This window comes from Haloarcula amylovorans (assembly GCF_004681185.1).
Lineage (GTDB): Archaea > Halobacteriota > Halobacteria > Halobacteriales > Haloarculaceae > Haloarcula > Haloarcula amylovorans.
In genome coordinates, this window is sequence record NZ_SRIF01000012.1 from 1 (window position 1) to 55,929 (window position 55,929).

Below are 55,929 nucleotides of genomic sequence, written 5' to 3' on the forward strand. Positions count from 1 at the left end.
CGACGCCGTCGAGGAGTTGCAGGCGGAGTACGGCGAGGTGGCGATGGTCGGCGATGGCATCAACGACGCGCCCGCGCTCGCCACCGCGGAGGTCGGTATTGCGATGGGAGCCGCCGGCACCGACACCGCGCTCGAGACCGCCGACATCGCGCTGATGGGCGACGACGTCGGGAAGCTGCCGTACCTCTACGAACTGTCGCACACGGCCAACGGCGTCATCCGGCAGAACATCTGGACGAGCCTCGGCGTGAAGGCGCTGCTTGCCGTCGGCGTGCCGATTGGGCTCGTCAGCGTCGCCGTCGCTGTCGTCGTCGGCGACATGGGGATGAGTCTCGGCGTCACCGGGAACGCGATGCGGCTGTCACGGATCGAGCCCGACCGGTTCTCCGACACCTGACGGCCTCCTTCACTCTCCAAGTCTGCTGTACTCCCGGAGCTGTTCCCGGAGGCCGTCTTCCTCGACTGGAGGATCGAACTCTCCCTCGTTCTCTCGTGCCCACTCCGTCAGCTCCCCGACGTCTTCGTCGAAGTGCCGGCGTAACGCTTTGATCGTGCGGTACCGCTCCGTGAGACCTGTGTGGTCGAGGTAGAGGCGGAGCTTTGCGCCCGCCTCGGTCAGGCGGTATGCGTGGGAGGTGCCGCGCCCCTCGATTTCTCGGCGCTCGTACAGTCCGAGTTCCTCGCCCTCCCGCAGGCGGGTCGAGACCGTCGACCGGCTGACCGTCGATTCCTCCACTAACCGTGTGAACTGGCTCCCGTTTGGTTCGATTTCACAGAGCAGTTCGACCGCGCCCTTGGCCTCGAGGTAGGCCGACAGGGGTGCGTCCGAGCCGTCTTCACCACTCATGGCACCAATAGTACAGTACATACTATACTAATACTTGGGGATTGTGCCGCCGCTGAACGGTGCAGAGCGGATAGAATACCGACACGCGTTTACGCGTCCCTCCACTTCACAGGCATCAGTCACCGACGGGGTCTGCTTCCCGGAAACACGGAAACGACACGCCCTCAGTTTAGTACAAATCATACCATTGATCGGCAAAATGATGCTCGCGAACGCGGCGGACGCGGCGACAGCCGACCCGAGGAGACACCGAGTCGTCACCGTCTCGAACCCTCCATAGATGCCGCTGGACGACTCCCTCCGAGACGCCGTGAACGACGTGCGGCTGCAGGCGGAGGAACTCTTCCCCGAACACGGCAATCTCACGTACGTCATCGGAAAGATCGTCCTCCCGACCCACCTCCTCGCGGACGGACACGACCACCAGACCAACACCCCCTTCGACTTCGAGGGGATGCTCAAACTGGCCATCTACAGGCGCGTGACCGGGATGAGTCAGGAGGCCATCTCCGACCAGCTCGAAAGCTGGCCCTACCTCCAGCAGCGGTTCGGCTTGGACGGTGCCCCGTCGCAGGAGACCATCTCCTACACGAAGCGACACCGGTTCGAGGATCTGGACACGCGCCATTTCCTGCGGGCGGTCGCCGACGAGTTTGCCGAGTTGACCGAGGAACACGACTCCACGTACAGCCCCGACCAGCCGCCAGACAGCGATCCGTCACCGGAGGAGGTCGCGGCGAGCGGCGAGCCGATTCACCACTACGTGGATCGGCACGCCAAGCACGTCATCACCGGGGCGCAAAACGAGGTCTGGCCGGTGCTTGACACCGGCCGCGCCGACAACACCAAGCACGCCGACAGGCGGGTGTGGGAACACCAGACCGCGATGAGCCTCTCGAAACGCGCGGGGACGCACAGCGTGTTCCGGACGTTCAACAAGTTCCGCCGGGACGCACTCCACCACGACACCCACCTGTACGCAGTCCAGATGCTCGGCCTCCCCGACGATCACGACTACGACCTCTCCGAGTACCCCGGAGCCCGCCTCCCCACGCCCGACTGGCGAGACGTCGCCTCCTCTGTCACGAACCAGTTCAACGCCGCCGTCGACAGGCAGATGGCCAACATCGCGCCGACCGCGCTGTTCACAGAGCCGGTGGTGGCCGCCCTCGACACGACCCACGACCCGTTCAACGTCTCCCCGTGGAAGGACGAAGAGGACATCGAGCCGGAGGACGACCGGATCGCGGTCGGCAGAGACACGGGAAGGACGAAGGTGCCAAAGGACGACTACCCCGAGATGGTGAACGGCGGCGAGGACAGCCACACCTACCAGTACGAGTACGCGACGCTCACGGTCGTCGGTCGGAACGCACCCATCGTGCTGGCGGTCGAACCCGTCCGTCACGACTCGACGTGGGAAGGGGAGGAGGGGGAGACCGTCAGCTGGGCCGAAGTGGTCGACCGCTTGCTCACACAGGCGCGGAAGCACGTCGACATCCAGCTCGTGATGGCCGACCGGGCGTTCGACGGACACGCCGTCGGCCACGTCATCGACCAGTACCACGGCGTGAACTACCTGATTCCCAAAAAGAAGAACGCGACCGTCGGGGGCGAGAACGTCGCCGACAAGTTGGGCGACGTGAAGGAAGACATGACGCTGCGGAGTCGCGTCGAACGGGACGCGTCCCTGTACCTGACCTCGGACACCCCGTACGTGGACGTGGCGGACGACCCGACCGTGGGCGAGGACGGCTACAGCCACGACGCGAGCTTTCTGTACGTGCCGGCGGAGGACGAGGACTGGGCCGTGGACGAGGACAACGAGTACGCCGTGTTCGTGACGAACGCGGACGACGTGTCGCCGATGGAGGCCATCGGGCTCTCTGACGAGTACTCCAAGCGGTGGGACATCGAAATCGAGTACAAGATGGTCAAGCCGCTGCTGCCGTCGATCCGGTCGACGGACTACCGGATGCGGTTCTTCACGTTCGCGTACAGCCTGCTGCTGTACAATCTGTGGCGGATGGTGGATCACTCGCTGAAGACGTTGGTGTCGGAGGTGTACGACGAGTACGGCCGAGGGCCGCACGAGGAGCGGTTGGATCCGTTGCTGACGCTGGCCGACCTCCACATGACCGTGGTGGCGTTGATGCTGTTGCCGGACGGGGTCGACCCGCCGTTCTGACGGGGGCAACTTTCTAGTAATTATTCTGACCGATTAGCGACTCGTAGCTCTGCCACACTCCGTTTTCGCCGGTATTTATCGGAAAGAGTATGTTTTCGTCGGTGGTGGCCGGAGCAAGTCCCGACTGACCTCCCAAATACCGATTCACCCCCGATAATCGGTTGATTCGGTTGGTAGCTACCCCTACTTTCCGAAACTATGGACAACCAGGCTCCCGAGACCGAGAACGACGTCTCGGTTCCGAGAAAATTCGTACGGATGGATTGAGTTGACATGGCATACTTCACCTCACGGCTGATTTTGTCAGATGTAGTAAAAAAGATTGATGGTGTTCGTGATTTCTAAGAGTCGGGGCTCATTTCAGGAACGCGGATATCCGAGGTGAGTTGGATGATTCTCAAGAAGGAATTCGGTCACCCTCTACGGACTGATTGTGTGCTGGGGCGTGTAAGCGGGAACACTGATGAAGCCGAGCCCACCGAATTCTGGATCTCGGAAAATTCGCTTGAGGGACTCCATTTGCTGATTTAATCCTCTGTACTTACCGATCCTCCCAGTAGCTAACAGATTCTGAGAATTTAACTCGAGCGGATGTCAATTAATCAACTCCCATTGGTTAGTCATTCCTCCATAGACACGGTTTAAAACTCGTCGTCTCGAGAAAATACGGGCAAACAAAACAGGGTGGCGGAGGAGACGCAGTAGAACTGTACTCGGAGACCGGTCAACGTCTTCAATATCGATCCCGGCAGCGGCACGAATTGCTGCTCCCAGAACCTTGGGATTACGAGTTTCAAGAAAGTATCTCACAACTGTGGCGAAAATGTACTCCGTTTTCATCCTCTGATATAAACTGTCAGGAAAATTGTGTAATTGGCCGCTGTTAGCCAACTCTGCGGCCAAGAATCCCGATTCAACGGCCTGTGAGATCCCCTTTCCGGTGAGTCGGTTTGCGATACCTGCAGCATCACCCACCCGTACGACGGAATGCTCCGGTAGATAGGTTCTGTCGGGATCAAGGCTTGGTCCCTCGGGAATGATTGCGACGTTCGTCCGTTCCTGCGACGGGACTGGCCACCCATTCCGCTTACAGGCTTCCCTCAATGCCTTCATATAATCACTAGGCCGGTCACTGACCGTCCAGCCGATACCAACGTTGGCTCGTTGCGATGTCTTCGGGAATGCCCACGAGTACCCTGTATAGTTCTCCAGAATTATCCGGCTGTTCGGGTACAACTCGGTGAAGTCCCCTTCGACATCACTGTTAAGCGCTACCATATATCCTGAATACTCGTTGGTTGTTCCGAGCGCTTTACTAGAGAGTGATGGCTGACCGGTTGCATCAACGACGAGATCATACTCATCGGTGAACTCGTGGAAATCTGTCCGTGTGATAGACTGGTTTTCGTGGATGTCAACACCCTTCTCTGAGAGTTGTTCTGCCCAGGACTGCTCAACGACATTTCGGTCCGTTATATATGTATCCGCAGCAGGAAAGGTGCCGGCTCCAGTGCGGTGGCGATCGGCGTCGATTCCGTCATACACCTCCACTTCCATCGCTGGCAGCGGATTGAGAAAGCCGTTCTCTACAGTCGGCTCGAGTGGGATCTTCGATACCGCTGTCATCGCTTCTCCGCAATTAACGCGTTTGCTATCGTAGGACTGCCGCTCATATAGTTCGACGACGAATCCAGCGTCGTCGAATCCAGCAGCTGCTGCAAGCCCGGCCATCCCTCCACCTATTACCGCAATTTTGGACGTTCGTGTCATCGGTTTTTGCCAATCTTTGAGGCCATCGTTAAGCTCCCAACAGCATCCGAAGTGACCCACGAACGCCCATCGGGAGTCCGATCGCTCCGATGAAGAACGTCATAAGCCACCACCACGTGTGATTCATCTCCTCTTTCGCATCGGCGAGATACCACACGATGCCGACAGTCACGACGAGTTTCAGCACGAACGTCGATCCGGAGAATCCAGTCGCCTGGTACACGAGATTCGTCACGACCAGCTTTGGGGAGTAGCCGAGGAACGTCACACCGATGAGATTCTGCGCAGCGTCCCACAACTGGCCGAAAACGGCCAGCAGAATTAGCGGGTGTCGAAGGTGTGTGATATTGACGAAACTCGCGCCCCAGTAGTAGAGTGCGGTTACGCCGAGCGCTATCCCCGTCGTCGCGACAGGAACCCATAGGCGGAGTGGGGTCGATGTCGAGAGGCCGTGCCAAACAGCCCACCAGACGGCCCCGACAGCCCACACCGACCCGACGAGCCCGACTGTTAGCGGGATAGATCCGATATTTTGGTCACGCAAGAGTGCACCGACACCGAGCGCGAGGATGGTGACAGCGGTGACGACGATGTAAATCGATGGCGTGATGAACCACACCGCGTAGTCCCCGAGCAGCCCGAGATCCTCGAGGGCGCGCATCGCCCCACCTGCGATGATGATCGGAGCGAACCCGTAGGCCAGTCGTGCGTCGAACGTGACGTCGAGTTGGTCGAGATACGCACGTAGTCCGGGGAGGCTGTATACGACTGCCGCGAGGTAGATTACCGTGTTCACCGCGTTGTAGCCCTGGACAGCACGAACCCCCTCGTGCGTGACTGGCTGACCGGCCGCATCGGCGACGACTGGTCCCCAGAGATACTGCCAGATGAACCGGTCGTAGACCAACGTCGGAAACACGAGGATGCCCCCACCGAGAAGGACGAGCGGGGCCAGCAGGTACAGCGCCCACCACTCGCGTGAGCCGGTCTCCGGAAGGACAGTCTCGACGCGGCGGGTGACAGTACTCACGACCCGTTCACCTCCAATCGCCACGTCGTGCTTTTCGAGCGCCCCCACTGTTCGAGTGAAACGATTGTGAGTTCGTCCTGGAGCTGGCTGAGATACTGCGCGACTGCCTTGGGAGATCCGTCGAGGTCGCTGGCAATCTCGCGAGCCCGGAGGTATGTCGGTTCGCTACTGGCTGTCTCGACGAGGTACCTTCGAACCGTGTGCCGGGAAATATTCGACATTGATCTAGAGGTGACGGTTAGCGAAGAAATCCGAAGAGCTTGTAGTCGTGATCGGGGGTGTACCGCCGGAACAGGAGACTGTTCGTCAGCACCGACACCGACGAGAACGCCATTGCTGCTGCAGCGAGCACGGGCTGGAGGAGGCCGAGCGACGCTAACGGAATCATCGCCGTGTTGTAACCGAGCGCCCACACGAGGTTCTGTTTGATCTTCTGGAGTGTCGCGTCTGAGATTCGGATCGCCTTTACCACGTCGAGCGGGTCGTCTCGCATCAGCGTGACGTCTGCAGCTTCGATGGCGACGTCGGTGCCGGAGCCGATTGCTGTCCCGACGTGTGCGACCGCGAGTGCCGGAGCGTCGTTGACGCCGTCACCGACCATCATCGCCTGCCGGCCCTCGTCTTGAATACTGTCGACCGCGTTGGACTTGTCCTCAGGAAGGACTCCTGCGCGGACGTTCTTCGGGTCGATACCCACCTGTTTAGCGACCGCACGGGCAGTTCGCTCGTTGTCGCCCGTAATCATCATCACGTCAACTCCCCGCTCTTGGAGTGCTGTGACAGCCTGCTTGGAGCTTTCCTTCACTGTGTCGGCGTCGGCGACCACACCCACGAGCTCCCCCTCGTAGGCGACCAGCATCGCCGTCTTCCCCTCGTTCTCGAGGCGTTCCATCGTCTCCTCAGCGGGAGAGGGGTCGATCCCGTTGTCCCGCAGCAGCTTGCGGTTGCCGACCAGCACCTCGCTGTCACCAATGACTGCTTTGATCCCGTGGCCCGGAACGTTCTCGAAGTCGTCAGGCTCAGTCACGTCCAGGCCGCGTTCTTCGGCCCCTTCGACGATTGCACGGGCGAGCGGGTGTTCGCTGCCGCTTTCAGCTATCGCCGCCAGTCGAAGCACATCATCCTCTGAGAGGCGCTCACGGGTGCTGAGCTGTCCACCATCTGGGGTCGGCTCGCCACCGTCAGTCACCACATTTCCATCGCTATCAAAGACGACCACGTCGGTGAGTTCCATTTCACCCTCCGTGAGGGTGCCCGTCTTGTCGAAGACGACCGTGTCGACGTCTTTTGCGCGTTCGAGGATGTCACCGCCCTTGAACAGGACGCCGTTCTGGGCACCAATCGTCGTCCCGACCATCGTCGCTGCGGGCGTCGCCAGCCCCAGCGCACAGGGACAGGCGATGAGGATCGAGGACGCGAAGACAATTATCGCGAACTCGAAGACTGAAACGGTCCCACCGACCGGGGCCGGGCCGCCAGCAACCTGACCCCACAGCGGGAGCCAGTCGACGAAGCCAGCGAGAGCCTCGGGGAACAGGAACCAGACGACACCCCAGAGAAGGGCGTTCGCGATGACCGCAGGCACGAAGTACGCGGAGATGCGGTCGGCGAGATTCTGGATGTCGGGCTGGCGCGACTGGGCCTCCTTGACTGTCTGGACGATCTGTTGGAGGGCCGTGTCTTCTCCAACCTTCGTCGCCTCCACGACAAGGACGCCGTTCTCGTTAATCGTCGAGCCGACGACCTCATCGCCCTCCTCTTTCTCGACAGGCACAGATTCGCCAGTGACCATTGACTCGTCGACGGCAGACTGACCGTCGACAACGACACCGTCTGTGGGAATCTTCTCACCTGGACGAATTTTCATCCGGTCACCAGTTGTGACCTCTTCAAGCGGAACTTCTTCTTCACTGCCGTCCTCGCGGACAATGGTCGCCGTTTCGGCTTCCATTTCGAGGAGCTTTCGGAGGGCCTCACCCGCTTGGCCCTTCGACCGAGCTTCGAGATAGTTACCCAACGTGATGAACACGAGGATGAGGGCTGCCGTGTCGAAATAAAGTCCACCTGCAATGAGTTCAGCAAGGACTGCCACAGAGTATAGATAGGCCGTTGTTGAACCGATCGCAATCAGCACGTCCATATTGGCGCGGCCGTTCTTCACGATCGCCTTGTACGAGTTCTTATAGAACGGCCAGCCGAGGATCGCCTGTACCGGCGTGGCGAGGAGGAACTCAACCCAGCCAAGTTCCACACCGAAGACGGCTTCAGGGACGATCGCGCCACCGAGCAGATAATTGTCGATGAGGAAGAAGAGCAACGGTGCCGATAACACTGCCCCAAAGAGGGTCAACCTGAGTTGCTTCCGAGTTTCGGCTTGACGGGCGGCATCTCGTGCGTCCTGGCCCGACTCTTCGTCGGCACCATCTTCGCGGACGGGCGAGTAGCCAGCCTCCTCGATAGCATCGTACAGCGCACCAATAGATACTTCCGCAGGATTGTAGGTGACCTGTGCTTCGTCGGTTGCGTAATTGACCTCCGCATTAACGACGCCCGGAATATTTTCAAGAGCGGTTTGGTTGGTCTCGGCGCAGTTGGCACAGGTCATATCGGAGATGGCAATCGTTACCGTCTCAGAGACTGCGCCGTACCCGGCCTCGTCGATCGCGTCGTAGATTTCTTTGAGCGATACCTCTTCAGGGTCGTAGGTGACGGAACCCTCGTCGGTGGCGAAGTTCGCATCCGCCTCCGATACCCCGTCGAGCGATTCGAGAGTGTCCTGGATCGTCGCCGAACAGTTGGCGCAGGACATTCCCGTGATATCAAGATGGATTGTTTGGCTTGTCATGCTTGTTCTACTATACGGGGTCTAGGTTTAGGCGATTTACTGCTTCGAGAGGCGGGGTTTCGACTGCAGGAAAATTTGGATTCCAAAGACGGCGTTACGCTCCCTCTTCGAGTCGCTGATACCGATCGTCGAACCGTGTGAGACAGGACGGACAACAGAAGTGATAGATCTCTCCGTCGATTCTCGTCGTTTCACCTTGATTATCAACGGTATTGTTACATTCAGCACAGGTGAGTGCAAATTCGACGCCATCAACGGACGGCGTCCATTCAAGCTCGTCAATTAGTGTGACGGTGTAATCTGCTACATCGATCTCGTTAAAGAGTCCATCTACCCACTGACGTACGTTCTGGGCTTCAACACGGGCATAGAACCAAAGATCTCCTTCGGAGGTCGTGAAGACGTGTTCAACGCCATCTGACTCTCGAGCCCGCTCGCGGGCGGCCTCCAACGACGCTGAGCCGATTTCGGCCTGAATAAATACCGGTACACCAGCTCGGAGATGAGCCCGGTTGACGTCAATCGTGAAGTTGTTAATGATGCCAGCTTCCTGTAATCGCTTTACCCGGTCAGAAACGGCTGGCCCCGACAAGTCGACCTCCTCGCCAATATCGCTGAACGGGCGGCGGGCGTCATCAGCGAGTAACGAGAGGATTTCTAAGTCGGTTTCATCCAAATTGCGCATACGACCGCTTCGTCTCGCAGGATACATTATTGTTGCCCACAACACACCTTCGAAATCGGTGATCTAGGGCTGCGACAACATTGGATTCTAAGCAGAAAACCACATAGAATACTCGCCCCTATCTACGAATGGATATGACTCAGACAATCACCGTCGAAGGAATGACCTGTGAACATTGCGAGCAGACCGTCGAAGAGGCACTCGAAGAAGTTGAGGGGGTTACGTCCGCTACTGCGGATCGTGACTCAGAATCCGCGACGGTCGAGGGGTCCGCTGAACGGGATGAGCTTGTGACTGTGGTCGAAGACGCTGGATACGATGCCTCTGCGTAACAAATCCCGATTCTCGTCGAATCGGATTCGGAGAGGGATTGATACGACTGCCAATCCCAGGTGTAGATACTATGACTGATACACTTCCGTTCGATGCCGTCCGCGAGCTCGACGTCGACGGGACGACGTACAAGATGGCCGATCTTCGAGCACTCGAAGAGCAGGGGCTCTGTGACCTCGACACGCTCCCTGTGAGCATCCGTATTCTGCTTGAGTCGGTGCTCCGGAACGCCGACGGCGAAACTGTTACTGCAGCGGATGTCAAGAATGCTGCTGGCTGGAAGCCAGACGTACCGGACGCAGAGGTTCCGTTCTCTCCATCACGAGTCGTCCTGCAAGATCTCACCGGTGTACCCGCAGTCGTCGACCTGGCGGCCCTTCGATCCGAGGTCGACCGCAAAGACCGAGATCCCACCCTGGTCGAACCGGAGATTCCTATTGATCTCGTGATCGACCACAGCGTCCAGGTCGACTACTTCGACTCCGAGGACGCCTACGAGAAGAACGTCGAACTGGAGTACGAGCGAAACGCCGAACGGTATCGCGCGATCAAGTGGGCGCAGAACGCCTTCGAGAACTTCAACGTCGTCCCGCCGGGGACCGGTATCGTCCACCAGGTGAATCTCGAACATCTGGGTCGGGTCGTCCACGCCCGCGAGCAAGACGGCGAGAACTGGCTCCTGCCGGACACGCTCGTCGGCACGGACAGCCACACCCCGATGATCGGTGGCATCGGTGTGGTCGGTTGGGGCGTCGGCGGCATCGAAGCGGAAGCGGCGATGCTCGGTCAACCGGTCACGATGAAACTCCCCGAGGTCGTCGGCGTCCGTCTCGAAGGCGAATTACCCGAGGGCGCGACGGCTACGGATCTCGTGCTCCACATCACCGAACGACTCCGCGAGGTCGGCGTCGTCGACCGGTTCGTGGAGTTCTTCGGTCCCGGTGTGGAGAATCTCACAGTCCCCGACCGGGCCACGATCGCCAATATGGCGCCCGAACAGGGCTCGACGATCAGTATGTTCCCGGTCGACGAGCAGACGCTCGAGTATCTCGAACTCACCGGGCGTGATCCCGACCACGTCGACCTCGTTCGCGAGTACCTCGAAGCCCAAGGGCTGTTCGGGGAACAGGAACCAGAATATACTGAGGTCGTCGAGTTCGACCTCTCGACAGTCGAACCGAGTCTGGCCGGACACAAGCGGCCACAGGACCGGATTCCGATGGGGGACGTGAAACAGAGCTTCCGGGGACTTCTCCACGGGGAGTTCGAGGACGACCTCGATGATGTCGACGAGGACGCCTTGCAGCGGTGGCTCGGTGAGGGTGGTGCAGCTGATGCGGAGACCGACGGTGGCGTTCAGGTCGAACCCGAATCGGAACTGCACCCGTTAACCAAACGTGTCGAGGTCGACCTCGACGGTGAGACGGTCGAAATCGGACACGGAGACGTCCTCGTCAGCGCCATCACGAGCTGTACGAACACGTCGAACCCGTCGGTGATGATCGCTGCTGGACTGCTCGCCCAGAACGCCGTCGAGAAAGGCCTAGACGTCCCGCCGTACGTCAAGACGAGTCTCGCACCGGGTAGCCGTGTCGTCACGCAGTATCTCGAAGAATCGGGGCTGCTTCCGTATCTCGAAGAGCTCGGGTACGCCGTCGTCGGCTACGGCTGTACCACCTGTATCGGTAACGCTGGGCCGCTTCCCGATCCCATCGAGCAGGCAATCGACGACCACGACCTCTGGACGACGAGCGTTCTCTCCGGGAACCGGAACTTCGAGGCGCGTATCCACCCGAAGATCCGCGCGAACTACCTCGCGAGCCCGCCGCTCGTCGTCGCCTACGGGCTCGCAGGGCGGATGGACATCGATCTCGAACACGAGCCGCTGGGCACTGACGATGAGGGTAACCCAGTCTATCTGGCGGACATCTGGCCGGACGCAGCGGACGTGCAGGCCGCAATCCACGAGAACGTCTCTCCGGAGATGTTCGAGGAGAAGTACGCCTCCGTGTTCGAGGGCGATGAGCGATGGGCTGCTCTCGACGCGCCCACGGGTGACGTCTACGAGTGGGATGAGGACTCGACATACATCCGTGAACCGCCGTTCTTCAAGGACTTCCCGGTAGAGAAACCCGGCGTCGCCGATATCGAGGACGCACGCTGTCTACTGACGCTCGGCGATACCGTTACGACCGACCACATCAGTCCAGCCGGCCCGTTCGGTCCCGACCTCCCCGCAGGTCAGTGGCTGCTCGATCACGGTGTCGAGCCACACGAGTTCAACACCTACGGCGCACGTCGGGGCAATCACGAGGTGATGATGCGGGGGACGTTCGCCAACGTCCGAATCGAGAACGAGATGCTCGACGACGTCGAGGGTGGCTACACGATCCACCACCCGACCGACGAACAAACCACGGTGTTCGAAGCCAGTCGCCGCTATCGGGACGAGGGGATACCGCTCGTCGTGATGGCTGGCGAGGAGTTCGGAACTGGGTCTAGCCGGGACTGGGCGGCGAAAGGAACGGACCTGCTCGGTGTCCGCGCAACCATCGCCGAGAGTTACGAGCGCATCTACCGCGACAACCTCGTCGGCATGGGTGTGCTTCCCCTGCAGTTCGATGATGGCGACTCGTGGGAATCTCTCGGTCTGGATGGGTCGGAGGTCTTCACGATCCACGGCCTCGATGACGGGCTCGACGTGATGGACGAACTGACCGTTATCGCCGAGCGTGCGGACGGGTCGACTGTCGAGTTCCCGGTCACAGCACAGGTCGGCACGCCGGCCGCCGTAACCTATATCGAACACGGCGGAATCCTCCACTACGTCCTCAGACGCCTCCTCAGACAGTAACACCAACGCGGTCAGAAACGATCGTCGTCGGACACCAGGCGGGCGCGACGGTGATCAAACTCCTCGTCGTCGATTTCGCCACGAGCGTACCGTTCTTGGAGAACAGCGAGTGCGCTGTCATCAGTATGGCCGTCCGTAGGGGACCGCGTTGTCAGCCAGTAAACGGCGTAGACTGGGAGGGCGATCAGAAGTGCCATCCACAGGAGCCCGAACAGTATCATCCCCCAGCCCCAGCCACCCCAGCCGGCCATGTGGCCGCTGTTCCACATGCCGTCGTGCCAGCTCCACATCATTGATTCTGGGACGGTCGCGTGCGTTAGCGCCATTCCGGCGACGACGGCCAGAGTCAGTGCCCCAACGACGATGAATCCCAGAGAACGAATCCCGCGTGCTTGAATTGGATTTTGCATTGTTGTACTCCCAACGGTCTCGGCGTGGTTAGCCGAGGATGTATTCGAGGGCGGGGTAGCGCTCGACGAGCGTCTCGCCGCCGACGTCGTAGTTCTCGATGTACTGGTCGAGGCCCAGGATGCGGCCCGCGGCGAACGCGGCGACCGCGAGGAACACGAGCATGTACGCGAAGTCCCCGTTGATGAACCCGTGACCCATGTCCCAGTTGCCGAAGTAGAACATGAGCATCATCAGCGCGCCGAAGAACGCCGCGAGGCGGACGAACGCGCCGACGAGGAGGCCGAGGCCGATGAACAGCTCGCCGTACGGCACGGCGACGTTCGCGAACTCGACAAACCACGGCGTCGAACCCATCCACGCGAACAGGCCCGCCAGCGGGTTGCCGTTCGTCGCCGCAACGTTCGAGAGGTAGCCGCCGGCCGCGAACTCGCCGGTGATCTTCGTGAAGCCGGAGTACGCGAACGCGTAGCCCATCATGAGACGGAGCGCCAGCACGAACCACGCGCTGAGGCTGTGGACTTTCCCGCCGACGGTCAGGCCGCCGACTCTGCTCTCAAGCTGGTTCATGCCGGAGTCGAGTGTGGACATAATTATTGCACCTTCAACTATCAGTAGGCGGGTAGAGACGATATAATAGCGAGCCGGCGTTCTGAGTCAGAAAACCGGCGGGCTATATTACCCTCCTGTAGCGAGTACGGACGTGTGACTGAGGAGGCCGACCCGTCGGACATCTTCGCCACACTCGACGACGAGTACGCCCGCAACATCCTCGTGGCGACGAAGACCGACCGACTCTCCGCGAAGGAGCTCAGCGAGGAATGCGATATGTCACGCCCGACCGTCTCGCGGCGTGTCACCCGCCTCGTCGAGCAGGGCCTCCTCGAGGAGTACACGCACGTCGACCCCGGCGGACGGCACTACAGCGAGTACGAGGCGCGACTCGAGCGTGTCGAAGTACTCCTCCAAGCAGAGGGCTTCGACGTGCAGATCGATGTTCGGCCGGACCCCGCCGACCGGATTACGTCCATCTTCGAGGAAATGCGGGGAGACTGACTCATGGAACACACGTTATTCGTCATCGGCAAGCTGTTCACGACCGCCCTGGCGCTGGTGATCGCCTACCAGGCCTATCGCGGATACCAACGGCATCACACGCAGTTACTCCTGTACGTCGCCGCCGGCTTCGCATTGGTCGGGCTTGGCGGCCTCCTTGAAGGCGTCCTCTTCGAACTCCTCCAGGTGTCGATCTTCGAAGCAGGATTCGTCGCAGCACTCGTCACCGCAGCCGGGATGCTGTCTATCCTCTACGCCCTGTATGCCCCGAATCCATAAGGATTCAGGACGCCCATTCGACAAGCGGCCTCTGCGCGTCGTGCCCGGTTCGAAGCCGCTACTGTTCGGACTCCCCTCGTTCTCGATAGTGTAGCGTCGCAGTGGGAGTTATATCCATATCGGTCGTACCATATCGTATGATTCGAACACTCGTCGGTGTCCTCGGCGCTATCTCAGCGCTGTTCCCGGACGAAATCGTCGAGCTCTTCGAGAAACTCGCGATTTCGAATCCAGACGAGGGAACAGTGAGAGGGTGGATACGTCCAGCAGTCCGGTCGGAGGGTGTTCTGATAGCTGCGCTTTCACTCTTTAACGGGCGAGCATACGCGTTGCTGATGAATCTTACCGGCGTGTTCGGCGCGATAGTCCTCTTATTTCCCGACCTGTATCAGAGATTTGCCACCGCGTTCCTGTACGAGCGTCCAGAGTCGATAGAATGGAACGAGCGATTCCGCTTGGGCATTCGGGCTATCGGCGCACTCTATGTCTTTTTAGCGGCGAAGACGTACAGGGAGCGTCACAACGATACTTGAGCCTTCTCGCTATTGACACCTGGCGCATCCGATGTCTAGTTCGTTACGGCCGCAGGTATCGCTTTGAATCTAAAGTTTGAGCCCCACGATATCAGTATGATCGAAGGGGAAATCCGCTAAAGAGAGGAGGCCGTGTGTATCCCTGTATGACGACGACGATCATCGTGGAAGGCATGACGTGCGGTCACTGTGAGCAGACGGTCGAAGAGGCCCTCGAAGAGGTATCCGGCGTGACTGACGTGACCGTCGACAGGGAGAGCGAACAGGCGAGCGTCGATGGCGAGGTAGAGGTCACGACCCTCGTGGAGGCCGTCGAAGACGCCGGATACACCGCTCACGCCTGAAAGTAGTTCTCCCCCTCGCCAGGAACCCCAGTTTACTCCCCCATCAAGGAGATGATTGACGCCGTCCAGCCCTAAATTGCGGATTTACTTGCGACGTTAACGGACAAGATAGTCCGGATATTCGAAGCCAAGTACTGAGATATTTCACAGGCAAACTGCAAATCCGTAATGCTTTAGGGTTGTTTTCGGTGGTCTCGTCGCTCCCAAAAACGAGCGAGAGGACCATGGGAAATCGAGCCTTCGATATACTGTCTTCCCAGCTCTGTAATCCGGTATTTTCCGCGCTCAACCTTTATGACAAACCCGCGGTTTTCAAGTTCACTAAGCCGGCGGTTTACTTCCTCACGACTGTAATCAATATTGTACGCTATAATTGTAGGAGTTAGAATCAGCTCCTTTGAGTGGAAGAGGCCGAGAATAGCATCGTCAATCGGCATCATCCATTCATCCTGCTGTCGAACCTGAATCGGTTCTTGGAGAAAAACATCTGCCCACGCGTCTCGGCGCAGGTCGTTTTCAAGTGGATTATAGAGACCAAAAATGACCAAGAGGGCTGCAACTCCGTGTACCCAATGAACCAGTGACGGGAATAATAGCTCAGTGATTGGCCCACCAATCAGGAATAGTATCAGTCCAGCGACAGTGAGTAAGAGGAACCGATGGTAATCTACGACAGTGGGCTTGAAGAACAGAAAATAGAAGACCCCGAAACCTGTTATAAGGCCAACTGCGAGGTTATAATAGGTGAACAGAGAGTTTTCGAGCACCGCTAATCACCCTTCTACCGCGCTATTCTTGATTTGCTGATGGGTTGCGATAACTAACCAAAGAAAGATAGCCACGATAGTATAGAGGGCGCTTCGAATAGTGGCAAATAGTACGGTATCTGGTTCAAGGATGAACAGGATAACGTGATACACGATCGTCGCGGTCATCGTTACTGAGAGAAGCGCAATGACCGTACCAAAAGGGGATTCACGGAGAATGCGCCAGAAAAAGAGCGCTAAGAGCCCGGCTCCTGTTCCACTCATGATCGCAAAAATCGCGCTGAGTGTGTGAATCGTAGAATCGACCATAGTCGGGCTACGGTCCCAACAACCTTTAGTCCAGTTGCAAAATCCGTAGGCTGCCGATCACTTTTCCCTTGGAACGTCAAAGAGACGTCTCTAACACGGTATTAATAGGAAAATCGGATCTGCAGGACCTGCTTCTCTAGATATCACTCCCGACGATGCAGGGGAAATACGATATTACTCTCCGTCTCACCTATTGTGTAAATCAGGGTTACGCAGCAATAGGCCGTCTCACTAGTTCTCGTTAGGGCTCGGGGTGCTGATAACAAAGTGTGGTCGCGTTAGATGAGATAGTGAAATGGCTCTGACCCAGATCGACCACGTAGGCGAGAACGAACAAATGGCTGAATGTATCGATAACTGTCTCGCAGCGGCCCAAGCATGCGAGTGGTGCGCTGATGAGTGTCTCGGTGACGAGGAGATGGAAGAGTGTGCCCGTCTCTGTCGAGACGTCGCTGATCTCACTACGCTGCACGCGCGCTTCATGGCACGGGACTCGAACTACAGTCCGCAGCTCGCCCAGGCCTGTGCCGGGGCCTGTGAAGAATGTGCTGAGGAATGTGAGCGTCACGATGCAGAACACTGTCAGGTCTGTGCTGAGGTACTCCGCGACTGTGCGGAGACCTGCCGCGAGATGGCTTCATAAACGTAGAGTTCCATAACTGTCCATATTTGTTGGACCCGTTTTCATGGATACACCAACGAAGTCTATTACAGTCTTCACCGGGGCCCTCGGGATCTGGCTCATGGCTTTCCCGTTCATAGTGGGCTCACCGTCTCCTGCCAAGTGGAACGACGTAGTTGTAGGTGGAATGATCGCCACATTAGCAGGGTATAATTACTCACGTGAGCGAATACAGGGTGGACCCAGCAAGGGAATTTCTGGGATACTCGTGCTGCTTGGCGGGTGGCTTCTGTTTGCCCCGTTTGTCACCGGAGTCACTGGAGGTCTTCTTTGGAATGACGTGGCTGTCGGCGTTCTAGTGACCGCGTTTGCAGGATACAACGTGTACGTAGCCCCGTCTGAAGAACAGACGGTTACTCATACGCCAACCAATGATACCTGAATTCCCAGCTACAACTGACCGTGTAGATGCCTTTCAGACAATGAGCGCCCACACGGGCAACGTTCGAAAACAGCGCGGGGTGAGCTAGTAAATGGATATCTGGAAATTGGTAGCGATGGGTGTCGCTGCCATTGTCGCGATTCTCGTCGCTACACAACCGGTCTTCGTCGTCGGGCTGACGTTGTTCGACTACGGGCAGGCACCGAGTGAATCGTACACCACGATGCAGACTAAGGACGTGAGCAGATTCCCTGTCAATGATCCACAGCGCCAGAGTGAACTCACTGCCCGGGCTGCACGGCCACCTGACTCAGGTCTCAATTATTCAACTGTGGTTCGTGTTCCCGAGAACGACTGGCAGACGGCTATGGCGGCATCTCGACTACGGGCGAGCGAAGACGCTCTTCTCCTCTTCGGGAACGCCACTCCCCCCAGTAGCGCAAATGGAACGAACACGTCCAGCGTCTCTACTGTTGACATCTCTGGTGGAAACCCCGCTGAGACAGCCGCTTCTATCGCCACCCGTGGGAACGGATCTGACGACATCAGTCAGAACAACGTCATCATTGTGAACTCTGACGAGCCACAGTGGGCACTGCCCGCTGCCGCCTGGAGCGCCTACTCTGGTGACCCAATTCTATACGCGAACGAAGACGGAGTCCCAGATGCCACCCAAGAGGCAATTGAGGAACTGAACGCCTCACACGCCTATGTCCTCGCACCGCCCGGCCTCGTGAGTGACGAAGCGCTCTCTGACCTCAACGTCGAGTGGACACGAGTTTCAGGGGACACCCCACAGGACCACGCCATCGAGGTGGCAGAGTTCCGTGATGAGTCGCGAGACTTTGGCTGGGGAATCCATGAACGTGATAAAGTCGGTTACTACAACTTTATGCTCGTCAATCCCAGTGAGCCCGAGCACGCAGTCTCGTCGACAAATCTTCAGTGGGGGAAAGCTGGCCCAATCCTACTCGTCAACGATGACGGGAGCCTGCCAGCGGTAACTGAAAACTACGCGTGGCAGTCACAGCCGGCCTGGTTCTCGACCCCCGCAGAAGGGCCGTTTAACCACCTCTTCGCAATGGGGTCGACGGATCAGGTTTCCTGGGTGTCCCAGGGCCGGCTCGATTACGCGGTTGAGATCACGCAGTACCGCCATCAGGGGGCCGGCCTCAGTCCGCTAGAATCGCTCGCTGCGATCTGGGCCGGGTTCAGTATCCTCGGGGCGTCGTTTGTGTTCGCCCATGCACGTCACCGGCTACCTGAGATGAACGACTGGACGACGATGGTCTGGCCGCTGCTAACCCTTGTCCTTGGCCCATTTGGGCTGGCCCTCTACTGGCTCTCCTACAGGGGAAGACAGATCGTTACAACTGATCAGGGACCACGCGTCCTCCGCCCGTACTGGCTTCGAGCAGCCACAGCGACTGCAATGGGCGTTGGCTTTGCTGCAAGTACGATGATCGCGACGGGGTTCCTCCTCAACTACTTCGGCATACCGATGATCGTCCTCGACGGGCCACTATTCTGGCTCGGGAACGCGATGACGATCCTCATCGTGCTCGTGTACGTCATTGCGTTCCTCGTATCGTGGCTCGTCTTCCACATCCCGATGCTAAAGGACTCACAAGGGCTCGATACCGGATCGGCAGCGAGGAAAGGTGCGAAGATCGTCGCCGTGAGCATGACGAGTGTCTCTGTCGGAATGATGGGCGGAATGTGGGTACTCATGATGCTCAACCTACCAATGATGCCAGGAGACGACAACATCCTCTGGTTCGGCGTGATGGTGTTCGCTACGCTGGTCGGGTTCCTCATTGCTTGGCCAGTGAACGGACTGCTCGTTCGGAAAAACCTCAAACCGGGTGGTGCACTGTGAGCGACCGTAGTCGCCGGACGTTCCTGCGCGATCTCGCCGCGCTACCAGTTGGAGCAACTCTTGGGGGTGCCGCACTCACGTATCGGGAAGTCCGGTCCTCAGGCGAGCGTAGCCAGGGCGGACCCGCGTCGGCTGACTTCGACGAGGAGACCGTCACGAGCATGACGACCCGTCTCGCCGGGAGTAACGACTACGAGACGGCGACAGCGTTCACACAGAACGTCTATCCCGCCATTAACGATCACACCCGACCGGGGGCAGCGATTCTCATCAGCGACAGCGATCTCGCTGCAGCACTTCCCGGCGTGGCGTTCATCCATCACCCTATCGACGGTGCGGTCCTCCTGACGGAGCCGGACTCCTTGCCGGAGGTAACGCGCGAGGAGATCGAGCGCCTCCACCCGGAAGGCGTTCACGTCGACGGAAACATGCAGGTGTACATCGTCGGGGGCGAGCGCTACATCAGCAGTGACGTTCAGCGGACCGTCGAACAGATGGGGCTGAAGACCAGACGTATTGAGGGAGACACACCGATCGAAGTCGCGGCCAATGCAGATCAGTACCTCAGTACGATTCACGCCAACCACCGGGACACCACGTTTATCGCCGATCTCGACGATCTCCAGACCGCCATCCCGGCGCAGTCCTGGAACGCTCACGGCGGTGACGGCTTCCTCTACATTGACGGGAACCGCATCCCCGAGGCAACCCAGGAACAGCTTGAAGCCCGCTTCGACGAGGCATACATGTACCTCCTCGGCGACGAGAGCAAGATCAGCGAACAGGTCGCTCGCGACCTCGCACGTTTCGGCCACGTACAGCGAATCCCGAGGGGATCTGATCCGTACGAACTAAGCGTCGGCTTCGCCGGGTACAAGGACATCGGACGGAATCAGGGGTGGATCTTCGGCGAGTGGCCCCGTAACATTGGTTGGGGGATCGCTGAAAGCGGTCACAACTTTATCTTTGCGAACCCTGACAACTGGCAGACGGCACTCCCGGCGTGCGTCGAAAGTCATCGCGGGAAACACGGACCAATGCTCCACGTCGAGCAGGATACAGTACCAGACGCCGTTGAGAACTATCTCACAAACCTCACTCGGCCACACGAGTCCGCGCCGTATGACAGGAAGTACAATCACGGATGGATCGTTGGGGACACAGATCAGATTAGTCAACGAGTCCAAGCCCAGCTCCATGCAATGCTCCAAGAACCACGAGGTGACCAATGAGACGAATCGTCGCCACATTCGATGATTCCGAGGAAACAACAGAGGCCAAGCAAGCACTCCGTGAAGCAGGCTTAGAACCCGATGAGCCGGATATCGATAATCCCTTCTTCGATCCAGCCACAAAGATGCCAGAAAGACGGGGACTTCTTTGGGGTGGACTACTTGGTGGACTCATCGGTGCTGTACTGCTATTTATGATGGATCAGAACATGTTCTGGATTCCCCGTATCAGCCCAATTATGACCGCTGGCCAGTACATGCTTATCCTCCTCGGGTTCGGGCTCGGTGCCGCAATCGGTGGATTTCTTGGGGGTGTAGTAGGCACGTCTCGCCAGGTTACTGCACTGGATCAACCGAGAGTCGCTGTCATGGTCCCGGATAATCGCGTGGGTGAAACGGAGGATCTCCTCCGGGATCAGGGTGCGACAGCAGTCGACGGTACCGTCACCCACCACGAGCATCCCCAGCAAACACAGGCAAAATCAAGTACCTCTACTGACTGAGCTTCTCCCTACGTTCGTTCTGTGACTTTCGTTCCCGCTACGTCCTCGGTAGTTACGACCGTTCATAGTGAAAGAGGTAGGTTTGGGCATAACCAGCATACTCGCCGAACCGATCCCGAAACGCAGTAGCTGTGGCGTCATATGAGTCCGCCACATCACCGGGGTAGTAGCGCTCGATAAGTCGCCGTGTCCACGTATCGATTGGAACTGCTTCGAGGTGTCCAAAGGCAAACAGCGAAACACAGTCTGCTATTTTGGGACCAACGCCCGGGAAGGACTGAAGATCTTCATGGACCTCTGCGTACGATCTGTCGCGTAGGAACGCCTCCGTAATATCCCCGTCTGCAACCATCTGAGTCGTCCGTTCAACGTATGGTGCACGGAATCCCAGACCGAGATTTCGGAGGTCGCTTTCCGATGCGGCCATCAACTGGTCAGGGCGGGGAAAGGCATAGTACGTGGACCCATCAACGTGGACGGGACTACCAAACTCCTGTGCGAGGCTACTCTGGAGGGCGTGAATCCGTTTGACGGGCATCCGTGCTGAACAAACAAACGAGATCAGACAGGGGAAGAACGGATCACGAACGACTCGGAGGCCAGGATACTGGCGTTTGGCCTTTTCGAGCGTAGGTTCCTCGGGGAAGCTGGTAAAGATTTCGTCGAGATCGTCGTCGAGTCTGAGTTGGCGACGTAGAATGCCAGCTGCATCCGTTGTTGCTTGCCAGTCTAACCGACCTGATTGCTGCCGTGCGAAGACAAGGTCATCCTCAACGACCGTGTAGTACCAGTGACCGCCACCAGACACAGCTGTTTCCTCGTACATCCCTCCATCAACACGTTGCCAGAGAAATGATTGGGCGCTCTCAAGTGTCGCCTGTAAATCAAGTCGGCCAACACTACCCGGAATTGAAAGTGAGCCCGAATACATCGCCTTCTGGTGAAGTTGATATGGTCAGAACTCACTCGTCGACCAATCGTGGTCTTGAGCTACTACCTAGCTGATCTCCTCAATACTGGTCGTTTCCATCGACCCGTCCTGTTCTTCTCGCTGGACACGGAGTCGTATTCCTTCCTCCGTGTCGCTTCCCTCCACGGTATTCACTATTTTCGGAGTCGCTTCCGAGTCTAGAACAGTCAACCGATCGTCTTCGGTTACGATACCATAGCCACTTTCGACACAGTGACCCATCAGCGCACACTCCCGCGAATGCGTACGAGCCTTTTCGAGGAGCTCATCGCGAGCGTTTTTCCGGATACATCCAACGTCGATAACGTACCCGTCGAGGGTCTCAGAAGCCATGGTGTCCCTAGTGTCCTGCCGCCTTTGGATGTTTGGGCTACTCATCAAGTTCACGTTCTGAGAGGGGGCTATTTGCAGGCCCATTGAGGACTGAGCCATCACAGGCAAATCGAGAGCCGTGACAGGGACAATCCCAAGACTGCTCACCGTCGTTCCAGTAGACGAGGCAGCCCATATGCGAGCAGATCGCTGACACTGAATGAGTGTCGCCATCCTCGTCACGGTGTACTGCGGTCAGTCCGTCATCAAGCTCGAGAACAGCCCCATCCCCTTGCTGGACCGACTCAACGTCGCCGGACTGCGGATGCTCCGTGTAGTCTTCGAGGTAGTGTTTCACGTCGTGTTGATTGTGGTGAAGGAAGGGGTCTGCTGACGCGTTTTCATTGAACCGCATCGGCTGATAGACGTCTTCCCATTCGCTCTGTCCATCGACGATAAGATCTGAAAGCAACATCCCTGCGACGATCCCGTTCGTCATCCCCCAGCCGCCAAATCCCGTAGCCGTGTACACGTTCTCCGACTGGGGTCCGAGAAGGCCGATGAACGGGACTCGATCAATGGAGACGAAGTCCTGTGTCGACCAGCGATACGCAATCTCGTCGACGTTCAGGCGGTCGAATGCTTCCTGTTCGAGTTTCCGGTAGCGATCAACTGTACTATCACTATGGCCAGTTCGATGATTTTGTCCTCCGACGAGGACCATCGATTCCTCGCCAGCAGGGTGCGGCCGAACCGAGAAGTACGGATCTTCCGGTTTGTAGTGCATTCCTGCCGGCGCGTCACCCTGCAAGCGTACCGCCAGCACGTAGGAGCGCTTGGGATACAATCGCTCATAGTACCGTGCACGGTCGAACACCGGGAAGTGCGTCGCGACGACCACCGCATCTGCGGTGATCGACCCGCAATCGGTCGATACCTGACAGGGACTACCATCCTCGACGTCCATCGCTGTCGTGTTCTCGAAGATGTAACTGCTCTCTCCTGGGATTTCTTCGGCCAGTGCGAGAAGGTACTTTCGAGGATGGAATTGTGCCTGATCGTCGAGGCGGATTGCTGCTTCAATGTCAAAAGGCAGGTCCGTAGACTCTTGGAATGAAGCAGCGAGACTCAGTTGCTGAGCGGCATCGACTTCGGCCTGAATTTGGTGGCGGTTGTCGGAGGATTCAGTAAAGGTGTATGCGGCTGTCCTTTTAAAGTCGCAGTCGAGGCCCCGGTCCTCTACCGTGGCCTCGACGTGGTCGATGGCGGCTAGGTTCGCCTCAGCGTACTGTCGGGCCCGTTGCTCGTCGAAATATTCGATGAGATGGTCGTAGATGAGGCCATGGAGAGCCGTCAGCTTCGCTGTAGTATGGCCAGTCACTCCTTCGAGAATGTGGTCACGTTCGACAATTGCGACTGATTTTCCCGCTTCTTGTAATTCAGCGGCGGTAGTGATACCTGCGATGCCACCGCCGATGATGGCGACGTCGACCTCAATTTCTCCGTCGAGGGTGTCGTACTCTGTTTTAGGTGTCGTCTCTATCCACAACGATTCATGTGCGCCCTGGAGTGGGGGTTGGGAAGTACCATCGTTTGAGTCCATCTTGAGAACCTCCGATAAGCCACGACGTATGGCATCCTATAGCACGACCGCGGCGTCAATAAACCTGAGGACCGTCTCTCCTGTATGGGGCGAGCAACTGTTGAAATGAAGGACGAGGCGTTCGATCCAGTTCGGAAGTTGGTAGCACCGGGGACGACGGTCATCTGGAGAAACACTGGGTCAGCCGACCACGTCGTTGATAGTGTACAGTTTCACGATACCGCAGACCAGTGGCAGTTCCGCACGCAAACCCTTCGATCCGGGGATAGCGTCGTCTACGCATTTGATCAAGAAGGGATCTACGAGTACTACTGCGGCCTCCAGGGAGAGGAGATGTGCGGGGTGATTCTCGTCGGCGATGTCTCACTCTCCAATTCACTTCCCTGTGAATGACGAAGAGAGTGGTACGCAGTTTGCTACCCTAAGTCCCCTTATAGATGAACCCTGGGCAAAGGAAGTTTCCCGCGAGCAACCGTACCTAGAGATATGACGACGACCGAAGAGCTTGCCAAGTTTGTTCAAGAGGTCTCCGCTGAGGGACTCTCCGAGGACACACGGGAGGAACTGAAAAAGCGCGTACTCGACTCGGTCGGGATCGGGATTAATGCACTTGGGGCAGATCCGGTGGAGGTCGTCCACCAGACGGTCCAGCGAGCTAATGCTGGCGACGACTGTACGCTCTGGGGACGTGACGAGACCGCATCGGCGGTTGGAGCCGCGATGCACAATACTGCGCTGACGCGCTATCTCGACTTCATGGACTCCTTTCTCGCGCCCGGCGAGACGCCCCACCCGAGCGACAACATCGGCGCGGTCGTCGCTGCTGCTGAGGCCGTCGATGCCTCTGGCGAGGAACTTCTAGAAGGAATCGGTGTCGCGTACGAGGTCCAAGGCGAACTCGCCTGGAATGCCCCAGTCCGTGACAAAGGTTGGGACCACGTGACCCACACGGTCATCTCGGCGACCTGCGGCGTCGCGAAGGTACTTGATCTCGACGTCGAGACTACCAGAGACGCCATCGGCATCGCCGGAACCGCCCATAACGCCCTCCGCGTAACCCGCACCGGCGGCATCAACGAGTGGAAGGGCATCGCCTCGTCCAATGCCGCCCGGAACGCCGTCTACGCGGCCCTATTGGCCAGTGACGGGATGGAGGGGCCCAAGAACCTCTTTGAAGGGCAGAAGGGCTGGAAGCAGACTATCAGCGGTGAGTTCGAGGTCGACCTCGATCCAGGCTGCACGCGCGTTCACGACGTCATGACGAAGCGATACGTCGCTGAAACGTACGCCCAGTCTGCCGTTGAAGGCGTTATCGAACTGGCGGAGCAAGAGAATCTCGATGGGAGTGACGTGGAACTCATTGATTTAGAAACGTTCGCCGGCGCGAAGCTCATAATCGGTGGCGGCGAGGGTGATCGCCACACCGTCGAGACGAAGGCCCAGGCCGATCACTCACTCCCGTATATGCTGGCAGCAGCACTCCTCGACCGGGAGATGGGGAACGCCCAGTACGAGCCAGAACGTATTACTCGAGATGATGTCCAGTACCTTCTCCGGCACGTCACCGTCGAGGAGGACGAGGCATTTACCGAGCGGTTTGAATCCGGGGAGATGCCCGCTCGCGTAACCGTCGAACTTGAGGATGGCACTACTCACGTGGTCGAGAAGGACGCCTTCCAAGGCCATCCAACGAAGTCGATGAGCTGGGATCAGGTCGAAACGAAATTCCACGATACGGCCGGCACTCGACTCGACGAGGATCGCCGAGACAAGATCATTGCAACAATTAAAGACTTAGAGTCGACAACCGTCTCCAATCTCGTCACCCTGCTGGCATAGGGTGCGTGGCATTACTCACTAATATAGCATGATTAGTTTTCCTTGGTCTACGGCAGATCCCGCCCCTCAAGCATAGATCGAACTGGTTGCTGCCCCACTCACTAAGGACTCAGAGACCGAAGCCACAATCGAATTATGGTAGACCGTACGTTCGAGTTCCTACACCACAACGAGCGCGAGGAGAAGCCCAGAGAGAAGGGAATCACGGAGATCCGTGGGCCATATTATGACCCAATGGGCCCGCGCGAGCTGCGCGACCTCTTAGAGACGATGGGGCAGTACGTCGACATCTACAAGTTCAGCGGTGGATCGTTCGCGCTGATGCCCGAGGAGGCGGTGACGGAGCTGATCGACGTTTGCCACGAGTTCGACGTCAAGGTGTCCACGGGCGGTTACGTCGAGAACGTCCTGATCCGGGACAACGACAAGGTCGAGCGGTACTTCGAGGAGGCCGAACGGCTCGGCTTCGACATCGTCGAGCTCTCTAGTGGTTTCCTGGCTATCGGGACCGACGATATGGTGCGGATGACGGAGATCGTCGCGGAGGACTACGAGATCGACCCGAAGCCCGAGATCAACGTCCAGTTCGGCGCTGGCGGCGCGACGGACCCGGATGTCCTCGAGGAACAGGGCCAGCAGGACCCCGAGCAGGCCATCGAGGAGGGCAAGCGCCACCTCGAAGCGGGCGCTGACCTCCTAATGGTTGAAGCGGAAGGCATCACCGAGGAGGTTAACGAGTGGCGGACTGACGTGGCCTACCAGATCGCCAACGGGCTCGGCATCGAAAACCTCGTCTTCGAGGCGCCCGGTCCGGAGATGTTTGAGTGGTACATCAAGAACTTCGGCCCAGAGATTAACCTGTTCGTCGATAACTCCCAGATTGTTGAATTGGAATGTATGCGCTCTGGCCTTTGGGGCAAGGCGACGACGTGGGGCCGGACTGTCACCTGGAAGGGTGATGAAGAGTAACTAGACTAAGAATCGTATTACCGGTTCTTAGGGAACTTTCCCGCTGGGAAATGTATGAGATAACGTAACTAATTCCGTTGAGGCCCAGATACGATGAGTGATACACCTATGACAGAGACTGTGGAAGCACTGTTCTCCCAATGAGGAGACTACCATTGATGAACAACCAACTAATCACAGACCAAGGTGATTCAGGGATAGTCTCTCAGATAAGACCATTCCAGAAGCAAGACATCCCCCGATTCTACCCAATGGGTGGATAGGGATGGAACCAATACTTCTCATAGTCGGTATAATCCTGCTTGCCAGTGTTATCGTTGATCTCCTCTGGACGACACTCTGGGTTGAGGGAGGCGCCGGCCCGCTGACCTCCCTGTTGATGGCAAGGACATGGCAAGTGTTACGACGGGTTGGGGAGCGAAATTCACGAGTTCTCACTCTCTCGGGACCGATAATCCTCACTCTTGGCCTAGCGACGTGGATTACACTGCTCTGGGGTGGATGGGCGTTCATCTTTGCGAGTGGTGAGAGCTCAATTATCGATACCGTGAACCGAACCCCTGTTTCCTGGTCAGATTGGATCTATTTCTCTGGATACACAATCTTCACATTAGGAAACGGGGATTTCGCCCCACAGGAGGGTGTCTGGCAGATTATGACGACTCTCGCGACGGCGAGCGGGATGCTTTTTATCACACTCAGTGTTACGTATATTCTCAATGTTCTGAGTGCAGTCACGCAGAAACGATCTTTCGCCAATGGCGTAAGCGGACTTGGTGAACACAGTACCGAGATTCTACTTACGAGCTGGAACGGCGAGGAGTTTGAGGGACTCGAATTACCTCTTAATACTTTTACTTCCCAACTGAACACACTTACGTCGAATCACAAGGCGTACCCGATACTCCATTACTTCCACAGCAGACAAACCGGCCAATCACCGATTGTGAGTGTTGCCATCCTCGACGAGGCATTGTCAATGCTCCAGTTTGGGCTTTCCAAGCGGTCTCATCCAAGCGACACAATTCTCAAAAACGCCCGATCGAGTGTCGAGAGCTATCTAGAAACGCTCCGAGAAGCATACATCGAGCCTGCTGATCGTTCCCCACCGTCACCAAACCTTGATACACTCCGAGAAAAAGACCTTCCGACTGTCTCTGACGAGGAGTTTACTGCAGCACTTGCAGATACAGATAAGCGGCGACGAACCCTGCTCCGTCTCGTAGAATCTGACGAACGTGAATGGCCCTCCCAGGGAAATAAGTGATGGAGTGCTGTCGGTTTTGTATATTGACATAGCATAAAGAGGTAGTCTACCCAATGAGATCCGAATTGCCCACACACCCAACTCCCTGCAGGTTAAACTAGTACCTAAGAAGCCAATCTATGGACGACCACGATCACTCAAAGGACTCTGAGAAGTCGTCGGATCAACCACCTGCTGGCGGTAACCACCACGACCATAATCCTGAAAGTGATGCCGGCTCGGATGAGGAGGTCTCTCGGACCGAGCAGTCACTGCTTGAGGAGGAAGCCGAGGACGCAGATGAGGCCGAACAGGAACTACATGAACGTACCGAGCACCAAGTGGATCACGGAGATGAGGGACACGACCACGGCGACCACGGTGGAATGCACGAAGGGCACGAGCAGATGTTCCGTCGGCGCTTCTTCGTCTCGACACTCCTGTCGATTCCAGTCCTCTTGTACAGCGAAATGCTGCAAGAGTGGCTCGGGTTCTCTGTCCCAACGTTCCCAGGTAGCGAATGGATCAACCCCGTCTTCGCGGTCATCGTCTTCGCGTACGGTGGGATGCCGTTCCTCCAGATGGCGGTACCGGAGCTGAAAGATCGGTCGCCGGGGATGATGACGCTCATCTCGATGGCGATCACCGTCGCGTTCGTCTACAGCCTCGCGAGCGTGGTCTTCCCGACGCAGTCGGCGTTCTTCTGGGAACTCGTCACCCTGATCGACATTATGCTGCTGGGGCACTGGATCGAGATGCGGTCGGTGCGACGGGCCTCGAGTGCGGTCGACGAACTGGCGAAGCTGATGCCGGACACCGCCGAGCGGATTACCGACGGCGGCGACACTGAGGAGGTCCCGGTGAGTGAACTCTCCGAGGGCGACCTCGTACTCATCCGGCCGGGTGCGAGTGTCCCTGCTGACGGCGTCGTCGAAGAGGGAGACTCCGACGTCAACGAGTCCATGATCACGGGCGAATCGAAACCGGTCTCGAAAGACCCCGGCGACGAGGTCATCGGTGGGACGATCAACGGCGACGGCAGCCTCCGCGTGCGCGTCGGTGCGACGGGCGAGGAGACGACGCTCGCGGGAATCATGCGCCTCGTCGAGGAAGCCCAGCAGAGCAAATCCAAGACACAGGTACTGGCCGACAGAGCGGCAGGCTGGCTGTTCTACGTCGCCCTCGCGGCGGCAGTCGTGACAGCAATCGCGTGGACGCTCGCGGTCTCATTCGACGCAACGGTCATCGAGCGCGTCGTCACAGTGCTCGTCATCGCCTGCCCGCACGCACTCGGGCTCGCCATCCCCCTAGTGGTCGCAATCAACACGTCATTGGCGGCTCGCAACGGGATGCTGGTCCGGGACCGTATCGCGATGGAGGAGGCGCGGAACCTGGACGCCATCATCTTCGACAAGACGGGGACGCTCACCGAAGGCGAACACGGCGTCGTCGACATGGCGACCGTCGAGGGCGTGGAAGAAGACGACGCTCTCGCGCTGGCAGCAGCCGTCGAAAGCGACTCCGAACACATGATCGCGCGAGCCATACGCGAGGCCGCCGACGAGCAGGACCTCACCGCACCTGACGCGACCGACTTCGAGGCGATCAAAGGCCGAGGCGTCCGTGCGAACGTCGACGGAAATGAGGTGTACGTCGGCGGGCCAAACCTGTTAACCCAACTCGATAGCGAGATACCCGACCATCTCCGCCGCTTCGCTGACGAGGCGGGACAGAACGCTCAGACGGTGGTATACCTTGTTCGTGAAGGCGAGCTGATTGCCGCGTTCGCGATGGCTGACGTAATCCGTGAGGAGAGTTTCCGTGTCGTCGATACCCTCCACGATCTGGGCATCGAGGTGGCGATGTTGACTGGGGACTCCCAGGATGTCGCCAAAGCTGTCGCCGACGAACTGGGCATCGACACGGTGTTCGCGGAGGTCCTCCCCGAAGACAAGGACAAGAAAGTCCAGGAACTCCAGGACCAGGGGAAGCTCGTGGGGATGGTCGGCGACGGTGTGAACGACGCGCCGGCACTGACGCGGGCCGATGTCGGCATCGCGATCGGGAGCGGCACCGACGTCGCCGTCCAGTCGGCCGACGTCATCCTCGTTCAGAACAACCCGATGGACGTCGTTCGGCTCGTGAAACTCAGTAAGGCGAGCTACCGGAAGATGCAAGAGAACATCGTCTGGGCGGCCGGCTACAACGTGTTCGCGATTCCGCTCGCAGCAGGCGTCTTGGCACCGATCGGGATTCTGCTCTCCCCCGCTGTGGGTGCGCTCCTGATGTCGTTGAGTACGGTCATCGTCGCCATCAACGCTCAGCTGCTCCGCCGCGTGGACCTGTCCATCCCCGAGCTTCCAAGCGGGACACCAGCGACTGACGCACAACCTGCAGACTGAACCGCTCCCGATCGCTTCGGAGCTTCTTTCAATTGAGTTCGGTTGATGGACAGCAAATGGCGACACTGCGTAATTTCGGTGGGTATCGCTATGCGGTCACCGATTCCACAGTTTTCCCGAGGGGTACGTAGTTTGGTATACACAGACGCTTTCTCTGATGGGCTATATTGTTGCGCCAGCACTAGGTTTATACCGTTAGACGGACTTCTTTCCAATATGAGCCTCGAAGAGACGGTTGACTACCTCGCCGAGGAACTCGACCTCGAGCGAAGTGAACACGTCCGTGAGGTTGGTCAGTCGGTCGCCGAGCTTCGCGACTGATCAAAACATTTCTCTGAAGTCTCGTTCGACCAGTCCGTTCTCCAGATACGTGATGAACTCTTGTTTCGTTGGTCCTTGACGGTCAAGTAGATCGTCCCGTCCTGCTCGTTCGAGAACTGCCTGCGCGAAGTCCGTACAGTGAGATTCGTGCTGCCCAGCATACTCTGTGAGGGCTTCTCGCCAGTGCATATCCAGCTCGAACTCGGCTAATCGGATTTGGATCCCATCTTTCCGTTCGACGAGGTCGACGTCCAGCTCTTCGAGTTGCTTGAAACGGAGGTTGTTTCGGCGGACAGTAATGAGCCGCTTGGAATCGACGATGTAGGGATCGACCCACTCTCGCCAGGTATCGTCGTCGACGTGTGTTCGTGGCATCTCAAAATCCGGGTCCACACTCTCAATACAGAACTGCAGCATCGCGATGCCAGTTCGATGATTCGCATTCGGGAGGGAATGTCGGAGAATCAAATTCGACATCACCTCTCCAGCGACGGTCGGAAGTGGTGCTCCCCAGGAGACGTGATCGAGTGCCTGCTGGATCTTTTGCGGTTCGAACTCCTTGTAGAGCCGGAACTCATCCTCATCTCGAACATCGACCGCGGCTTCGAGCAACTCTACTAATCGGAATGCGACAACCTGCCCAGCACGGGGGAGGTCACGAATACGATCGCTCAGCCATTCCTGATCAAAGTCGATATCTTGCGCTGATTCGATCTCTGAATCGCCTTCATAGAGCACATAGACCGGAGCTTCGAAGGGGTACCCGATGAGCTTTGTCGACTCGTCGGATTGCTCTTGCTGAGACCGGATCTCTGCTACCGATGCCGAGCTATATTTGAGTGAGAAATTCTCGGCCTGTGGGTGATGATAGAAGACGAGCCGAGCCATCTCAATGCGTATTCGTGGGAAGTGGGTAAAGCAGTCCCGCTTTGATATTGAGTTCTACTCGCCTGGTTCTACGACGTAGTGGGTGCGTTCACGTCCTCTAAATACTGGCTTTCCCACTCACGTCGCGCCTCGATCTCCCGCACTCCGCGTTGTGTGACCGTGTACACGTTCGTCCGTTTGTCGAGTTCACCTTTCTCCAGGAGGCCTTTGCCGACGAGGTCGTCGAGGTTTGGATAGAGCCGCCCATGATTGATCTCTTGTTCGTAGTAGTCGTCGAGTTCGGCCTTTACTGCGAGCCCGTGTGGTTCCTCGAGCCCGGCGATAACGTACAAGACGTCCCGCTGGAACCCGGTTAGATCGTGCATCCGTCTGCTCCCTATTTTTGAGGGATGGCATATGTTCTCTCTGGTACTCAGAAGCAGAGCTTCGGATCGAGGATATCTACCAGTACACTCGTCTCCAAACAGCGCTTAATACCCATGCCTCTGTATCACCGGTAATGGCGCTTCGGCCGAGGTCGCCGTTGAGGTTCCATGGCTGTGCTCGGTCAGCTGTCAGCCGGTGGTAATCAATTGTGTCTTCATCTCAATCCTCATCTTCCACGTGCGCGCTTTGTGGTAGGGCTGTCCCTGACGATAGAGTCGTGGGTGAGAACGACACCGTCTTCTGCTGTGATGGATGTCGAAACGTCCATCGAGTACTCGGTGGCGATGGAGTCCACAGTCGGATGGACCCGACAGACGACCCCATGCGCGAGTCCGGTGCTGGGGCGGGCGAACGCGATGCGGATACCCCTCGATTAGGGTCTGAGGAACGAGCTTTCTTTCAGGTCGACGGGATGCACTGTGCGACGTGTGAAGCATTTCTTGAATCAGTCGCCGAGGACTGCGAGGGTGTTGTAGACGTGGCAGCAAGCTACGTCACCGAGACGGTTCGTATCACATACGACCCTGATCGCGTCTCGAAGGAAACTCTCTGTGATACCCTGAGTACACTCGGCTATTCGGCAACCCTCCGTGCTGGAGGGAGCGATGACACACCGACTATAATCGGACAGTCGCGCCGGTCGGACGAGCCGAATGAACGAGGGATTGACGAGGTGCTGGGATTCCGTTACGCTGCTGGCGTCATTTTCGGGACGTTCATGCTCCTCCCATATGCGGTCCTCCTCTATCCGGCGCAGCTCTCGTCGTTCTTTGGTGAGGGGACGCTCGATATGTACGCGAGTACGTCCGGGATCGGCGGTGGAGATGGCCTGTTGATCCTCCCGCTCTTTCTCGTTCTGACGGGTGTCGTCCTCGTGTTTACCGGCCTGCCGCTGTTACAGGGTGCGTATGTCAGTCTGAAGATGCGACAGCCGAATACGGACTTTCTCGTCGCGATCACCGTGGTGAGCGCCTACGTGTACAGCACGATTGCCTTTCTCCTCGGTCGACTCGACGTTTTCTACGACCTCACGATCGTGGTTGCCGCGAGTGTGGTGGCCGCCATCTTCTACGAATCACTGAGCAAGCAGCGAGCGATGGATCGCCTGACGAATCTCACTATCTCCCACGTCACCGAAGCCAGGCGGTATGGCGCCGATGGGACGACGATGGTCGACGTACACAGTCTGGAACCCGGGGAACGGGTTCTCGTCCGTGAGGGCGAACGCATCCCAGTCGATGGTGTTCTCGCTGAGAGTGAGTGCACGGTCGATGAAGCGATCGTGACGGGCGAGTCGCTCCCGGTATCGAAACAAGCTGGGGACGAGGTCGTCGGCGGGGCGGTCGTCACAAATGGGGCTGCTGTCCTCACGGTGAGCGATGGGACAACCAGTAGTATCGATCGCCTCGTCACCTCTGTCTGGAATCTCCAGAGTGGGGATCACGGTGTCCAGCGGCAGGCCGATAAGCTCGCGTCAGTCATCATCCCGGTCGTCGTCGGTGGGGCGGTACTCGCTGGATTGGGGTCGCTTCTGGTGGGGACTGGTATTCCCGTCGCCGTCCTGACGGCGCTGGTAGTTCTCTTAGTGGGATGTCCGTGGGCACTTGGCCTGGCAACCCCGCTCTCGGTGGCAACCAGTATCGAACAAGCGGTAGAGCGGGGCATCGTCATCTTCGACGAGACAGTCTTCGAGCGCCTTCGGAACGTCGACGTCGTCGTCTTCGACAAAACAGGGACTCTCACGACCGGCCAGATGGATGTCCTCGAGGTGGATGCACCGTCGGATCTCCTTGAAACCGTCGCGGCCCTCGAACAGCGAGCATCCCACCCAGCGGCCGACGCAATCGTGAATACGTTTGCACAAAGGAATCAGGAGGGCGATCGCTCAAGAGCCGATGGGGGGGTTGCCGATGGCAGTGACCACGAGTACGCAGCGGACATCACCGAATTCACGAGCCACGCGACCGGCGTCGAAGGAGTCGTCGAGGACACGCGCGTTCTCGTCGGGAATCTCGATCTCTTCGCGGAACTTGGGTGGTCGGTGAGCGAGCAGATCGAGACGCGTGCCGCAGAGGCACGAACGGCCGGTCACCTTCCGGTCGTCGTCGGTCGTGACGGTCATGCAGAGGGCGTCGTCGTCGTGGGGGACGAACCACGGGCAGGTTGGGATGACACACTCACGCAGCTGAATGACCGTGATATCGAGATCGTTGTTCTGACCGGTGATGACGAGGCTGCTACTGACTTTCTCGACAGTCATCCTGCCGTCGATCACGTGTTTGCGGGGGTCCCGCCGGCAGGCAAGACCGCGACGATCCGGCGGTTACAGTCCCGGGGACAGGTTACAATGGTTGGTGATGGAACGAACGATGCACCGGCTCTTGCGACCGCAGACCTGGGAATCTCGCTCGGTGGTGGAACGGCACTCGCGTCCGATGCCGCGGATATTTCTATCGTCGATGATGACCTCGCGGCGGTGGAGACGACGTTCGATCTCGCAGATGCAGCTCGTCGGCGTGTCAAACAGAACAACGGGCTAGCGCTGCTCTATAATGGGGTCACGATGCCACTCGCAGCGACGGGGTTGCTGAATCCGGTGTTCGCGATGGGTGCGGTCGTGGCGACCGGCGGTCTCCTCGCAGCGAATTCGTTTCGAGACCTGCTTCACGAGTAGCGGCACCAACCCAGCGAAGCGGCAGATACCTGCTGTAACCGGGTGAAGACGATTCCTATCGCTTCATTCGAGCAATTCAAAGGCACCGAGCCCCGCGTACCCGACCGCAAAGCCCGCAACGATGATGCCTCCGGAGAGGACTTGGTAGAACGGCGTCGACGGGAGGAAGCCGGTTGCGAAGGTGCCGACAACGATCAGTACCGCTGCCAGTTCCAAAAACACGTACTGACGACGTTTTCCCCTCATATATTGAGGCATTTGTCCCCCTAGGTACCGTGAGATCACAGTAGATACCTTACCTCAGTCCGCCGGGATGATGGCAGCCGATTGATCGGGCTGTCGGGCTGCTTGGACCGAGTAGATTAGGCTCCCCGTGAAGAGGACGAAGCTTCCAACGATGAATACTGCACTGAGCGGCGAGGCCGAATCGACGAACACCCAGTAGAGAGGGGCGGCAATCGATGGCCCGGCAGCAAGTACCGCGATCTTCGCGACGAGTGGCCCACAGCATCCACAGGTACACGTCCCGACGATTGCAGCGCTTCCGGCGGTCCCTTCGGTCATGCCGGCTCGTTCCTCGACGCGCCAGTGACGGGCGATGAGAGCGGCGTTTAACCCGATGAGTGCGCTTAGCATCCCGACGACGATGACCTGGCCGGGTGACAGGGCTAGGAAGAACGGGATATGTATGAACGGGAGATGCGGAATCGCGATTTCGAGCGTCGGCCACGATACTAGCTGATAGATTGCGGGTAGAACGACGACCGTCACCTCTTCGGGGAAGCCCTCCTCGGGGAAAAACGAGAGGTATCCTGTTATAGAGACGAAAAAGAGTGCTAACACGACACCGACGCCGATGCCGAAGCGACGCGCAACCGGATCACGCATGACTGCGCGAATGACACTCCCTGCGTCCTTCCAGACAACGTAGCCGACTAGAATTGGTGTTCCGAGGACGATTGCGTACCCAAGTGGGTGTGTATCACTTGCCAGTCCAGGAATGAGGTAGGGGTACGAGATCCACAATCCCATGAGGATGCCGAGGAACGTGTATCGTGGGCGGGATGGCCAGCGGAGCCACCCAACGATGAAGCTCGCGACCATGATGCCCAAGCCACTCAGTAGGGCCAACGGCTGATACCACGACCGGGGGAACGGCATCGAACTCGCAGTATATGTCGGATCTGGGGAGAGCCCTTCGAAGAGAATTGCTCCGAGTGCCGTGATGGAGATCCCGACAAATACGCCGTAAAGGGCGGTTGTTGAGGTGATGCGATCGGTCCGTTTGAGAAGGATGAAGCCGCCGAGAATAACGGCACCAACGAAAGCAAGAAGTACACCGTGTCCTTGCGAGAGTCCACCGCTTCCGGTTGTACCGTGGGCGGACGCGACGGGAACCTGAGTGAGCGTAACAATTGCGGCAAGAAGTACAGAGAGTGGCCGAACAGACCCGATTCGAGTGGTCTGTCCACGGGAGGGATCTCCACGTGGGTGACGCTCTTCCGGTGACATTATTCTGTCTTGGACAGAGAGGCACTTCTACCTGACTGATTTACCTCTGATATCCTGGGCTTGACTGTCGTTAGATCCTGCTGGCTGTGGAAATATCCCCCTCCGAAAGTACGATCGGCACGGTGAATTCACTCGCCGTCCAGAAATACGAGGAACTGTATATGCTTGAAGAACCAGACCGGAAGAACGGCTCCAACCCCTGCAGCGAGTAGGAGACTATTCGATGCTGTCCACACGATCTGTCCAAGTACGGTGCCAATAATCAAGACGCCGTTGTATGCAATCGCATTCACCGCTAAATCGCCTCTTGACTCAGCCCGGGGCCATTTGATGAGACTGGGCCTGATTGCTGACGTCCGGCCGGATACTACTGCGATGAGAAGTCCGAGTAGGCCGGATACAAACCAGCCGAGTACAGCCGGTGGCCAGTTGTATACAACCGTTGCGGTGGCAAGAACAATCAGACACGGACTGGTGATTGTACCGATCTCTACGGAGGCATAGCGGGTCAAAATGTGTTCCTCAGTCCCTTGTTGTGCGGTAGCCATCTGTGAGGGTTATGGGTAGGGCAGTGGATCAGATCGGGGATGCTCCGTCGAGGATTTGAACCTCGGTCCTCGACGTGAGATGCCGAGATGGTTGGCCGAGCTACACCAACGGAGCAGCTTCAACTTGGAGCTTCAGTACTTCAGGTCTGGTCGGTGTCCTATTCAGTGGGAATCCGCCGTTTCCCCTTATGTTGGGGTCTTTGATAATGTGGTATGGAGCGTCGACAGGTTCTCAAGACAGCCGGAATTCTCGCAACAGGTGGCGTAACTGGTCTCGCTGGATGCAGTAGTTCGGGGAACGGAGACGGTGGCGGTGAGCCGACCACGACTGAAACGCAGGAGACAGCTGGTGGGTCTGGAGACTCGAATACTGTTATGATGGTCACTGACGGGAGCGAGTATTATTTCGATCCCATTGGTCTGTTCATCGAATCCGGGGAAACTGTGACATTCGAAATCCAGAGCGGCAGTCACTCGGCAACCGCCTACAAAGAGGGAACGAGCTCAGCATCAGTTACCCGGATTCCCGAAAGCGCAGAAACGTTCAATAGCGAAACGCTGAGTGAACAGGGCGCAACGTTCGAGCACACGTTCGAGACCACGGGGACGTACGATTACTTCTGTATCCCGCACAAGACTCTGGGGATGGTCGGTCGGATCGTCGTTGGCGAACCCGGCGGTCCCGCGGAGGGGAGTATGCCGCCGGACGGAGACGTCCCCGAAAGCCAGACCATCGTTGATCAAGGCAGCGTCTCGTACAGCTCGTTCTCCGGGTAGGCGGCCGCGTATACTGCGAGCTGTGCGCTCCGGAATCGCTTGTACACCATATGGCCGACATTGACTGTGCTTCGGACCGACAGTATGGAGACATACGCTGTCGATGACACTCGCACAAGGCCCGTGGCCGACATACACGGATGCTGCCCTCGATAGTGTTCTACGAGAACGACGTGAGGTTGAGCGCGAATGTCAAGCCTTCCAACGGTTTCGCCAGCGTATCCAGACCGTCGACACACAGACTCCTCGGTTCGAACGGTCCGTTGTTGGAGTGGATCAGAACCTTACATCCGAAGAGAAGTCGGTCCGTAATACCATCGAGCCGTGGTATCATGATACTGTGATGGCGGTCGACCACTACGGCGACGTGTACGGTGATTCGTTCGAGGCGAGCCTCAGTGCCGAATTCGGGGCCGATGTGTTGCTCCTGATCTCAGAAGCGACTACGTTCTCACCGCTCATCAAACAACGGCTCCTCGAGGCCGCACAGCAGTGTATTGACAACCGCCGAGTCTTTCTGGAGAGCCTCCAGGATGAATTCACTACCCTCAAAGACGTGCAATCTACAGTTCAAGAGATTCGAGAGGCGATAGCAGAACTTGATTCTACGAAATTACAGGGGAACTCAGATATTGAACTAACCGACCGATACGAGACGCTTCATACGTTGAATGATGAATGTAAGAGTTGGATCCAGCAACGGCAGGAGGAAATCCACGCTCATCGAATCGATCGGTCGGCAGACGTGGATGCCTACACTGACCTCTGTTCATATCTCTATGAGGGTCTGGAGGTTGATTATCCGGTATTGGCGACGTTTGTCGATATCTTGGAGATCATCTCCCAATATGAGTAGTCCTCTCTTTTACCTCCTACTCTGTCTTGACGTCGTCCTATGGCTGAACAGTAGTTGCTGATTTGGCTGCGATTAGTGCTGGCAAACTCAGCGATGGAATCGAGGAACTCCGTGCACCGGGTGCACGGCTTTCAGAATCGGCGTGAGTGGGCGTCGAACATGTTAGATAATCGACTCCGGCAATGACTGTGAAAGGGTGGGCTTCCGCTCGCACCGTGTCAATACCGGCTTCCAGCAAATCTACTTTGTTAACGGTTTTGTCTATCCGGTCACAACTGTACATATGGAATTCGACTTTGTGCGCTCGGTGGCCCCCCTTGTCGTAATTGTCGCCGTCGCGGCGATTGCGCTCACGACCGTGATGACCTCCTCGACGGTCTTTATGATGGTTCTGCCCTCGATGATTATCTTCTCGGTCATCGCGTTCTTCCTGGGAATGAAACATGGCGAGTTCCGCGCCAGTGCATAATAGGCCGACCCAGTAGCCGGAATCCGCTGTGTTGCGGTCCATGCTAGCCCCCAGCTGTGTTGATTCAGATTATTTCGATGACCGGTTCGCAGTCCTAGCGACGGCTGTTTTAGCGGGGTGATGTCGAACCAACAGGAGTCCACCTGGGTTGGGTAACCCCTATCGTTCAGTTAGATCCTGTCCTGGTCGTGGTGTAGAGGGTCTCTACGTGGAGTAGCCAGCGTACTCCATAAGTTGGTTGAAAATGTCAGTATCCATGACGGACCGATAGACCACGCCGGTGAGCATCCCGCCGGGATAGAACGTGCCGTTCATCACGTGGTTGACCTTGTGGCAGTGCATCAGGTAGATGCCGGGGTCTGCATCGGCAGTAAATTCGATCGTGTGTCGTTCAGCGGGGGCGACGTTCGTGACGTCCATGTCGTGGCGGGCAGCCTCTGGAATCGTCCCGCCGTCCTTTTCGACACGCTGGAAGCGGTGGTTATGGATATGCATCGGGTGCGACATGTATCCACCGTTGACGAGGTGGATGCGAACTGAGTCGCCCTCGTCGACGATGATCGGTGAGCCTTCTTCGGGGTGCAGCGTTCGGGGTGCGCTCTTCCCGTTGACGGTGAACACGTCCGGATTGCGACTGGCCGAATTGTATGTGAAGTCCGCCTCACCGGCCCACTTCCGCGGAACCCGCGAATCCCAGTCCTTGATCGTCATGAAGTATTCGCGGTCCGCCGGTTCGTAGCCTTCGGGATCAACTCGGTAGATCCCGTACATGCCCATGTCGATATGCCGGTGGGTCTGGAAGTGGCAATGGTAGAAATGCGTTCCAGGGACGTTAGCGGGAATCTCGTAGGTGTGTGTCTCCCCTGGCGGGACCTGAATCCCGGTCGTCGTCGGGACGCCGTCGTTCTCCCACGTCTTGCGAATTCCGTGGAAGTGAATCGTGTGGGGACGTCGGCCATCGGTGTTGTCGAGTGTCACCTCCATCGCGTTACCCTCGGTCGTTCTGAGAATTGGGCCTGGGACGCTGGGGTCGTTGTCGTCGGCCTGGAACGCCCAGACGCGTGGGAATTCGACGGGCCCACCCATTGTATCGAGCGGGTGGACGGCGTGGCGGGCCTGTTGAGTCCGCATCGTCACTCCACCACCCTGCTCGTCGACGTTGACGACTGTTGGAGGGCTGGTGTAGGGGAGATTAGGCGAGTCAGTTTGTGTCTGCGTGGCCGTATCGCTCGTTGCTGCTGGCTCGTTAGCTCCGCCCGCCGAACAGCCTGCTAACGAAGCGATACCCGTCGCGCCAGTTGCCGCGAGAAACTCACGCCGGGACAGTCCGGTTCCGGGTGCGCCGAAACGTGTGGTCATGATACACTCGGCATTTTGGTTGGCCTAAACATAGGGCGACTGCGGTGTCCCAATTCACGGGACAGTGCGTGGATATGTTCGGCAAAAGGCGAATGGAGATGGCGGCTTTTTATTTATACTTGTTCGCCGTTAGGAGTCTGAAATTGAGACGACAAAGTGGTCAGATTTTTAGAGTCCGCCCGTCGCCGTCAGATAGGCCCCTGCAAACTGCACCGCGTTATACGTCCCGTGAATCACAGCCGGCACTGTGAGGTTGTCCGTATACTCGTACGCTGCTCCCAGTACTAAGGCCAGGACGAATGCGATACCGATGTACACCAGTTTGCCTTCCCCTGACAACGAGAAGAGATGGATCGATGCGAACAGAGCGCTTGCGAGGATGATTGCACGAGCCGGATGGAGACTTTCACGGAGGGTGCCCTGTACGAGGCCCCGGAACAACAGCTCTTCTCCCGGGCCGACTAACAGGAATTGAAGGGGGATCAGAAGAAGGAATACACTCGGATTTTGTCGCCCGACCTCGACGATCTGATTCTGAGCCGAGTTCAGACCGAGGGCTGTGATTACTGAGGACGCCACAAAGAGCAACCCCAGGATCGCTATACTCCCGCCAACAATCACTGCTCCATCACGCTTGTCAGGTGAACGAACTGGAACGAATCCCAATCCGAGATCACGGCCTTTGAGATAAAGGATGGCGATGCCCCCAAACGTCACTCCTTGGAGGAAGAACGTGCTCACAACCAGTCTGAGGGCTGGGCGCGACGCGAGGTCGACTCCGAACAACCCGACTACCGTCGCGACGGCAAGGATTACGATAGCCCCCGCGACGTATGATCCATACGTGAGACCAATCGCCGAGGCGACAGACCGGAAACGAGATATCGACGACATTAATCAGATGTGAGCGTAGGGCTCCACCCTACAAGCTGGCTTCGATAGGTCGATTCCGGCGCTATTCATTCCAAGACATCCCGCGGTAGTGATTTTGTTCATAGCTGACGTTCAGGTTCGACGAGGTTGGATCCAGCGAGGACTGTAATTATCACGAGCACGAACGCGATGAGTGAGAGATTCGGAATTGTAAGTCCGAGCACCGGAGCCTGCCACTGGACAACTGCACAGGGGCCAGCAAAGGTGCATGAGGCCGTCGTTGCTTGGAGTACGGAGTGATATCCCGCGATTGAAGCTCCCACCACGGATAGTGGCACGACTGTTCGCCAGATTGTGTTGTGGCTCTCGAGGGCGGCAACGCCGAGAACGACGACAAGCGGATACATGAGGATACGTTGGTACCAGCAGAGGGTACACGGAACGAGACCGAGGCCGAGACTGAACCAGAGGCTTCCCAGGGTTGCAATCGCCGCGACGCCTGCCCCGCCTGCAAGCCAGAATCGTCCGTCGGACATCCATGACTCAGTTTGATCCAGCTGCATCTTCGATCAGCTGTCTTACTCGCTCTTCGTTTCCGAGTGGATTGACCGTCATGCCATCGATGAGGAGCGTGGGTGTGGCATCGACACCGACATCGCTCGCAGCCCTGTCAGTCGCCCGCAGCGCGTCGTCATACTGATTTTCTTGGATGGCCGTGCGGACCGACGCTGTCTCGGAGACGCCTGCGGCCTGAGCAAACTCGACCAATCTCTCGGCGGTCGCCCACTGGTCGCTCTCGGGTGGTTGATTCCCGAACACGTATTCGTGAAACGCCCAGTATGAGGCTGGGTCGGTGTTCCAGACGGCTAATCCGGCCTGACCGGCTGCCGGTGCATCGGGGCCCAAAAATGGGTCGCCACCGATATATGCCAGATTGCGGAACTCGAGCGCAATTGTTCCTGGTTCCACGTAGTCCGTCACGAGTTGTGAAAGCATCTCCGTACTGAACTGGGCGCAGTACGGACACTTCCAGCTCCCGAAGTATGTGACCATGACATCGGCATCAGCAGACCCCATCGTCGCATAGCGGAAGTCTCCAGGCGAGTCGGGAATCGGGGCAGTGGTAACGGCACCCGTATCACCTCCAGCAGTCGCGCCGTCATCCGGCTCAGTGCTCGTATTGTTAGAGAGAGCGGTGGCGCCGATCACGAGACCGGCAGTGGCGGCACCACCACCGCCGAGGAGAAGCTGTCGGCGGGTTAGTCCTCCGACAGCAGCTCCAACACCTCCCTCGGAGAGCCGCTCTGAGAACGTGAGTGAATCAACGGCTGTCTCAGCCCGTTTGTAATCCACACCTGAGAGGTCGTCGGGGTGCGCGACGAGCCAGTGTCTGTAGAGCTGCTCGTCAGTCTCGTCACCGAGTTGTTCGCCACAATAATGGCAGGCGCTGTGAACGTTCCATGTGTGGTCACGCGCTGCTCCAGCTGTTTCGAATTGATCTGTACAGATCGGGCAGGTATGGGCAGTCATTCGTGATCACTACTCCAAGTGTAGATTTCATAGGCTCCGTGTTCTGCTCTCATAGTGAGCTGAATCGTCGGTATCTGTGGCATTGTGTTATACGCAAGGGGTCATCAGCGGCGGAGATATGCGACGAGGCAGGTCGTCAGGAGACAGAGGAGAATGAGAATTGCCACGCCCAGATGCGTCGTCACGATGGTCGGTTGGAGATCTTCCGTGACGGTCAATCCTCCGAGGATAACCTGTAACGGAAGGAGGACGAGAGCGGCCGTGGCCGACCATTTGACAATCGGGGTATTACGGTGTGTCACCCACGCTCCAAGGGTCGTGCCGACGATCAGAACCCCGGCCGTCATCGCCAGTCCACGGTGAGCCCACTCAGCGAAGATTTGGAGTGCAGAGTATGGCGAGTTAGCAATGATCTCGGGTTGAAGGAAGGGGACCCACGTCCCGTAGCAGGTCGGCCAATCGGGACAGGAAAGTCCAGCACCGATTGCACTGGTGTAGGCTCCAAGAAGCATCACAATATACGTCACTAGTAGCGTCAAACTGGCGATATGCCTGTACTCGACCGGAATCCTTGAAATCGCGGTTCGTATATCGTGCCTGCGGAGTCGGGCTTGAGACATAATATTGGGTAGGGACGTTGACTTGCGGTGTGACGAGTTGATGTCTTGGAGACAAAGTGTTAAGCCGGATTCCCAGCGAGTGGGACACCGCCTGCTATTCATTGAGGAGCCGTCTCATGATACTGTTAAGAAGACACACGGTTTGTAGGGAAAACCCCTATATGCCAATAGTATGATGGCTCAAGAACATACCCAGGAACGGTCAATAGATGAACGCGACCGCGAGGTGAAGTCTGCCAACGACAACATCTGTCCCGAGTGTCAGGGTCATATTACACGGACTAGCGACAGCGGTGAGGCGACCTGCGAAAGCTGTGGGTTGGTTTTTGAAGATAATCCAATCGACCACGGTCCTGAGTGGCGTGCGTTCACTTCAGAGGAACGCGATGAAAAGAGTCGGGTCGGGGCTCCGACGACGCAGCTGATGCACGATAAGGGTCTGAGTACGACTATCGGCTGGCAGGACAAGGATGCCTACGGACAGGCTGTCTCTGGTCGCAAACGTGCTCAATTACAGCGCCTCCGGACGTGGGACGAGCGGTTCCGTACGAAGGATGCTCACGAGCGGAATCTCAAGCAAGCGCTCGGGGAGATCAGCCGCATGGCGTCCGCTCTGGGACTTCCTGAATCGGTTCGGGAAACTGCAGGCGTCCTGTACCGGCGTGCTGTGGAGCAGAACCTGCTCCCCGGTCGCTCGATCGAGGGTATGTCGACGGCGTCGTTGTATGCGGCTGCTCGACAGCACGGAATGCCACGGCCGCTGACGGAGTTCGCCGATGTCAGCCGTGTCGAGAAAATCCGGATCCAGCGAGCGTACCGATATCTGTCCCGAGAACTTGGGCTGGAGATCGAGCCGGAGGATCCCATGCAATATATTCCACAATTCGCGTCATCGCTCGACGTGAGCGACGAAGCAGAACGGCGCTCTCGAGAACTGCTTGAGGTAGCTACAGATAATGCCGTCCACAGTGGAAAGAGTCCAGCCGGGTTGGCGGCTGCCGCTCTGTATGCTGCGACCCACCTCACGAACGAACAGCTCACACAGGAGACGGTGAGTGAGGTCGCCCACGTCAGTCGAGTCACGATCCGAAATCGATACCAAGAGCTTCTCGAGGTGTACGCGCAGTATGACTGACCGGATAGCCCCTGCCGGGCGAAATCCAGCTACTGAGTGGGTCATGATACGATATTTACCATGAGCGAGTTCTCAATACAGACCGAGGTCGAGATATTGGAGCTGCTCGTTGATGAGTCACCGTGCCATGTGATGGAGATCACTAACGCCGTCGATGGACACCCGATCACCATTGACCAAACGTGTGCTCACCTCCATAGTGAGGGCTGTATTGTTCCACTGGGGAGGGGTCTCTACGAGATCACAGACGCAGGCGAACAACGACTCGAAATTCAGCACGATTCATAATTGTGTCACCATGTCTCCCCTCTTTCGATGGATCGACCGTCATGACTCTGGAACCACGATCCCGACTGAGTTCGTGGGACCAATGGGATGCCTCTCCAGCAATCGGACACCATATCCCGAGGACCACGTATTATCGAATAATGGGAGATGATTCAGTGTCGTCCGAGGACACTCCGGAGGTACAGGATGTCCTTGATGCGCTGGATGATCCCGCGTGTCGGGCTATTCTCCAGGAAACTATCGAACCAATGACTGCGAACGAACTCCTCGACGCATGTGACATCCCCAAGTCGACGCTGTATCGAAAATTAGAACTCCTCAGTTCCGCTTCCCTCGTTCGAGAACAGGAGACGATCAACCCCGGAGGTGGACGGGTTACCTACTACGAGCGGTCGTTCGAGGACGTCACGATCTCTATGGACGACACAGGTACGTTTTCGGTGAGCGTCGATCGGCCGCCGAAATCTACAGACGAACGGCTTGCAGATATCTGGTCGATGATGGGGGACGAAGTATGAACGGCGTCATCACGGCGATTGCAGTCGTCAAGTTCGTAATCCTGCTTCTCGGTGGCGGGATTACCTATATTGCATTTAAAGCCTATCGACGTACGGGTGCGGATTCGCTACGTGTCCTTGGTGTCGGGTTCGGTATCATCACACTCGGGGCAATTCTAACTGGCGTGGCCAACCAGTTCTTTTCTGTCGGATTGGCCCTCGGCGTGCTCATCAACAGCCTGTTCGTCGCCCTTGGCCTCGCGGTCATCATGTACTCGCTGTATATCCAGAAATGAACCCCGTTCCGAATGTTGCCGTTCCTGATCTCCGTCGGGGTAGCTACCTAATCCTTTTCGGCGTTGTTCTGTTCGTTCTCACGCTTGTTAGCAGTGCAATGCTCGCCCCTGCGATTGGGACGGCTTCGGAGACAGACCAGACGTCCCGAACCTTGGTCGGGTCTCAGGGGGGTGGCCCAGGCTGGCACGAATACGGCAGCGTCTATCTTCTCAACGGGACGAACACTACCTGGCGTGAATCGAGTGCTGATAGCTATTTTGACGTCACACAAACGGAGAACGGAACAGTGTTAGCCGGGTTCATGGACAGCGGGTACGCTTCGTGCGGACCGTACGAGTCTCCCTGTACCCGAACGGGATTCCGAGTCATTGACCCCGGGAAAGACCTGCAGGTGGTTTCGGAGTATAGCTTCCCGGTGCGAACGAACAAGAACAGCGAAGTCCACGATGTCGAACGACTCGAATCGGGAGAATACTTGGTCACCGATATGGAGTACGAGCGTATCTTTACTGTCAAGAACGGCGAAGTCACGTGGCAGTGGAATGCGAGTTCGTTCTACGACGCCCCACAAGATCCGACGACGACCGACTGGCTGCACATCAACGACGTGGACGTCATCGGCTCTGGGCGCTATCTCGTCTCAGTACGGAATGCCAACCAGCTACTCGTTATCGAGCGCGGCGAGGGCGTCGTTGAGGTTATCAATGAGGATACGACCGATTCGAACGATGCCAATTGCCGGAAATCCGGCCAGTTGAACGACTATGACAATGATGGCGATATTCGATGCGGTGACCCCGACGTGCTCAACCACCAGCACAACCCCCAGTGGCTCGGGGATGGTGCCGTCCTCGTTGCCGACAGCGAGAACGACCGAGTCGTGGAACTGCATCGAACGGAGGGCGGTAAATGGGAGCCAGCGTGGGCTCTTGATCGGGCAGCGGGTGTCGAGCTCGATTGGCCCCGGGATGCGGATCGCCTCCCGAACGGAAACACGCTTATCACCGACACGCTCAACCGGCGACTCGTAGAGGTCGACGAATCCGGGACTGTCGTCTGGAGCGTTCGAACAGAGCGTATCCCATACGAAGCCGACCGACTGCCCTACGGTGAGTCTGTCGGAGCCCCGAAGTACACGACTAACGGAAGCAGCGTCGACAGCCCTGACGCCGGCGTGCCGGTTCTCTCACTACTGCTGGTCGGGCTTCGGGCAGTCGTTCCGTCAACGCCATTCTGGTTCCGGGAACCACAACTTGGACTGACGCTTGTCTCTACACTCCTCATTGTCGTCGGCGGAGTTGATCGTATTCGTAACTAAATTTCCTCTCGAAGCCAGTCGAGAGCTCGCTCGCGTTTCTTGATGTCGAAATATCGCATTTCGTTGGGGGCGACTGGCCAGATCGGTCGGATTGCATACCACCAGTCGAACAGGAGTTTTGCCCATCGTGTATCGCCGACTGCGGCGTACCGGTCGATATCGAACTCAGGGCCGTACCGGAGATCGGGAACCACCCCGTGGAGGTGTGTGAGAAACGCCCTGAACGTCCAGTTCGGAACTTCCTCGTACACGTGGATGTACCCGTGCTTATCGCTCTTTTCGACGAGGAGTGAGTACAGCTCTTGATAGCCTGTTCGCGTGCCCTTCCCGACGCGAATCGCAATGAGGTTCTCGTTCGTCTCGTCCAACACCTCGAACATTTGATCGGGTGCTGTGTGGGACATCGTTAGTGGGAGTGATTCGTCGTACCGACAGGGTCAGTATCGGGATCGGTACGCCCGACGAGCTCCACGGTTGCGTGGTCGATTCCTCGATTCGTGAGATAGTCGTGAACCCGTGACTGGATTCTCCGTTGCTCCTCGAGTGTGGTCGACGTATCTGTCAGTCGGACGGTTGCGACGGTGAGTTGACTACAGACTTGCCAGACGTGGAGATCCTCAATCTGGTCGACGCCATCGAGTGTCGTCAATTCATCCCGGAGTTCTTCGGACGACACCGGGCTCCGTTCCAACAGGATCGAGGTGCTTTCCCGGAGGACGTTCCCGGCCGACGCGAGCACCAGCAGCCCAATGAGTACGGCCGCCACAGGGTCTGCGATGGGGAGATCGAACACTGCGACGGCGGCGGTCGAGACGATTACCGCAACAGAGCCACCGGCGTCACCGAGCAGGTGGTAGAACGCCCCGCGCTCGTTGAGACTCATCTCACCACCCTGCAACACGTACACGGAGCCGATGTTTACCAGCAGGCCACCCGTAGCGATGATCAGCGTCAACTCGGGATTGATCGCCACTGGCTCAAGGAACCGCTGGTAGGACTCCCAGACGATGTATCCGACCATTGGAAGGAGCAAGACGCCGTTCAGGAAGGCCGCAACCGGCTCCAGTCGGTGGAGACCGTACGACCACGCCTCGCCACCCTCGAACCGTTCGGCGGTGTAGCTCGCGCCGAACGCCATCGCGTACGCCAGCATATCGAACAGCATGTGGAGTGCGTCGCTGATAAGCGCGACCGACCCGAACAGGAGTCCACCAGCCAGTTCGATGACGAATCCAAAGAAATTGACGACCGCGACGAGCGCAAGCCGACGCGTACTGCCACTTGATTTAGACGGGAGGTTGTGCTCTGCGGTCTCCTCATCAGTATGCTCGTGAAGGGTCATAAGTTCACATTAGAGGGGGTTCTATTTCGAATCTGAGGATTCCGGTTGTTCCTGGGTAGATTCCTGGGCCCCGTCTTCACTCGTCACCATCGAATCCTGCGCCGTTGATTCAGTGCTATCCGAAGAGGTAATCTCCTCATCGGCTCCCTCCGGTTCTGGTTTGGACCGCTCCGATTCTTCGGAGAGTGATGTATCTTGGGCGGAGGAGCCCGCGAAATCGAGCGGACGAAGCCAGATGAACCAAACCACAAATACGGTTGTGCCATAGCCGACGATCCACACGAGGTCAGCAACTGCAGAGAGGTTCGCCTGTTCGAAGGTGTATACCAACAAACCGGGCCCGATGAGCCCAATGAGCACAACGAGGACGGCAAACTGCGGAGACGAGAGTCCGAACGGGTATCGTTGCTGATCTGCCTCCGTATGGGATGTTGCGTTTCCCTCATTCTCTGCACCCATCTTACCCCTCCGAAGCGCTGGTTTCGGTGTCTGTCTCCGGCGTGATTCGAGAGAGTCGCATCGCGTTCCCGGTGACGGCCGTCGTCATTCCGGCATCGCCAGCGAGGACGGCGAGCCAGATCGGGACGTATCCGAACGGGACTGCGACTGCCAGCCCGGCTTTGACAGCGAGACTCGACCAGATGTTCTGTCGGATGACCCCGTTCGCATCGTGTGCGAGTTCGTAGAGGTACGGGAGCTTTGCGAGGTCATCACCCATCAAGGCGATGTCGGCGGTCTCCAATGCGGTATCAGTCCCGGCAGCCCCCATCGCCACGCCGACTGTGGCGGTGGCGAGCGCCGGTGCGTCGTTGATGCCGTCACCGACCATCGCAACGCCGTCGTACTCCTCGACGAGCTCCTCGATCGCCGTCACCTTGTCCTCGGGGAGTAATTCGGCCTGGTACTCGTCGACGCCGACCTGTTCGGCGATCGCGCGGGCAGTCCGCTCATTGTCACCCGTCAGCATCACCGTTCGGGAGACGCCGAGTTGCTTGAGTCGCGTCACTGTTCGCTTCGCTTCGGGTCGGATCTCGTCGGCGACTGCGATGACGCCTTCGAGTTCGTCTTCGGTTCCAACGAGGACAACGGTCTTCCCTTCTGCTTGGAGTTCGGGAACGGTCTCGTCGAGAAGGTCGAGGCAGTTGTTCCGGTCGCATATCTGCCGAGCTGTCTGGGTGACGACACCGCCGTCAGTGGTCGCGTGGACGTGTGATAGGTCGAATCCCAGCTCCTCGAACAGCCCCGGCTTGCCAGCGAAGTGGGGCGTCCCGTCGAGGTCGGCCCGGACGCCCTTGCCGGTGATGCTCTCGAAATCATCGATCTCGCGCTCGGCGACTCCCATGCTGCCGGCCTCAGCGACGATCGCCTCGCCGATGGGATGTTCGCTCCGTTGTTCGAGCCCGCGGGCACACCGGAGGACGTCTTCCTCCGAATTTTCGTTTAATGGAACGACGTCAGTGACGGTGAGCTCACCTTTCGTGAGCGTCCCCGTTTTGTCGAAGGCGACGACGTCGACGGCCCCCATCGCTTCGAGGTGGTTGCCGCCCTTGATCAGGACGCCGTTCTTCGCGGCGCTCGTAATTCCCGACACGACGGACACGGGTGTCGAGATGACGAACGCACACGGGCAGGCCAGTACCAGTAACGTCAACCCGTAGACGACGGCCGTGGGCCAGGTCGTGCCGAGAACGTACGGGCTTCCCACCGTCGTCAAAATGGCGAAGGCAACGACGACTGGCGTGTAGTACGTTGAGAAGCGTTCGACGAATTGCTCGCGCTCGGTCTTGTTCGACTGGGCATCCTCGACCATCTCCACGATTCGCGAGAGCGTGTTATCACCGGCTTCAGAGGTAACCTCTACCTCAAGATAGCCCTCTTCGTTGATCGTGCCGGCGTATACCTCATCTCCCATCGTCTTGTCGACGGGTACGCTTTCGCCTGTGATGGGTGCCTGATTGACGGCGCTTTCACCGTCGACGACGGTTCCGTCCATCGGGATCTTCTCCCCCGGTTTGACGACGACCACGTCGCCGACAGCGACCTCGTCGACAGGAACTGTCTCCGTGGTATCGTCCCGTTTGACGGTTGCCTCATCCGGTGAGAGGTCCATCAACTCCCGGAGCGAGTTCCGAGCGCGATCCATCGAGTACCGCTCCAGCAGCTCGGCGATACTGAACAGGAACGCGAGGGTGGCCGCCTCGAAGTAGAGCGCCTCACCGAAGGCGAGGCTCGCAACGAGTGCTCCGAGGATAGCCACCGACATCAGGAAGTCGATATCGAGGTTCAGATTCCGAGCGGAGTAGTAGCCGTTGCGGAAGATCTCCTGACCACCGGACGCGACGGCAACGAGGAACAGTACGTCGGCGACGAGCAGCTCCGTTCCGAGAAGGCTTGCAAGCTGTACATTCTGCCCGGTCAGGAAGAACTCGAAGAGCAAGCCGAGAGCGACGAATCCACCGCTGATCCACGTCTTGAGTGCTCGTGGACTCGTCCAGATGCTCTCGCGTTCCTCAGTCGGGTCCTGCCGTCCTGATTCGTCGCTCGACGTGTCTGTAACCTTGTACCCGGCACGTTCGATAGCGCCGATGATATCGGCTTCTCCAGTCCTCGAAGAATCGTACGTGACGACGACGGTTCCGGTCGTCGGCTGGGTTTCGAATGTTGTAATTCCCTCGACCCTCTCGAGAGCGTTCTCGATTTTGCCAGCACACGACGGGCAATCCATTTCCGGAACCGTGAATTTCGAGGACACTTCGCCGGTGTCCTCCACGGTGTACCCGGCCTTTTCGACCCGATTAGCAATCGCGGTGGCACTCGTTTGTTCGCCGTCGTATGAAACGGTCAGCGTCCCTTTCGTCACTTGCGGGTCGACGCTGCGGATTCCGTCCAGTTTTTCGACGCTGTTCTCTACCTTTCCTGCACAGGATGGACAATCCATCTCCGGGACCGCGAATTGTGCAACGTCCCCTTGGTCTATGGGTGGAGAAACGTCGTCGACGCCCTGTTCTGTGTGTTGGGCGTGTTCGTGATCACTGTGGTCGTGGTCATGCGTGTGACTATGCTCGTGGGACCCTTCTTCGTGTTCGTGGGCGCGATCCGGTGGCTCACCACTCCTGTTGTGGGAATCGTCGTCGGGGGAGGTCATCACTCTCCCCTAGCCACTACACATTTATTAAATCGACTGCTATAAAACACCCATTTTCTGCCAATACCTAATAAATACTTTGCCCTATATTATTAACTCGGCCGTTGTCTCATCTCAAATGCAGACCTAAGTATGGTTTGCTCGATACTCACCGTGTTTGACCTCGAGGAAGAGCGTAAAGACTCCAAACACGACGAGGCCGACGCTCACCATCATGACTGTACTTTTGCTCGTCGGACTCATCATCGTCCCACCAATTATGAGGGTGAGCAGGACCCCGAACGCGATTACCGTTTTCGTGTTATCGAATTCCATCGATAGTTTGTTACTGAAACTCAATCAGATGTTGTTTCCGACGTCTCTGCTGTCGATACCGTTGCGCGGGTCTTCCTTCGAACGAAGCCTACCCAGACAAGTGCACCAACGAGACACAGGATACCAGCGATCGCAATCGATTGACCGCGGATTGTCGTCCCGGTCTGGTTCTGTGTGATCAGCAAGATACCGATGCCGAAGAGGACGAATCCTTGAACACCTGCTGCTTTCGCTGGTTCAGTAATATACTCCGCCTCTGTGAGAATGCCAGCAACAGATCCGACGAACAACAACAGTCCCGCAACAGAGACAGGACGAAGGCCGAGAACGACACCGACCTCCGAGAGAGCAAATCCAATAGCGACAAAGAGTGGCCATGGACTCGCTCCCGTGAAGGTTGAATCCGTGTCTTCGGAATCGCTCATTATCTCGAGTTGAGCTTCACGATATAATAAATCGGCTGTTATTGATACCCCTATAGTTAATAGAAAATGGCTGTAATTCAGCCGTTAGTTAATATTGGTGCGGTATAACCTCACAGTCTGAAGCTGGTAATACTGCTTAGTCCCGATTCTCCGCGCTATCCCATCTTACGGTCAAATGGTTTTATAGAGACGCTCTGCCTACTCTTTTTTATGTGCATCTACTGCGACGCCTACGAAGAAGAGCGAGAAACGGAGAGTCAGTCTCCAGTCGAAGACAACCACTCTGAACAAAAGACTACTTCCACGCTGTCAAAGGGAGCGTTTGGACAACTTCGTTCTTCGCTAGCAGATCTGTTGTAACCGACCATTCTGGCCATTGATGACGCCACGTAGGTCGATACGCGAGCGGAGAAGTTCGAACGTCGAACCAGAACGGTTTCAACGCTGACTGGCCTACGGCCGAATAACAGCTTTCGAGAGTATGTCATACGAAGGCACTACGGTTCCACGGCGTGACTCACCTGCAGGGGAGTGTGATTACTGTGGGCATCCGTTCCCGACGACCGACCGCCTCGTCCTCCACAAAGGCTTAGAACATCCCCAAGAGCTGGATGACGACGAGGAGGACGCATTCCTCTCTGCCCGAGCAGACGAAGAAGACGAGTTGCGTACACTCCGTCTGAAAGCGCTTGGAGCCCTCGTGCTCCTGTACTTCGGTCTTCTATTCATGTATGCTATCTTTGCCTGACTCAGATACGAACACCGGGGCAAGCGAAGAGGTACACATAGAGTCAGGTCCAGGGTCGAGGCTTCGTCATTGGGTCGTCTCGAACACGAAGCTCAGACTCTTCGTACAGTTTGTACTCTGGGTCTCGATACTGACGCTGTTTACCGAAACAGTCGCTGCCGGTAACGGGATGACGCTCTCGAAGCAGCCTCGGGATACCCTTGCCGTTCCCCGATGGCTGTATCTTGCCACTGGCGGCGCCACGATCGGCGCCTCTGCCCTACTTGCGAGCTTCGTTACTGATCGAGCCTTTATCCGCTATCTCCACAACTGGTCACTCCCCGGTCCGACGGTCGACGACTGGTGGACACCGATTCGATGGATCGGACGTAGTTTTGGGATTGTCGTCCTTGGACTGGCAGTGTATCTCGGACTGACCGGACCGCAGCTCCCGACAGCAAGCTTCACCATTCTCGTCACATTTGTCGTCGTTCGAGCGGGCTTGCCGATGCTTACGTATCTTGGAGGGAACGTTTGGCCAGCACTGAACCCCTGGCGAGGGATCGTCTCGCTTCTCCCAGCTGGACACAGAACGTATCCAAGAGAATTAGCCCGATGGCCAGCTGTCGGTGGCCTATTACTCCTTGTGTGGATTGAGGTGATTTTCCCTGTCAGCACGATTCCGTCAATTCTTTCGCTTGCGATCCTCGGCTACAGTGCCGTCACAATCGCAGGCGCAGTACTCTTCGGTCCTGACGCGTGGTTCGAGAACGCAGATCCGTTATCCGTCCTGTTCCGATTTTTCGGGGCTGTCGCCCCTGTAAAACGGCGGGACGGGAAGCTCACTGTAAAACTGCCCGGTAGCGACCTGACTGACTCAGACTTAATCACGGACACCTCCGATGTTGCGTTCGTCATTGCGCTGATTTGGGAGCTCACGTACAGCGGCTTCATCACGACGCAGACGGGCGCAGCAACTACCGAGGCACTCGTCAGCCTCTCCAATATTGGAGTGGGAGCCGTACAGATTCGTGCGATCCTCATCTACACACTCCTTTTCGTCAGTGGCTACGTCGTTTTCTTCGCCGCGTATTGGTATGCGGGCGTACTCTCTCGGCGACGGACCGGGACATACATCACAGCGAAACGTATCGCCTTTCGGTTTGCACCCTCGCTATTGGCCATCGCAGCGGGATATCACCTCGCCCACTACACCGGACTGGCTGTATCCCTCAGTCCGGCTCTAGGCATGGCAATTCTCTCTCCACTGTCGCCCCCAGCGAATCCCCTGACATTGTCTCCACCTGGGTGGTTCGAGGGTTTGAGTATCGCCTACGTGCTCATCGGGCATCTCCTCGCTATCTGGGCAGCGCACGCGACCGCCTACGAACTCTTCTCGAGTCGTCTCGTCGCAATCCGGAGCCAGTACCCGTTCATCGGTGTGATGATCGGGTACACCGTTATTAGCCTCTGGATTCTCTCACTTCCAGGAGCGACGCCCCCATATCTACCCTGATTCTGGTGGTTTCGAGAGAACAACGGATCGCACACTAAGGTCAGAACTCAACCAGAAAGATCACTCGGCAGTGAACTCAATCGGGTCCATGTCGAGAAACGCGGTTTCGTAGCCGTCGTGGCGCGCCAGTTGGGGTGGTGTCTCTACAGTGATTCTGACCGTATCGCCAGTCTTGAGTTCATCAATACCCATCCCATAGAAACTCCCGAGGTCAGGATCAAGGGACGCTTGGAGTGTCCCTTGTGTGATTGTATCCCCTCCACGGTCGAGTGTTGCTGAAAGAGCCATCCTCGGGAGCATCACGCGATTGTAGGGTGTGCGTGGAGAAACGATTAGGAAGGGTCCTTCAGTATCACTAAACCGATGGTCACCGTCAACGAGAGCAACCAGCATCGTTGCGTCACCGGATTGCCCTTCGTGGAGTAGTCGACCGGGAAGCTCGGATTTTGTCGGCACGACCGGTTCAGGAATCATTTCCATATCCATTAGATCGACTGTCCCACGGGTGCCTGCTTTGTCCCCTAACCGGCGAATCTCCAAATTGTACGTCTCATCCGTATCGAACGTGAACTGCATCGTGGCAGACTGTCCCTCTGTAAATCGCCCGTTGAATGGACTCGTACGAGCTGTCTGCAACGGGCCAACCTGGAGCGTCACATCGTACTGTCCTTCCCCCGGGAGAGCGATATTGTCGCCGTAGTGGAACCCCATATTCGGCGAGATCATCGGCCAGAGGTTGGTCGAGGACACTCGACCGTCGCTGTTACTGATTTCGACAGAGACGTCGACCGGGAGGATCGTCTCCGTCTCGGTGTCCCAGACACTCGCCATCAGATGCACCGAATCATCCGACTGAACGACGACTTTCGTCTTTCGTGAGCCAGTGAGGTTCCAGAAACGGTGCGGGAAGGAGTGCATCAGTGCAAATCCGAGACTGCCTGCCGTCGTCGTTCCGTACATTCCCATCCCTTCGATGATTGCCGGATAGTAGACCGCGTCAGGTCGATCCTCCACGATCGGTGGATCACGCCATGCAGACTGCGTCTCGAATCCGAGCCGCCCCAGGCAACCAGACAGTACCAGGCCCCCCGAGAGAGCAGTCCCCTGTTTGAGAAACGTTCTCCGATTCATGTTCTCCTCTGAGATACTATGTTTGGTAGATTCATTGAGTCGACCTCGCTGTCGTCAACCGGGGGTTTCTGTAACTGCCAGCCTCGGCCATTCTGTGACTGTCTACGCTAAGCGAACGACGAATCCGGTGAGTACCAGGAGTGAGACAACGCCAAGTAACGTCGCCAGTAGGAGGTGCTTCTCTTCCATAGATTTGGCTTCGGTTGGAATTCTAAAGACACCTTTGGAACTACAACGTCACCTGCACATCTGGCATATCAACGAAGGCTGTCTCGTATCCTTCATGGCGAGCTGTTTGTGGGGGCGAATCGACCGTGATCGTCAGCTCATCTCCCGTCTGTACATCTGCGACCGTCGCTCCGTAGTGATAGCGGAGCTCTGGATCGATGGTTGCCTGTAGAATTCCGTCGAACACTGACATCCCGTCACGGTGCAGTGTTCCCGAAAGCGACATCATCGGCAGCATCGTTCGATTGTAGGGTGTGCGCGGAGAAACAGCGAGATACCTCTGCTCCTCGTCCCCACCGAAACGTGACGCGTCTTCGAGGATCGTAACCACGAACTTCGCGTCCCCACTCGTCCCCGAGCCACGAACGTCCCCCGGGAGCGCGTCCGGTGTCGGCACTTGCGAACTCGGTAACATCTCCATGTCCATCAGGTCGACAGCACCCTT

The 55,929-nt window shown here is 57.5% G+C and carries 60 protein-coding genes and 1 tRNA gene (1 of these 61 only partly in view); 29 read left to right on the forward strand and 32 right to left on the reverse strand.

Annotation, left to right across the window (positions count from 1 at the left end; genetic code table 11):
- Positions 1-397 (forward strand): HAD family hydrolase (locus E4S61_RS22570; protein WP_135306177.1); only part of this gene is annotated, 397 nt, incomplete at its 5' end.
- A 9-nt stretch (positions 398-406) separates the two neighbouring features.
- Here the strand turns inward: E4S61_RS22570 and E4S61_RS22575 are convergent.
- Entirely contained in the window at positions 407-847 is a 441-nt protein-coding gene (locus tag E4S61_RS22575; RefSeq protein WP_162498094.1) for a winged helix-turn-helix transcriptional regulator, read from the reverse strand.
- Positions 848-1,127: 280 nt separating this feature from the next.
- On the opposite strand from E4S61_RS22575, the gene E4S61_RS22580 reads away from it, so the two are divergent.
- The gene (locus tag E4S61_RS22580; RefSeq protein ID WP_092817287.1) at positions 1,128-3,035 is read left to right on the forward strand and encodes a hypothetical protein; all 1,908 of its coding nucleotides are present in this window, start codon (positions 1,128-1,130) and stop codon (positions 3,033-3,035) included.
- Between the two features lie 594 nt (positions 3,036-3,629).
- Here E4S61_RS22580 and E4S61_RS22590 read toward each other — a convergent pair.
- The 5 genes from E4S61_RS22590 to E4S61_RS22610 form a co-directional block, all read right to left on the reverse strand.
- On the reverse strand, positions 3,630-4,805 hold the full coding sequence (locus tag E4S61_RS22590; protein WP_011222414.1) for an NAD(P)/FAD-dependent oxidoreductase: 1,176 nt from the start codon (positions 4,803-4,805) through the stop codon (positions 3,630-3,632).
- Between the two features lie 28 nt (positions 4,806-4,833).
- Positions 4,834-5,835: a DUF63 family protein gene (locus E4S61_RS22595; RefSeq protein ID WP_004594600.1), complete on the reverse strand. Its 1,002-nt coding sequence runs from the start codon at positions 5,833-5,835 to the stop codon at positions 4,834-4,836.
- Positions 5,832-6,056, reverse strand: coding sequence for a DUF7123 family protein (locus E4S61_RS22600; protein WP_004594599.1), 225 nt, complete (start codon positions 6,054-6,056; stop codon positions 5,832-5,834). The genes E4S61_RS22595 and E4S61_RS22600 overlap by 4 nt, the downstream gene beginning before the upstream one ends.
- A gap of 17 nt (positions 6,057-6,073) precedes the next feature.
- Complete coding sequence (locus E4S61_RS22605) at positions 6,074-8,680, reverse strand: heavy metal translocating P-type ATPase (RefSeq protein ID WP_004594598.1); 2,607 nt, start codon at positions 8,678-8,680, stop codon at positions 6,074-6,076.
- A 94-nt stretch (positions 8,681-8,774) separates the two neighbouring features.
- Positions 8,775-9,365: an AsnC family transcriptional regulator gene (locus E4S61_RS22610; RefSeq protein WP_049986206.1), complete on the reverse strand. Its 591-nt coding sequence runs from the start codon at positions 9,363-9,365 to the stop codon at positions 8,775-8,777.
- Between the two features lie 134 nt (positions 9,366-9,499).
- Here E4S61_RS22610 and E4S61_RS22615 point away from each other — a divergent pair, with 134 nt between their 5' ends.
- The gene (locus tag E4S61_RS22615) at positions 9,500-9,697 is read left to right on the forward strand and encodes a heavy-metal-associated domain-containing protein (RefSeq protein WP_049938510.1); all 198 of its coding nucleotides are present in this window, start codon (positions 9,500-9,502) and stop codon (positions 9,695-9,697) included.
- A 71-nt stretch (positions 9,698-9,768) separates the two neighbouring features.
- Positions 9,769-12,552 carry an aconitate hydratase AcnA gene (acnA, locus tag E4S61_RS22620; protein WP_011222418.1) on the forward strand — a complete coding sequence of 928 codons (2,784 nt, stop codon included), beginning with the start codon at positions 9,769-9,771 and terminating at the stop codon, positions 12,550-12,552.
- Between the two features lie 11 nt (positions 12,553-12,563).
- Here the strand turns inward: acnA and E4S61_RS22625 are convergent, their stop codons facing one another.
- Complete coding sequence (locus E4S61_RS22625) at positions 12,564-12,962, reverse strand: SHOCT domain-containing protein (RefSeq protein ID WP_089649904.1); 399 nt, start codon at positions 12,960-12,962, stop codon at positions 12,564-12,566.
- 28 nt (positions 12,963-12,990) lie between these two features.
- A complete protein-coding gene (locus tag E4S61_RS22630) occupies positions 12,991-13,551 on the reverse strand; it encodes a DoxX family protein (RefSeq protein WP_011222420.1) in 561 nt (186 codons plus the stop codon).
- 114 nt (positions 13,552-13,665) lie between these two features.
- On the opposite strand from E4S61_RS22630, the gene E4S61_RS22635 reads away from it, so the two are divergent.
- The 4 genes from E4S61_RS22635 (at position 13,666) to E4S61_RS22650 (ending at position 15,172) form a co-directional block, all read left to right on the forward strand.
- The gene (locus tag E4S61_RS22635; protein WP_049938495.1) at positions 13,666-14,016 is read left to right on the forward strand and encodes an ArsR/SmtB family transcription factor; all 351 of its coding nucleotides are present in this window, start codon (positions 13,666-13,668) and stop codon (positions 14,014-14,016) included.
- Between the two features lie 3 nt (positions 14,017-14,019).
- Positions 14,020-14,295: a DUF7521 family protein gene (locus E4S61_RS22640; RefSeq protein WP_004515576.1), complete on the forward strand. Its 276-nt coding sequence runs from the start codon at positions 14,020-14,022 to the stop codon at positions 14,293-14,295.
- Between the two features lie 137 nt (positions 14,296-14,432).
- Positions 14,433-14,828, forward strand: a complete 396-nt coding sequence (locus E4S61_RS22645) for a hypothetical protein (protein ID WP_004594583.1) — start codon at positions 14,433-14,435, stop codon at positions 14,826-14,828.
- Positions 14,829-14,974: 146 nt separating this feature from the next.
- Complete coding sequence (locus E4S61_RS22650; protein WP_134671634.1) at positions 14,975-15,172, forward strand: heavy-metal-associated domain-containing protein; 198 nt, start codon at positions 14,975-14,977, stop codon at positions 15,170-15,172.
- A gap of 173 nt (positions 15,173-15,345) precedes the next feature.
- On the opposite strand, the gene E4S61_RS26390 is transcribed toward E4S61_RS22650, so the two are convergent.
- Both E4S61_RS26390 and E4S61_RS22660 read right to left on the reverse strand, forming a co-directional pair.
- A complete protein-coding gene (locus tag E4S61_RS26390; protein ID WP_167599472.1) occupies positions 15,346-15,939 on the reverse strand; it encodes an ArsR family transcriptional regulator in 594 nt (197 codons plus the stop codon).
- 6 nt (positions 15,940-15,945) lie between these two features.
- Positions 15,946-16,248 (reverse strand): hypothetical protein, encoded by a 303-nt coding sequence (locus tag E4S61_RS22660; protein WP_134671635.1) that lies wholly within the window; start codon positions 16,246-16,248, stop codon positions 15,946-15,948.
- 295 nt (positions 16,249-16,543) lie between these two features.
- On the opposite strand from E4S61_RS22660, the gene E4S61_RS22665 reads away from it, so the two are divergent.
- From E4S61_RS22665 to E4S61_RS22685, 5 genes are all read left to right on the forward strand, one after another.
- On the forward strand, positions 16,544-16,891 hold the full coding sequence (locus E4S61_RS22665; RefSeq protein ID WP_134671636.1) for a four-helix bundle copper-binding protein: 348 nt from the start codon (positions 16,544-16,546) through the stop codon (positions 16,889-16,891).
- A 43-nt stretch (positions 16,892-16,934) separates the two neighbouring features.
- On the forward strand, positions 16,935-17,312 hold the full coding sequence (locus E4S61_RS22670; protein WP_134671637.1) for an SPW repeat domain-containing protein: 378 nt from the start codon (positions 16,935-16,937) through the stop codon (positions 17,310-17,312).
- Positions 17,313-17,403: 91 nt separating this feature from the next.
- The gene (locus E4S61_RS22675; protein WP_134671638.1) at positions 17,404-19,191 is read left to right on the forward strand and encodes a DUF4396 domain-containing protein; all 1,788 of its coding nucleotides are present in this window, start codon (positions 17,404-17,406) and stop codon (positions 19,189-19,191) included.
- On the forward strand, positions 19,188-20,423 hold the full coding sequence (locus E4S61_RS22680; RefSeq protein WP_134671639.1) for a cell wall-binding repeat-containing protein: 1,236 nt from the start codon (positions 19,188-19,190) through the stop codon (positions 20,421-20,423). Before E4S61_RS22675 ends, E4S61_RS22680 begins: the two co-directional genes overlap by 4 nt.
- Positions 20,420-20,926 carry a hypothetical protein gene (locus E4S61_RS22685; protein WP_134671640.1) on the forward strand — a complete coding sequence of 169 codons (507 nt, stop codon included), beginning with the start codon at positions 20,420-20,422 and terminating at the stop codon, positions 20,924-20,926. Before E4S61_RS22680 ends, E4S61_RS22685 begins: the two co-directional genes overlap by 4 nt.
- 52 nt (positions 20,927-20,978) lie before the next feature.
- On the opposite strand, the gene E4S61_RS22690 is transcribed toward E4S61_RS22685, so the two are convergent.
- The 3 genes from E4S61_RS22690 to E4S61_RS22700 all read right to left on the reverse strand — a co-directional run bounded on the left by E4S61_RS22690 (position 20,979) and on the right by E4S61_RS22700 (position 23,811).
- Positions 20,979-21,857, reverse strand: a complete 879-nt coding sequence (locus E4S61_RS22690) for a DNA-3-methyladenine glycosylase family protein (protein WP_134671641.1) — start codon at positions 21,855-21,857, stop codon at positions 20,979-20,981.
- A gap of 66 nt (positions 21,858-21,923) precedes the next feature.
- Positions 21,924-22,274: a hypothetical protein gene (locus E4S61_RS22695; protein WP_135306178.1), complete on the reverse strand. Its 351-nt coding sequence runs from the start codon at positions 22,272-22,274 to the stop codon at positions 21,924-21,926.
- A complete protein-coding gene (locus tag E4S61_RS22700) occupies positions 22,267-23,811 on the reverse strand; it encodes an FAD-dependent oxidoreductase (RefSeq protein ID WP_134671643.1) in 1,545 nt (514 codons plus the stop codon). The genes E4S61_RS22695 and E4S61_RS22700 overlap by 8 nt, the downstream gene beginning before the upstream one ends.
- Before the next feature lie 105 nt (positions 23,812-23,916).
- Here E4S61_RS22700 and E4S61_RS22705 point away from each other — a divergent pair, with 105 nt between their 5' ends.
- From E4S61_RS22705 to E4S61_RS22725, 5 genes are all read left to right on the forward strand, one after another.
- The gene (locus tag E4S61_RS22705) at positions 23,917-24,204 is read left to right on the forward strand and encodes a cupredoxin domain-containing protein (protein ID WP_134671644.1); all 288 of its coding nucleotides are present in this window, start codon (positions 23,917-23,919) and stop codon (positions 24,202-24,204) included.
- A gap of 93 nt (positions 24,205-24,297) precedes the next feature.
- The gene (locus E4S61_RS22710; RefSeq protein ID WP_134671645.1) at positions 24,298-25,650 is read left to right on the forward strand and encodes an MmgE/PrpD family protein; all 1,353 of its coding nucleotides are present in this window, start codon (positions 24,298-24,300) and stop codon (positions 25,648-25,650) included.
- A 135-nt stretch (positions 25,651-25,785) separates the two neighbouring features.
- Positions 25,786-26,619 carry a phosphosulfolactate synthase gene (locus E4S61_RS22715; RefSeq protein WP_134671646.1) on the forward strand — a complete coding sequence of 278 codons (834 nt, stop codon included), beginning with the start codon at positions 25,786-25,788 and terminating at the stop codon, positions 26,617-26,619.
- Between the two features lie 265 nt (positions 26,620-26,884).
- Positions 26,885-27,886, forward strand: coding sequence for a potassium channel family protein (locus tag E4S61_RS22720; protein ID WP_134671647.1), 1,002 nt, complete (start codon positions 26,885-26,887; stop codon positions 27,884-27,886).
- A gap of 365 nt (positions 27,887-28,251) precedes the next feature.
- Positions 28,252-30,267, forward strand: a complete 2,016-nt coding sequence (locus tag E4S61_RS22725) for a copper-translocating P-type ATPase (RefSeq protein ID WP_134671677.1) — start codon at positions 28,252-28,254, stop codon at positions 30,265-30,267.
- 321 nt (positions 30,268-30,588) lie between these two features.
- Here E4S61_RS22725 and E4S61_RS26875 read toward each other — a convergent pair whose 3' ends face one another.
- Positions 30,589-31,476 carry a hypothetical protein gene (locus tag E4S61_RS26875; RefSeq protein WP_134671648.1) on the reverse strand — a complete coding sequence of 296 codons (888 nt, stop codon included), beginning with the start codon at positions 31,474-31,476 and terminating at the stop codon, positions 30,589-30,591.
- 68 nt (positions 31,477-31,544) lie between these two features.
- Positions 31,545-31,841, reverse strand: a complete 297-nt coding sequence (locus E4S61_RS22735; protein WP_004594579.1) for a PadR family transcriptional regulator — start codon at positions 31,839-31,841, stop codon at positions 31,545-31,547.
- 362 nt (positions 31,842-32,203) lie between these two features.
- Between E4S61_RS22735 and E4S61_RS22740 the strand changes: the two genes are divergently transcribed.
- Entirely contained in the window at positions 32,204-34,576 is a 2,373-nt protein-coding gene (locus E4S61_RS22740; RefSeq protein ID WP_004594578.1) for a heavy metal translocating P-type ATPase, read from the forward strand.
- Between the two features lie 63 nt (positions 34,577-34,639).
- On the opposite strand, the gene E4S61_RS22745 is transcribed toward E4S61_RS22740, so the two are convergent.
- The 4 genes from E4S61_RS22745 to E4S61_RS22760 form a co-directional block, all read right to left on the reverse strand.
- A complete protein-coding gene (locus E4S61_RS22745; RefSeq protein WP_225935282.1) occupies positions 34,640-34,822 on the reverse strand; it encodes a hypothetical protein in 183 nt (60 codons plus the stop codon).
- A gap of 54 nt (positions 34,823-34,876) precedes the next feature.
- On the reverse strand, positions 34,877-36,088 hold the full coding sequence (locus E4S61_RS22750; protein WP_011222425.1) for a hypothetical protein: 1,212 nt from the start codon (positions 36,086-36,088) through the stop codon (positions 34,877-34,879).
- A gap of 128 nt (positions 36,089-36,216) precedes the next feature.
- A complete protein-coding gene (locus E4S61_RS22755; protein ID WP_011222426.1) occupies positions 36,217-36,636 on the reverse strand; it encodes a hypothetical protein in 420 nt (139 codons plus the stop codon).
- A 40-nt stretch (positions 36,637-36,676) separates the two neighbouring features.
- Positions 36,677-36,751: transfer RNA gene (locus tag E4S61_RS22760), tRNA-Glu, on the reverse strand.
- A 260-nt stretch (positions 36,752-37,011) separates the two neighbouring features.
- On the opposite strand from E4S61_RS22760, the gene E4S61_RS22765 reads away from it, so the two are divergent.
- The 3 genes from E4S61_RS22765 (at position 37,012) to E4S61_RS22775 (ending at position 38,738) form a co-directional block, all read left to right on the forward strand.
- The gene (locus E4S61_RS22765) at positions 37,012-37,413 is read left to right on the forward strand and encodes a plastocyanin/azurin family copper-binding protein (RefSeq protein WP_004594574.1); all 402 of its coding nucleotides are present in this window, start codon (positions 37,012-37,014) and stop codon (positions 37,411-37,413) included.
- Between the two features lie 103 nt (positions 37,414-37,516).
- Positions 37,517-38,269, forward strand: a complete 753-nt coding sequence (locus E4S61_RS22770; protein WP_011222428.1) for a DUF7260 family protein — start codon at positions 37,517-37,519, stop codon at positions 38,267-38,269.
- A 283-nt stretch (positions 38,270-38,552) separates the two neighbouring features.
- Positions 38,553-38,738 carry a DUF7333 family protein gene (locus tag E4S61_RS22775; RefSeq protein WP_011222429.1) on the forward strand — a complete coding sequence of 62 codons (186 nt, stop codon included), beginning with the start codon at positions 38,553-38,555 and terminating at the stop codon, positions 38,736-38,738.
- A 204-nt stretch (positions 38,739-38,942) separates the two neighbouring features.
- Here E4S61_RS22775 and E4S61_RS22780 read toward each other — a convergent pair whose 3' ends face one another.
- From E4S61_RS22780 to E4S61_RS22800, 5 genes are all read right to left on the reverse strand, one after another.
- Positions 38,943-40,097 (reverse strand): multicopper oxidase domain-containing protein, encoded by a 1,155-nt coding sequence (locus E4S61_RS22780; RefSeq protein ID WP_004594571.1) that lies wholly within the window; start codon positions 40,095-40,097, stop codon positions 38,943-38,945.
- A gap of 168 nt (positions 40,098-40,265) precedes the next feature.
- Positions 40,266-40,991, reverse strand: coding sequence for a CPBP family intramembrane glutamic endopeptidase (locus E4S61_RS22785; protein WP_004594570.1), 726 nt, complete (start codon positions 40,989-40,991; stop codon positions 40,266-40,268).
- Positions 40,992-41,089: 98 nt separating this feature from the next.
- On the reverse strand, positions 41,090-41,506 hold the full coding sequence (locus tag E4S61_RS22790; protein ID WP_049909643.1) for a disulfide bond formation protein B: 417 nt from the start codon (positions 41,504-41,506) through the stop codon (positions 41,090-41,092).
- A gap of 7 nt (positions 41,507-41,513) precedes the next feature.
- Complete coding sequence (locus E4S61_RS22795) at positions 41,514-42,323, reverse strand: DsbA family protein (RefSeq protein ID WP_244621436.1); 810 nt, start codon at positions 42,321-42,323, stop codon at positions 41,514-41,516.
- A 281-nt stretch (positions 42,324-42,604) separates the two neighbouring features.
- The gene (locus tag E4S61_RS22800; protein WP_011222430.1) at positions 42,605-43,222 is read right to left on the reverse strand and encodes a COX15/CtaA family protein; all 618 of its coding nucleotides are present in this window, start codon (positions 43,220-43,222) and stop codon (positions 42,605-42,607) included.
- Positions 43,223-43,292: 70 nt separating this feature from the next.
- Here E4S61_RS22800 and E4S61_RS22805 point away from each other — a divergent pair, with 70 nt between their 5' ends.
- From E4S61_RS22805 to E4S61_RS22825, 5 genes are all read left to right on the forward strand, one after another.
- Positions 43,293-44,255: a transcription initiation factor IIB gene (locus tag E4S61_RS22805; RefSeq protein WP_004594566.1), complete on the forward strand. Its 963-nt coding sequence runs from the start codon at positions 43,293-43,295 to the stop codon at positions 44,253-44,255.
- 60 nt (positions 44,256-44,315) lie between these two features.
- Entirely contained in the window at positions 44,316-44,543 is a 228-nt protein-coding gene (locus tag E4S61_RS22810) for a hypothetical protein (protein ID WP_004594565.1), read from the forward strand.
- A gap of 140 nt (positions 44,544-44,683) precedes the next feature.
- On the forward strand, positions 44,684-45,061 hold the full coding sequence (locus tag E4S61_RS22815; protein WP_004594564.1) for a winged helix-turn-helix domain-containing protein: 378 nt from the start codon (positions 44,684-44,686) through the stop codon (positions 45,059-45,061).
- A complete protein-coding gene (locus E4S61_RS22820) occupies positions 45,058-45,336 on the forward strand; it encodes a DUF7521 family protein (protein ID WP_004594563.1) in 279 nt (92 codons plus the stop codon). Before E4S61_RS22815 ends, E4S61_RS22820 begins: the two co-directional genes overlap by 4 nt.
- Positions 45,333-46,655 (forward strand): arylsulfotransferase family protein, encoded by a 1,323-nt coding sequence (locus E4S61_RS22825; RefSeq protein ID WP_004594562.1) that lies wholly within the window; start codon positions 45,333-45,335, stop codon positions 46,653-46,655. The genes E4S61_RS22820 and E4S61_RS22825 overlap by 4 nt, the downstream gene beginning before the upstream one ends.
- Here E4S61_RS22825 and E4S61_RS22830 read toward each other — a convergent pair.
- From E4S61_RS22830 to E4S61_RS22855, 6 genes are all read right to left on the reverse strand, one after another.
- Positions 46,652-47,059 (reverse strand): SpoIIAA family protein, encoded by a 408-nt coding sequence (locus E4S61_RS22830; protein WP_011222432.1) that lies wholly within the window; start codon positions 47,057-47,059, stop codon positions 46,652-46,654. The genes E4S61_RS22825 and E4S61_RS22830 overlap by 4 nt on opposite strands.
- Before the next feature lie 2 nt (positions 47,060-47,061).
- Positions 47,062-47,997, reverse strand: coding sequence for a cation diffusion facilitator family transporter (locus tag E4S61_RS22835; RefSeq protein ID WP_004594560.1), 936 nt, complete (start codon positions 47,995-47,997; stop codon positions 47,062-47,064).
- Between the two features lie 21 nt (positions 47,998-48,018).
- Positions 48,019-48,456: a hypothetical protein gene (locus E4S61_RS22840; RefSeq protein ID WP_004594559.1), complete on the reverse strand. Its 438-nt coding sequence runs from the start codon at positions 48,454-48,456 to the stop codon at positions 48,019-48,021.
- A 1-nt stretch (position 48,457) separates the two neighbouring features.
- The gene (locus E4S61_RS22845; protein ID WP_004594558.1) at positions 48,458-51,142 is read right to left on the reverse strand and encodes a heavy metal translocating P-type ATPase; all 2,685 of its coding nucleotides are present in this window, start codon (positions 51,140-51,142) and stop codon (positions 48,458-48,460) included.
- 126 nt (positions 51,143-51,268) lie between these two features.
- Complete coding sequence (locus tag E4S61_RS22850; protein WP_004594557.1) at positions 51,269-51,457, reverse strand: DUF7333 family protein; 189 nt, start codon at positions 51,455-51,457, stop codon at positions 51,269-51,271.
- A 20-nt stretch (positions 51,458-51,477) separates the two neighbouring features.
- A complete protein-coding gene (locus tag E4S61_RS22855) occupies positions 51,478-51,882 on the reverse strand; it encodes a DUF7541 family protein (RefSeq protein WP_004594556.1) in 405 nt (134 codons plus the stop codon).
- 481 nt (positions 51,883-52,363) lie between these two features.
- Between E4S61_RS22855 and E4S61_RS22860 the strand changes: the two genes are divergently transcribed.
- Positions 52,364-52,630, forward strand: coding sequence for a hypothetical protein (locus E4S61_RS22860; RefSeq protein WP_004594555.1), 267 nt, complete (start codon positions 52,364-52,366; stop codon positions 52,628-52,630).
- A complete protein-coding gene (locus tag E4S61_RS22865) occupies positions 52,614-54,125 on the forward strand; it encodes a hypothetical protein (protein WP_004594554.1) in 1,512 nt (503 codons plus the stop codon). Before E4S61_RS22860 ends, E4S61_RS22865 begins: the two co-directional genes overlap by 17 nt.
- Positions 54,126-54,185: 60 nt before the next feature.
- On the opposite strand, the gene E4S61_RS22870 is transcribed toward E4S61_RS22865, so the two are convergent.
- Positions 54,186-55,256 (reverse strand): iron transporter, encoded by a 1,071-nt coding sequence (locus E4S61_RS22870; RefSeq protein ID WP_011222433.1) that lies wholly within the window; start codon positions 55,254-55,256, stop codon positions 54,186-54,188.
- A 229-nt stretch (positions 55,257-55,485) separates the two neighbouring features.
- Positions 55,486-55,929, reverse strand: partial view of an iron transporter gene (locus E4S61_RS22875; protein WP_004594552.1) — the end only. The gene runs 618 nt beyond the window's last position; the window shows 444 of its 1,062 coding nt (coding positions 619-1,062); its start codon lies off the right edge, out of view; the stop codon is at positions 55,486-55,488.

What these genes read in the sequence shown, in the direction of transcription:
- E4S61_RS22575 (WP_162498094.1), bottom strand. Translation starts at nt 847, where the DNA reads ATGAGTGGTGAAGACGGCTCGGACGCACCCCTGTCGGCCTACCTCGAG.
- E4S61_RS22580 (WP_092817287.1), top strand. Translation starts at nt 1,128, where the DNA reads ATGCCGCTGGACGACTCCCTCCGAGACGCCGTGAACGACGTGCGGCTG.
- E4S61_RS22590 (WP_011222414.1), bottom strand. Translation starts at nt 4,805, where the DNA reads ATGACACGAACGTCCAAAATTGCGGTAATAGGTGGAGGGATGGCCGGG.
- E4S61_RS22600 (WP_004594599.1), bottom strand. Translation starts at nt 6,056, where the DNA reads ATGTCGAATATTTCCCGGCACACGGTTCGAAGGTACCTCGTCGAGACA.
- E4S61_RS22605 (WP_004594598.1), bottom strand. Translation starts at nt 8,680, where the DNA reads ATGACAAGCCAAACAATCCATCTTGATATCACGGGAATGTCCTGCGCC.
- E4S61_RS22610 (WP_049986206.1), bottom strand. Translation starts at nt 9,365, where the DNA reads ATGCGCAATTTGGATGAAACCGACTTAGAAATCCTCTCGTTACTCGCT.
- E4S61_RS22615 (WP_049938510.1), top strand. Translation starts at nt 9,500, where the DNA reads ATGACTCAGACAATCACCGTCGAAGGAATGACCTGTGAACATTGCGAG.
- acnA (WP_011222418.1), top strand. Translation starts at nt 9,769, where the DNA reads ATGACTGATACACTTCCGTTCGATGCCGTCCGCGAGCTCGACGTCGAC.
- E4S61_RS22625 (WP_089649904.1), bottom strand. Translation starts at nt 12,962, where the DNA reads ATGCAAAATCCAATTCAAGCACGCGGGATTCGTTCTCTGGGATTCATC.
- E4S61_RS22630 (WP_011222420.1), bottom strand. Translation starts at nt 13,551, where the DNA reads ATGTCCACACTCGACTCCGGCATGAACCAGCTTGAGAGCAGAGTCGGC.
- E4S61_RS22640 (WP_004515576.1), top strand. Translation starts at nt 14,020, where the DNA reads ATGGAACACACGTTATTCGTCATCGGCAAGCTGTTCACGACCGCCCTG.
- E4S61_RS22645 (WP_004594583.1), top strand. Translation starts at nt 14,433, where the DNA reads ATGATTCGAACACTCGTCGGTGTCCTCGGCGCTATCTCAGCGCTGTTC.
- E4S61_RS22650 (WP_134671634.1), top strand. Translation starts at nt 14,975, where the DNA reads ATGACGACGACGATCATCGTGGAAGGCATGACGTGCGGTCACTGTGAG.
- E4S61_RS22660 (WP_134671635.1), bottom strand. Translation starts at nt 16,248, where the DNA reads ATGGTCGATTCTACGATTCACACACTCAGCGCGATTTTTGCGATCATG.
- E4S61_RS22665 (WP_134671636.1), top strand. Translation starts at nt 16,544, where the DNA reads ATGGCTCTGACCCAGATCGACCACGTAGGCGAGAACGAACAAATGGCT.
- E4S61_RS22670 (WP_134671637.1), top strand. Translation starts at nt 16,935, where the DNA reads ATGGATACACCAACGAAGTCTATTACAGTCTTCACCGGGGCCCTCGGG.
- E4S61_RS22675 (WP_134671638.1), top strand. Translation starts at nt 17,404, where the DNA reads ATGGATATCTGGAAATTGGTAGCGATGGGTGTCGCTGCCATTGTCGCG.
- E4S61_RS22685 (WP_134671640.1), top strand. Translation starts at nt 20,420, where the DNA reads ATGAGACGAATCGTCGCCACATTCGATGATTCCGAGGAAACAACAGAG.
- E4S61_RS22690 (WP_134671641.1), bottom strand. Translation starts at nt 21,857, where the DNA reads ATGTATTCGGGCTCACTTTCAATTCCGGGTAGTGTTGGCCGACTTGAT.
- E4S61_RS22695 (WP_135306178.1), bottom strand. Translation starts at nt 22,274, where the DNA reads ATGAGTAGCCCAAACATCCAAAGGCGGCAGGACACTAGGGACACCATG.
- E4S61_RS22700 (WP_134671643.1), bottom strand. Translation starts at nt 23,811, where the DNA reads ATGGACTCAAACGATGGTACTTCCCAACCCCCACTCCAGGGCGCACAT.
- E4S61_RS22705 (WP_134671644.1), top strand. Translation starts at nt 23,917, where the DNA reads ATGAAGGACGAGGCGTTCGATCCAGTTCGGAAGTTGGTAGCACCGGGG.
- E4S61_RS22710 (WP_134671645.1), top strand. Translation starts at nt 24,298, where the DNA reads ATGACGACGACCGAAGAGCTTGCCAAGTTTGTTCAAGAGGTCTCCGCT.
- E4S61_RS22715 (WP_134671646.1), top strand. Translation starts at nt 25,786, where the DNA reads ATGGTAGACCGTACGTTCGAGTTCCTACACCACAACGAGCGCGAGGAG.
- E4S61_RS22720 (WP_134671647.1), top strand. Translation starts at nt 26,885, where the DNA reads ATGGAACCAATACTTCTCATAGTCGGTATAATCCTGCTTGCCAGTGTT.
- E4S61_RS22725 (WP_134671677.1), top strand. Translation starts at nt 28,252, where the DNA reads ATGCACGAAGGGCACGAGCAGATGTTCCGTCGGCGCTTCTTCGTCTCG.
- E4S61_RS26875 (WP_134671648.1), bottom strand. Translation starts at nt 31,476, where the DNA reads ATGGCTCGGCTCGTCTTCTATCATCACCCACAGGCCGAGAATTTCTCA.
- E4S61_RS22735 (WP_004594579.1), bottom strand. Translation starts at nt 31,841, where the DNA reads ATGCACGATCTAACCGGGTTCCAGCGGGACGTCTTGTACGTTATCGCC.
- E4S61_RS22740 (WP_004594578.1), top strand. Translation starts at nt 32,204, where the DNA reads ATGGACCCGACAGACGACCCCATGCGCGAGTCCGGTGCTGGGGCGGGC.
- E4S61_RS22745 (WP_225935282.1), bottom strand. Translation starts at nt 34,822, where the DNA reads ATGAGGGGAAAACGTCGTCAGTACGTGTTTTTGGAACTGGCAGCGGTA.
- E4S61_RS22750 (WP_011222425.1), bottom strand. Translation starts at nt 36,088, where the DNA reads ATGTCACCGGAAGAGCGTCACCCACGTGGAGATCCCTCCCGTGGACAG.
- E4S61_RS22755 (WP_011222426.1), bottom strand. Translation starts at nt 36,636, where the DNA reads ATGGCTACCGCACAACAAGGGACTGAGGAACACATTTTGACCCGCTAT.
- E4S61_RS22765 (WP_004594574.1), top strand. Translation starts at nt 37,012, where the DNA reads ATGATGGTCACTGACGGGAGCGAGTATTATTTCGATCCCATTGGTCTG.
- E4S61_RS22770 (WP_011222428.1), top strand. Translation starts at nt 37,517, where the DNA reads ATGACACTCGCACAAGGCCCGTGGCCGACATACACGGATGCTGCCCTC.
- E4S61_RS22775 (WP_011222429.1), top strand. Translation starts at nt 38,553, where the DNA reads ATGGAATTCGACTTTGTGCGCTCGGTGGCCCCCCTTGTCGTAATTGTC.
- E4S61_RS22780 (WP_004594571.1), bottom strand. Translation starts at nt 40,097, where the DNA reads ATGACCACACGTTTCGGCGCACCCGGAACCGGACTGTCCCGGCGTGAG.
- E4S61_RS22785 (WP_004594570.1), bottom strand. Translation starts at nt 40,991, where the DNA reads ATGTCGTCGATATCTCGTTTCCGGTCTGTCGCCTCGGCGATTGGTCTC.
- E4S61_RS22790 (WP_049909643.1), bottom strand. Translation starts at nt 41,506, where the DNA reads ATGTCCGACGGACGATTCTGGCTTGCAGGCGGGGCAGGCGTCGCGGCG.
- E4S61_RS22800 (WP_011222430.1), bottom strand. Translation starts at nt 43,222, where the DNA reads ATGAATAGCAGGCGGTGTCCCACTCGCTGGGAATCCGGCTTAACACTT.
- E4S61_RS22805 (WP_004594566.1), top strand. Translation starts at nt 43,293, where the DNA reads ATGATGGCTCAAGAACATACCCAGGAACGGTCAATAGATGAACGCGAC.
- E4S61_RS22810 (WP_004594565.1), top strand. Translation starts at nt 44,316, where the DNA reads ATGAGCGAGTTCTCAATACAGACCGAGGTCGAGATATTGGAGCTGCTC.
- E4S61_RS22815 (WP_004594564.1), top strand. Translation starts at nt 44,684, where the DNA reads ATGGGAGATGATTCAGTGTCGTCCGAGGACACTCCGGAGGTACAGGAT.
- E4S61_RS22820 (WP_004594563.1), top strand. Translation starts at nt 45,058, where the DNA reads ATGAACGGCGTCATCACGGCGATTGCAGTCGTCAAGTTCGTAATCCTG.
- E4S61_RS22825 (WP_004594562.1), top strand. Translation starts at nt 45,333, where the DNA reads ATGAACCCCGTTCCGAATGTTGCCGTTCCTGATCTCCGTCGGGGTAGC.
- E4S61_RS22830 (WP_011222432.1), bottom strand. Translation starts at nt 47,059, where the DNA reads ATGTCCCACACAGCACCCGATCAAATGTTCGAGGTGTTGGACGAGACG.
- E4S61_RS22835 (WP_004594560.1), bottom strand. Translation starts at nt 47,997, where the DNA reads ATGACCCTTCACGAGCATACTGATGAGGAGACCGCAGAGCACAACCTC.
- E4S61_RS22840 (WP_004594559.1), bottom strand. Translation starts at nt 48,456, where the DNA reads ATGGGTGCAGAGAATGAGGGAAACGCAACATCCCATACGGAGGCAGAT.
- E4S61_RS22845 (WP_004594558.1), bottom strand. Translation starts at nt 51,142, where the DNA reads ATGACCTCCCCCGACGACGATTCCCACAACAGGAGTGGTGAGCCACCG.
- E4S61_RS22850 (WP_004594557.1), bottom strand. Translation starts at nt 51,457, where the DNA reads ATGGAATTCGATAACACGAAAACGGTAATCGCGTTCGGGGTCCTGCTC.
- E4S61_RS22855 (WP_004594556.1), bottom strand. Translation starts at nt 51,882, where the DNA reads ATGAGCGATTCCGAAGACACGGATTCAACCTTCACGGGAGCGAGTCCA.
- E4S61_RS22860 (WP_004594555.1), top strand. Translation starts at nt 52,364, where the DNA reads ATGTCATACGAAGGCACTACGGTTCCACGGCGTGACTCACCTGCAGGG.
- E4S61_RS22865 (WP_004594554.1), top strand. Translation starts at nt 52,614, where the DNA reads ATGCTATCTTTGCCTGACTCAGATACGAACACCGGGGCAAGCGAAGAG.
- E4S61_RS22870 (WP_011222433.1), bottom strand. Translation starts at nt 55,256, where the DNA reads ATGAATCGGAGAACGTTTCTCAAACAGGGGACTGCTCTCTCGGGGGGC.